The organism is Enterococcus sp. AZ177, from assembly GCF_050544585.1.
GTDB lineage: Bacteria > Bacillota > Bacilli > Lactobacillales > Enterococcaceae > Enterococcus_L > Enterococcus_L plantarum.
This window is the reverse complement of the sequence record NZ_CP172944.1, coordinates 2,877,597-2,935,267: the sequence shown is the minus strand read 5'-3', so window position 1 is coordinate 2,935,267 and position 57,671 is coordinate 2,877,597. Positions and strand designations below refer to the sequence as shown.

The following is a 57,671-nucleotide window of genomic DNA, read 5'->3' as shown; positions in this document are numbered from 1 at the left end:
TCTTCGCACGTGGTTCAAGTGATGATAAAGGCCCAAGTATGGCCGCTTATTATGCATTAAGAATTATCAAAGATTTAGGTGTACCATTATCTAAAAAAGTTCGTTTTGTCGTGGGTAGTGACGAAGAAAGCGGCTGGGGTGATATGGATTATTACTTCAAACACGAAGAAAAACCTGATTTTGGTTTTTCACCAGATGCAGAATTCCCAATCATCAATGGTGAAAAAGGGAACGTTTCTTTATACGCTCGCTTTGGTGGATCAAGCGAAGGTGAATATGGGTTAGAAAGCTTTAATGCTGGATTACGTGAAAATATGGTTCCAGGTACAGCGACTGCCGTGATCACAGTTCCAACTGCTGAAGCTGCTGAAAAAATGCAAGGCGCATTCAGTGTTTTTGTAGAGGAAGAACCAATTTCTGGTGAGTTAGAAGCGAATGATACAACTGTTACGATCAAAGTTGTAGGGAAAGGTGCACACGGCGCTAGCCCTCAATCTGGGATCAATGCGGCAACATTCTTAGCAGTTTTCTTAAACAGCTATGCATTTGCTGGGTCAGCGAAAGAATTTATCCAAGTGGCCGCTACACTTGTTCATGAAGATTTCTATGGTGAAAAATTAGGCGTAGCCTTTGAAGATACTAAAATGGGTAAATTAACCATGAATGCTGGTTTATTTGTCTTCAAGAAAGATGCTGAAGAAGGCAACTTTATGAGCTTGAATTTCCGTTATCCTAAAGGAACAACAGCTGCTGAATTAGAGGTGGGTGTGAAATCTACAGCAGGTGCAATCGGTGCTGAAATCGTTCAAGGTGGACGTAACCAAGAACCGCATTACGTTCCAGCAGATGATCCATTGGTTGAAACGTTATTACAAGTCTATGAAGACCATACTGGTCAAAAAGGCCATGAACAAATCATTGGCGGCGGAACTTACGGACGTTTACTAAAACGTGGTGTGGCCTATGGTGCAATGTTCCCAGGCTATACAGACACAATGCACCAAGCCAACGAGTTTATGGCATTGGATGATTTATTCCGTGCTACAGCTATTTATGCGGATGCGATTTATCGTTTGGCCGTCAAAGCATAAATCGCATTAAAAAATACTTATAAAATTATATTGAAATAAAAAATGCAACTACTGTATTCTGTTATTTTGCGGAGTAGTAGTTGTATTTTTTACTGAAATTTTTCCTCTTTTAGTTAAAATTGAGAATATAAAATAAAAAAACATTTTAAAAGCTCAATTTGTTACAATAAGTAAATAATAGTAAGTTTATTGATAGAATAAATAACTTGAGGTGAACCAAATGTTAAATGGAACAATAAGTTCAGATGTAGGCGTAGCATCTAATTATATAAACCCTATTTCAAACGCAAAAGATTCAGTACTTGAAACCAGTGTTAACTCATCTTCAATCAGCTTTTCTAATCTTTCGGTATGTGGAAAAGTAAAAAGTACAAATGGTAAATCATTAACAAATACTAGCCAATACGGTAGCGCGTTATCTAAAGACTTAGCGAACTTTACATTAATTGCTACTACTTTTGCTGAAAAAGATGCGCAAATTGCAAATGGAGGTTAGGAAGTGCCAGAAGAAAAGAAAGATAATTTAGATGAGATTATTGCGATTAATCGAGAATTGCAAAATCTGACAGATGATTTAGACGAAAATAAAAAGCAAACTGAAAAACTTACAGAAGCTGGTGACATTACTCATCAAATCTATAAAGAAAATACCGATATTTTAGACGAATTAGCTTATTATTGGAAAGGCGACAAAGCAAATCGTTTTTTACATATGGCTCATGAAGACAACGAACATGAATACAAGCAATCCATGAGAACTTTAGATGGTGTCCATTCAAATTTAGAGAATGAGCAAAAAGCATTAGTTAATAAAGAAGAAGATTTACTAAATAAACAGTTGAAACTAAAACAAGAGAGTCGCTAAAAGGAGATTCTATTATTGGGGTTAAAAATTAGAGTAAGTGAAATAACTAGTTATTTAGATCAGATAAATACCTCTTTATCTACTAAAAATGACGGCTTAAATCAAATTATGCAAGGTATGCAAAGCTTTATTGGAGCGCCAGAGTTAACTGGTGATGCGTGGTCGGCTGCCAAAAGTTACGCCGAAACTGCCCACATTCCACTTTTAAGAGGACAAATTCGAGCAAATGATGAAATTACAAATGATAATCTAACATTTGCTAGTCGAATAGCTGAAAAGATTGAGAATGAAGAAATTGATGAAGATGCATTAAACCGAATTATTGAACGCTTAGAGCAGCAAAGACGATCAATCTTATACAGAAATAGCTTAATGACTAATAGTCCCTCGTTTGGTACAAGAAACGTCAATGCCGATGATGGTTCTAATTCAATTACAATTCAAATTCATCAACTTAGAGAAGAAATACAATCTTTACATGATTTAGAGAGTTCTTGTTCTGATTTATATATAACGGCAAATTTGTTACTAGATAATGTCAGCCAAGGTTTATCTGCACTTTCTAGTACAAATTGTTTTGATAATTCTAATGGTATGTATAGCACTGTTAACTTAAAACTTGACTGGGCAAAGAGCATTAATAAGAAATGGAAAGATAACTTTGTTTTGCCGTTAGACTATGCGAAACTTGTTCAGGAGATTAAAGATGACAAGTCTCTTTCTCCAACTGAAAAAGCTGATAAAATCGCTCGTGTATATGAAGACTACCTTTATTCGTTGGCAAAACCTGCTTTTGATGAGTATGATAAAGTTAGGCTTAATCCTAGCTCTACTGAACAACAAATAAAAGACGCGGAAGATAGACTTGCTAAAATATTGCGTGGACTAGATATTGATATTAAGGCAGTAGTTAGAAGTCTGGGTGATGATGCAATAGCAATTTCTGATAAACATGTCCTTGAATTTGTTGATATGGTAAACACAGGTAAACCATTAGACTTAAAATTACGCATTTTTCATGAATCAGCTAATGATGAATCACTTAATTATTCAATCTGGTCAAGGGGTTGGAATAATGAAAAACCTGATTATCTGGGTAATTATCTATTTGGCTATTATGGGCAAGGTGCGTTCATGTTAAAAAATGATGCTTTAAAATATGGGGCTGGAATAGCTCAAGGGTTTATTTCAAATAAAGATATTCCAAAGTGGATTGAAAATATTAAAAATGGTAACTATGGGGACAATGATGGTGATGCTAAGATGATACAGGAAGGAATAGCAGACTTTGAAAAATACCATAAAAAGAATTAGTAAAGTTATTGTGCTTATTGTTTCAGTAATTTTGGCTATTTACCTTATTTTAAACGGCAGATTATTATACAGATCACTATACTTCCCGAATCAAGAGAAAGAACTTAGAGTTAAGATCGATGAAAGTAATATTGAACCACAAATCTCGATATATGTAAAAAAAGATAAAAAATCAATCTTTAGAATCGAGGTAGTTGATTCTAAAGGAAAAATAGTAGAGCCAGATTTTATTGGAGAGGATCGTTTTACATCAAAAGATAAATTTTACTATAGCTACCGTTTGTATACAGGGAAAGGTAAGGAATACACTGTAAAAATAAAAAACAAAACAGATTCATTTGTTTATAGCTATGTTAGCGCAGAAAATAATAATTAATAAAAACCTAGACTATGAAGATATTAGATAAAAAGCCCGCCCGAGCTTTAAAAATGTGGTGGGATATTGGCGGGATATTTTCAAAATACTCCTTTAAAATATTGAAAAATCAAGGTTTGTAAAGTAGTGCCATTTATCGTTTGGCGAAATAAAATTTGTGACTCTAATCTTAAAATTTTAACCCCCTGACAGACAGTTGTCAGGGGGTTTTTCTATACAATAGAAACAAGTCGTTAGAAACAAATAACATTTTCAAGTATACTTATAAACATACTTAAATATAAAGAAAGATTACCTGAAAATATAGAGCAAGTGCAGACAAGAAAAATGAGGTGAAAAAATGATTGATTTTCAAAATGTATCAAAGAAATACAATGATCAGTTAGTATTAGAAGACTTTGATGTCTCAATTGAAGACGGTGAGTTTTTTGTATTAGTCGGTCCAAGTGGTAGCGGGAAAACGACCACTTTAAAAATGATCAATCGATTGATTGAACCGACAGATGGGGATATTTATTTTAACGACAAACGATTAATCGACTACAATTTAAAAGAATTACGCTTGACGATTGGCTATGTTCTTCAACAAATTGCACTATTCCCTAATCTAACAGTTGCTGAAAACATTGAATTGATTCCAGAAATGAAACACTGGAACAAAGCTAAAAGACGGGAAAAGACAGAAGAGTTACTAAGAAAAGTCAGTTTACCGCCAGAAGAATATCTTCACCGAAAACCAGCAGAATTATCTGGTGGTGAACAGCAACGTATCGGAATTTTACGTGCGATTGCAGCAAAACCAGATGTCATTTTAATGGATGAGCCCTTCAGTGCCTTAGATCCGATTTCCAAAGGGCAATTACAATTATTAATCAAAGAGTTGCATAAAGAGTTAGCCAGCACAGTCGTTTTTGTAACGCATGATATGAATGAAGCACTCTTTTTAGGGGACCGTATCTGTGTGATGAAAGAAGGAAAAATTGTTCAAACAGATTCCCCAGAACAAATTAGGAGTAACCCAGCTAATGATTTTGTTGCACAATTCTTCCAACAAGATCACTCTAGTCTAGAAAATTATTGTGCTGCTGATTTACTGGAGTTAGGTCTTGTAGAAGATGGTCAAGTAGAGAGTGGGACACCTATCGAATTAGAAACGACAGTATCGGCTATAATTCGTTTACTTGTTGAGGGAGCAACCGTTGTTTTAATGGATGAGAAGGGACCTATCGGTGAAATCACAGATCGAACGATTTTGCGTTTCTTAGAGACGAAGATAGAAAAAGGTGATCAATAATATGGGGAAATTGATAGAAACATTTGCGGCCCGTAAAGAAGACTTTATTCAAGCGGTTGTCGAACATATCCAACTCTCGTTACTGTCATTACTGATTGCGATTCTTATCGCGATTCCTTTAGCGATTTTATTGACGAATTATAAAAAAGTTGCTGAGTTTGTTCTGCAAATCACTGGAATTTTTCAAACGATTCCCTCACTAGCTTTATTAGGATTATTGATTCCAGTTATTGGGATTGGTAGTCCACCTGCAATTGTAGCGTTAGTGATTTATGCACTCTTTCCGATTTTACAAAATACGTATACAGGCTTGACCGAAATCGATCCTTCATTGGAGGAAGCAGCCGAAGCCTTTGGGATGAATAAACGGGAAAAACTAATCAAGTTTGAGTTGCAGTTAGCGTTACCGTATATCATTTCAGGTATTCGTACAGCGACTGTGATGATCATCGGAACAGCAACGCTTGCGGCTCTGATTGGTGCAGGTGGACTAGGAACGTTCATCTTACTAGGAATCGACCGAAACAACGTGTATCTAATCTTGATTGGGGCAATTTCTTCTGCTGTCTTAGCGGTCTTGTTTAACTTCGGGATCCATTTGTTGGAGAAAGCCACAGTCAAACGAATCGTAGCGGCATTTATGGTCTTACTTGCGTTGTTAGTGGGATCGTTTGTCTACACCCACCAAGAAACAGAACAAAAAGAAATCACTGTTGCAGGAAAATTAGGTGCAGAACCAGATATCTTAATTAACATGTACAAAGAATTAATTGAAGCAAATAGCGATATCCACGTAAACTTAAAATCAAACTTTGGGAAAACCAGTTTCCTATTTAACGCACTAAAATCTGGTGAAATCGACGTCTATCCTGAATTTACCGGAACCGTACTTGAAACATTTTTGAAAGACAATACGAACACGTCGAATGATCCAAGAGAAGTATACGAATATGCACGAGATCAAATCAAAAAACAAGAAAATATGGATTATTTAGAACCAATGCGTTATGAAAATACCTATGCTGTCGCAGTTAAACGATCATTCGCAGAAGAAAATGGGCTGGAAACAATCGAAGATTTGAAAAAAGTTGAAAGTCAGTTAAAAGCTGGTTTTACGTTAGAATTTATTGATCGTGAGGACGGCTATAAAGGATTACAAAAACTGTATAACTTGAATTTCGATGTCAAGTCTATGGAGCCATCGTTACGTTACCAAGCAATCAATAATGGGGATGTCAATGTGGTGGACGCTTATTCGACCGATAGTGAATTGAAGCAATATGATTTGGTGATTTTAAAAGATAATAAGCGACTATTTCCACCGTATCAAGGAGCGCCATTGCTGAAAGCTGAGACACTTGAGAAATATCCGGAATTAAAAGAATTATTGCAGCCTTTAGTAGGTAAGATCACGGAAGAAGAAATGAGTGAGATGAATTACCAAGTGAATGTGGAGCAAAAAGATCCGGCGACCGTTGCGCATGATTATTTGGTGGAGCATGGGATGTTGGAAAAATAATGGTTGATAGATGAAAAGGCACAACATAAGAGAGCTATCTATCTCTTATGTTGTGTTTTTTATACTTTATAAGGTATAATAAAGGAGAAAGCAATCGCACTCAAGTGCGATTGCAAAAAAAGCCAGTGCTGATAACACTGACTCTTTAGTTGAGTTTTGACTAAAGCTTGATAGATTGTTGCATTGCCACTATCTTACTTTAGCTGAGCAGATAGTGGTCTTTTTTTACCCAAAAATCAATGTGATAAAAAGTTTAATCCCTTCGACAATATAGTAAGCCACAAGCGTGACAACTATTTTCGAAGCGATATCTTTTAACAAATCTTTCAAGGACCGCTTTTCCTAAGCAATAAAGCAGGACAAAAGCGATAAAGACATATCTTTATGGCATCAACTCCTTTTTCAGAGCTTCAGCCGTTATTCAACTAGTTATAGTATAACAAAAATTGTACCGATAGTGTATTAAATATTTTACAAAATAGTAACGAGCAAACAGTCAGCCGTGGAGAATGTTCATCTGATTGAATGCTACGGATTCTGGTAGATAGTATTCTTTCTTACTATGCGCATTATTGACTTAGGCAACTTGATTTATCAGTTCGTGCTGATTATTTTGGGCTTCAACATGTCAAGTGGCCGCTTAACATGTTGAGGTGTCGGCTGTTTCCTCGTTATTATCGTGGCTATAATGATCTGTCTATAAAAAAGGCTTGCTCCGTCAAAAGTTAGCACAAAATTGGCAGATTATTAAAAAAATGAGCTAGGAATCGAAATACAAGAAAATTAATTTAAATAGAAACCAAAGCTTTAGGCCCTTGATATAAAGAGGACCCAAAGCTTTTTTACGATAACCTCCCCAATCTTCTTTATAAAAATATCACTCATTAATAAAAAAACAGTAGACGTTATGTTTTATATATGATAATTTGGTTAATATAAAATTAGAAAACGAAGTGTTTTTGGTGAAGAAGATATTGTTAAGTATTTTATGTAATGGTTTTTTGTTTGGCGTTGTTGGGTTTGGATCTGTCTCAGAAGCTTCAGAGCTAGAAAAGAATGCTGAAATCCCTGTTAATGTAGTATCAGAGGAGGATGAATTTTATTATGTTGTTGATGATAATGATGCTATCCAATCCAGAACATGGTCCAAAACACAAAGTTATAAAATAAAAAAAGGAGCAAGAACCTATTTAGGTACTTATACAACCAATCGTAAAACAACTTTGCAAATTAAATTTATGGTAGGTCCTGCTGAAGTAAAATTAGGAGGTTCTTATTCTGAAAGTGGTAAATTTAAAAAATACAAACAAAATGTTACTGTAACAGTAACGTACAAGAGATATAGAAAAATAGATAATAAATATGTTGATACTAAGACAGTAACATCTAACACATCCTATACCGATTACGTAGCGATTTAATAAAGCATAATGAATTGAGTGATAAAAGTGATTCTTAAAGTTATCTACATTTTAATTTATTTTTTAATAACAGAATTAATCCCATCTGTAGGAGTAAGCTGGGATTTATCTAATCCAATATTTGTGCTTATTCAAAAGGTATTTTCGTATTATTAGCAATACTCTTATTTAAAAATGATCTATGGTTTAGACTGAAAGAAGTAAAATTAAAGCAAACGATTATGCCAATTTGCGGCACATTTTTATTTATGTGTTTAACCTATCTGCTTGTAGTTAAAATCTTAGGTACAGATTTAACTATCGGAAAATACAATGTGAGCTTCATACTAATTTTAGAAGCAGTTCTTATTACACTGTTTATTGAAGAGATAGTTTTTCGATATTGCTTTATTAACTCTCGTAAAATCTATGTGATGGTAGTTCAAATACTACTATCTAGTACGTGGTTTATGTATGGTCATGCGGCAGCTGCGAATTACAATTATATATTATTAATACCTTACTTTTTGTTGGGTATTCTTTTAAGTTTAATTTATGTAAGAAAAAATAATATTTGGTACAGTATTTTGATACACTCTAGCTATAACTTTGTGATACTAGTAATTTCTGCGATTAGTAACTAATAAAACATACTATGGGACAATTATTAGAAAAAGTTTCAAATTCTTTTGTCATAAAGAATTTGAAACTTTTTTTGTGCTAGCCATACAGACAAAGAGCTTCAATTTTTTAACCAACCCAATCACAACAGATAAAATAACCCCCTTAAATCCAAACCATCAAGTTGTCTGTCCCTGAATTAATTTTACAGGCAACAGATAATTTTTCTCCAATTTTTTTTCAGGGTTTTGTATCCTCTGCAATAAAAGATCAACTAAAATATCCGCATAATCAGCCATTGGTTGAGCAATCGTCGATAATTGGGGAAAATAGTTCTGAACGAATTTTGTCCCATCATAGCCAATGATCTTCAGCTGATCAGGAACATTTATCTTTAATTGCTGACATTGATTATAGGCAAGAATAGCCGTTAGATCATCTGTACAAAATAAACTGTCAATGTCCTCCGTCTCCAAAATATGCTTGATCTCTAAGTTTTTTAGTGTTGTTGATCGAGCTGTCGTTTGAATATGAAAAATTTTAGGTTCTAATTCATGTTCTTCTAAAAAGTTTAAATACCCGTTTAATCGAAAATTTGTTGGGGAGTTCGATTCTTGTGAACCTGTCAGGATCGCAATTTTCCTTGCTCCTCTAACGTATAAGGTCTCAGTCGCTAAATACCCGCCTTGGAAATTGTCACTGCCGATAATGGGAATAGTATTCCCTAAAAATCGGTCAAAAGAAACAATCGGAAGTTCAACATCTTCATATTCAGTGATCCCTAAGTTGTGGGCACCAGCAATAATCCCGTCAACCTTATTTGCAGCAAGCATATTTATATAATGACGTTCTTTTTCCTTATTATTGGCACTATCACACAAAATGACGCGATACCCCAAATCAAAGAGTTTTTGTTCGATTCTTTCCACTAACTCCCCAAAAAACGGATTCGCAACAGTTGGGAAAATAAGCCCGATTAATTGTGTGTTTTTACCTTGTAATGAACGAGCTAAAGAGTTTGGTTGATAATTAAGCTCTTTCATCGCACGATTTACCTTATCAATTGTTTTTTTGCTTAATGAGCCGTAATTATTAATAACACGGGAAACAGTCGTAGGCGAGACACCAGCTTTTTTTGCTACATCTGTTAGTTTGACGACCATACAATTCCATCCTTTATTGGTTAGTTTTCCGCAGTTGCCAAAATTGTCCTTGATAGTCTCCGTCACACGTTAAATGAAATCCTGCGTGTCCTTTTTCTGGGAATACTCGCATGGTTGCTACTTTTTCGCCATCGTTGATGAAAAGTTCAACAACGGAAGAATCAACAAAGATTTGTAATTTCAATGGTTTTTGTTCGATAGAAAATGATCGTACAACGCCATAATCTTCTCCAAAAAGAACACCAGCATGACTGCGGTCTATTGTCATTTTACCACGTTGGGAATCAAAATGAATCGTTAATCCTTGATTCTGTTCTTTATCTGCATATAAGGTAAGGGTTCCAGTGGCTAGAGAATTAAATGATAGGGCTAATTCATAATGATTTGTTGCTGTTTCATGATAAGAATCCTTGCTGTTATCAAAAAGTATTCCTTCGTCTAGACGTAGTTGTTTCATCTCTTCAACAGGACGTTGGTACAATTTTTTATCCTTTACAATCAATTCCTTCACGATGCTTAAACAATGCGCCCATTCTTCTTGGTCAGTGGGATATTCAATTTCCGGCAATCCAATCCAGCTGATTGATAATAAGCGCTCGTCGGGGGCTTTAAATGCTTGTGTAGCGTAAACGTCAAAGCCTTCATCTAAATTTTTCAAGCTAGAAGGATTTGTTAAACAATTTGATTCAGACTGATATGAGTCACCAATGACATACATATTTGGATAGATATTTTGATAATTGCAAACATCAGAATCTAACCCTTGTGGACAAAAAATAAGCAGAGCGAATTCATCTGTTAAAAGTAAATTGGGGCATTCGATCATAAAACCCATGTCTCGATCAGTAAACCCTAATTCACCGATACATTGCCAAGAAAGTAAGTCAGAACTTTGATAGGTTAGAATTTTACCTTTTTCTGTTTCATCTTGCGCTCCGATCGTCATTAGATAGCCAGACTTATAACGAAAAACTTGAGGATCTCTGAATTCAGAGGTATAACCAGCTGGAGGTGCAGCAATAAGCGGCTGTTCGATTTTTTTTATGCTACCTGATTGATCCATCCAAGCACCTAATTGATAAGAATGGCGAATCCAATCATCATCACGAACATTACCTGTATAAGCAAGAAATAACTGATCAGAAATCGGCAGAGCAGTTCCAGAATAAACGCCATGGCTGTCGTATAAGCTGTCTGGGAATACTTTTGTTCCTTCTTCGTTCCAATCAACCAAATTATCAGAGGTCATGTGATACCAAGATTTTATACCGTGAACGGGACCCATCGGATAAGATTGATAGAAAACATGCCACTGATCATTGAAAAATGAAAAACCATTTGGATCATTTAGTAAACCTGTAGCAGGTTGAATATGATAGCCTAAACGCCAGGTTGACGCATCTATTTTTTGTTTTAGTGAGGCAAGGTGTTCTGTCCCCCATTCTTCATAAGACTGATAACGTTTTTCTCTAGACCAAACTTTTTTTTCGGACATATATATTCTCCTCGTAAGCGTATTCTCACATATAGTGTAACTATTTAGCATTTGAATGTCAAACGTATAACAAAATATTTATTTATGTATAGAGGTATATTTTTAAGTATCATTTACAATTGATATACGTTTGACAATTATTTAAAATAGTGGCATACTTTGTATGTGAAAAAGCGATTACATTTTTTGGAAACAAGATAGTTTCTTCTATTTCAGTAGCGCTTAAATGACAATTAGGGGGAAAGAAGATGGATTACAAAAAAGTAGCAAAGGAAATCAATGACGCACTTGGCGAAGATAATATTCAGGCTGCCGCACATTGTGCAACTCGTCTAAGGCTTGTTCTAAAGGATTCGAGTAAAGTAGATCAGAAAGCTTTAGATGGTAATGAGGCGGTGAAAGGAACGTTTGAAGCCAATGACCAATTCCAAATTATCATAGGTGCTGGCGATGTAAATAATGTATATGATGAACTCATAAAAATCACCAATGTTAAAGAAGCATCTACAGCTGACCTGAAAGCAGTCGCATCGAATGGCAAAAAAAATAATCCTATTATGGCATTTATTAAGGTATTATCTGATATTTTTGTTCCAATTGTCCCGGCACTAGTCGCAGGCGGATTATTAATGGCTTTAAACAATGTATTGACTGCTCAGGATTTATTTGGTCCTCAATCAGTCGTGGAACTATTTCCGAATGTAAAAGACTTTGCGAGTATCATCAATCTATTAGCGTCAGCACCGTTTGCTTTCCTACCGATCTTGGTTGGTTTTTCTGCTACTAAGCGCTTTGGTGGAAATCCTTATCTGGGTGCTGCAATGGCAATGGCGATGGTTATGCCTGATTTAGTCAATGGCTATGGTGTGGCAAATGCAATCGCAGATGGAAGTATGCCCTATTGGCATATTTTGGGAATGGATGTTGCACAAGCCGGCTATCAAGGTTCTGTACTGCCTGTATTAGCGGTTTCGTGGATTTTAGCGACGTTAGAAAAATTTTTCCACAAACGTATTCCCAATGCATTTGATTTTACATTTACACCAATGTTGGCCATCGTTATTACTGGTTTTTTAACATTTATTGTTGTGGGCCCAATGATGAGAATTGTATCAGATGGTCTGACGAATGGGCTTGTTTGGTTGTATGATACAACAGGAGCAGTCGGTTTAGGAGTATTCGGTCTATTCTACTCACCGATTGTCATCACTGGATTACATCAAAGTTTTCCAGCCATTGAAACGACTCTGTTAGCAGAAGTAGCACGAACTGGCGGATCATTTATTTTCCCAGTCGCTTCTATGGCCAATGTGGGTCAAGGGGGAGCAACGCTTGCCATCATGTTGTTAACGAAAAATAAAAAACAAAAAAGCTTGGCAACGTCAGCAAGTATTTCTGCTATGCTAGGCATTACTGAACCAGCGATTTTCGGGGTCAATTTAAAACTTAAATTCCCATTTATTTGTGGGATGATTGCCTCTGGTGTAGCTTGTTTATTCATTGGTGCTTTCCATGTACTTTCAGTAGCGATGGGACCAGCAAGCGTGATCGGATTTATTTCAATTGCACCAAAATCAATTTCATATTTCATGATCGGCATCGTTATCAGTATCTGTGTAGGATTCGTGACAACATATGTATACGGAAAACGTCATATGGAGGTTTTTGTAGGCGATGATGAAACAGCTGGAGAAGTTGCCGTCGAAATCAATGAAGATCCAGAAGCAAGTGTAGCGGCTGTCCAAGATGAAGTATTGGCATCGCCTGTAAGTGGTACACCTATTTCCTTGAAAGAAGTAAATGATCCTGTATTTGCACAAGAAATGATGGGAAAAGGGATTGCTGTGATTCCGGAAAAAGGCATTATTTACGCACCTGCTGATGGAGAATTAACCGTTATTTATGATTCAAAGCACGCCTATGGACTTAGAACAATGAATGGTGCAGAGGTGCTGATCCATATTGGAATCGACACCGTCGGATTAAAAGGTGAAGGGTTTGAAACAAATAGAAAATACGGTGAATTAGTAAAAAAAGGGGATATTTTAGGTACCGTTGATTTAGAGAAGATTAAACAGGCTGGTTTAGATAGCACTGTAATGATGATTATTACAAATACAGATGACTACGCTGCTGTAGAAGCGATTGAGCTATCAAAAGTGGATGGAGGCCAAGATCTATTGGCGGTAAGTGCGCATTATGAAAACTAATTGGTGGAAAAAAGCCACGATCTATCAAATCTATCCACGCAGTTTTCAAGATACAAATGCTGATGGTATCGGGGATTTAAAAGGAATCATCCAGCGTTTGGATTATCTGTCTTTTTTAGGGATAGAGGCAATTTGGCTCAGCCCTGTTTACCAATCGCCCAATGAAGATAATGGCTACGATATCAGTGATTACGAAGCGATTGGTTCAGAGTATGGCACCATGGAAGATATGGATAATCTAATCGCTGAAGCGCAGAAAAGAAACATCAAGATTATTATGGATTTGGTCGTAAACCATACGTCATCAGAGCATCCGTGGTTTCAGTCAGCACTTCAAAATCCTATGAGTGAGTATCATGATTTTTATATCTGGAGAAAAGGAAATGAACGTAAACGACCGAATGAACTTCAATCCAATTTTGGTGGTTCTGCTTGGACCTTTGTCCCAGAACTCGGGGAATATTATTTTCATTTACATGCAAAAGAACAGCCTGATTTGAATTGGGAAAATCCTCTGATGCGTCAAGAAATTTATCGTATGATGAATTATTGGATTGAAAAAGGGGTTGGCGGTTTTCGTTTAGACGTCATCGATTTGATAGGGAAAGAACCAGATCAGTTGATCACTAAAAACGGACCGAAGCTACATGAACTATTACAAGAAATGAATCGTAATACGTTTGGAGACTATGACTTAGTTACAGTAGGTGAAACATGGGGCGCAACGCCAGAAATCGCTCAGCTCTATTCGGATGAGAGCAGAGAAGAATTATCAATGGTTTTTCAATTTGAACATATCAATTTAGATAAGCAGACAGGCAAAAGAAAATGGGATATCAAAAAATTAGATCCTAAAGAATTGCATCAAGTGTTTTCTAAATGGCAAACGGAGTTAGCGGGGAAAGGGTGGAACTCGCTGTTCTGGAATAATCATGATTTACCTCGGATTATCTCTCGTTGGGGGAATGATCAGAAGCATCGGGTGATTAGTGGGAAAATGTTGGCTATCTATCTTTACTTCCTCCAAGGAACACCTTACATTTATCAGGGAGAAGAAATTGGCATGATCAACTATCCAATTAAAACGATTGATGAAGTCGATGATATAGAGAGTCGCAGAATGTATGATGAACGTATCAATTCGGGTTATACAGAAGAAGAAATTATAACATCGATCAATGCAAAAGGACGGGATAACGCACGTCATCCGATGCAGTGGGATGCTTCTGAACAAGCAGGTTTCACAAAAGGGACTCCTTGGCTTCCAGTGGGAAATTCAACTGAAATCAATGTTGAAGCTGCGCTAAATGATCCAAACTCTTTATTTTATACGTATCAAAAACTGATTCAGCTTCGTAAAGAAATGCCGATTATTATAGAAGGAACATTTGAAAATATTCCAACGGATGATGCAACAGTTTTAGCCTATATTCGCGAGTATCAAGGTGAGAGGGTACTTGTTGTCGTCAATTTCTCTGATCAACCAGCACATTTTGTATTAGGAAAAACACGGATAATAAAAGAAATGATCATCCATAATTATAAAAAAGAGATTACAGATGAGTTACTGGCTTATGAAGCCTATGCAGTCTATTTAAAGTAAGTAAAAGAGAAAAGTATACAGCCCAGAAAAATAGGTCAACCTCTACAAAGGATAGAAAAACGATTTTTGTAGAGAGTCCCTAATTTTTCTGAGCTGTTTTGATTCTGAAAATGAGTATAGAGATTCGTTAGCTAATTAATCAAGAACCGTCCAATGTTTATAGAAGCATTGGAAATCGCCTTTTATTCTTGGAACCAGTATTCCGGCATGATTTAATTCACTACCGCTGTATATGTTTCCTGTTTCCGTGTCTGTATAGTGTGCAGATTCGTCTAAATAGTTTGTTTTTAAGTATTGAACAGGTTGAGAAGGATGGGCAAGACCATTGGAATAAACAAGTAAAGCCTCTGTTTCATTTTTAAATAACCATGCAGTAGCATACGTTGAATCAATTTCTTTGATTCGGTAGAATTGTCCAAATTGCAATAATCTTCGATGTTTTTTATAAAAGCTAATTTGGTCTTTTATTTCTGCTAGTGCTTGTGGAGACTGTTTTTCTATTGCCAGTTCGTAACCAAAATTTCCACTCATTGCAATTAGAAAGCGGCTTTCTAATGGTGTATTTCGGCCTACTTGATGGTTTGGAGTATCTGAAACATGCGCGCCCATCATGATAGGTGGATAAAGATAGCTGTATCCGTACTGGATTTTTGTTCGACATAATGCATCGGTATTGTCACTTGCCCAGGTTTGAGGCATATAAGCGACCATTCCAGGATCGAACCGTCCACCGCCGCTCGAGCAATTTTCAAATAATACATCTGGAAATTGTTTTGTTACTTCGGATAAAATATGATACAGCCCTAAAATATACCGATGACTTACTTCTTTTTGTTGATCATCTGGTAAAATAAAGCTGCCAACTTCAGTTAAGTGTCGATTCATATCCCATTTTATATAATCAATTTTATTCGAAGAAAGATAATTGCTTAATACCTGGATAAGGTACTCTTGGACTTGTGGTAAGCTTAAATTTAAGACAAGCTGCTGCCTTCCTTGGGTTTGAGGATACGCAGGTACTTGTAAACTCCATTCAGGATGTGCTTCGAATAAGCGACTTTTCACAGAAATCATTTCTGGTTCAAACCACAAACCAAATTTCATCTTCTGTTGATGTAGAATATCTGCAAAATGTTCAATCCCATTGGGCAGTTTAGTTTTATTGACAACCCAATCCCCTAAGGAAGAGGTATCATCTTCACGTTTCCCAAACCATCCATCATCTAAAACAAACAACTCAATCCCTAAATCGCGTGCTTGTTTTGCTTGGCTAATTAGGTCCTCTTCTGTAAAATCAAAATAATTTCCTTCCCATGAATTAAGCAAAATTGGTCGTTCCTGTTCTTGCCAATATTCAGGTATTAAATACGTTTGGTACAATTTATGAAATGTTTGAGAAAGGGCGTTGAATCCTTGATTGCTAAAATTTAATACGACTTCAGGAGTTTGGAAACTAGACTTAGGCATCAATTTCCACTCAAAAGTTTCTGGATTGATCCCTATCTGAATGCGTGTACTGCCATATTGTTCGACTTCGGCTTGGGCAACAAAGTTTCCACTGTAAATGAAATGAAAACCGTAAACCTGTCCTTGATCTTCATTTGTATAGCGATCGGCAAGTCCTAAAAATGGATGATGTTGTGGACTGCTCGTTCCCCTAGTGGAGCTTATTTTTTGGATCCCTGGATGAAGTGGTTGGCGATGAATCGTCGCTTCATTCGTGTGCGAACCATTCAGTGTTAATAAGTCAAAATCGGACCGCGGTAAGTCTAATAACATGGAGCCGGCATTTTCCAAATAAATAGGTTGTGATCCATTATTTCGATACTCAATACTGCGTGTAATGACTGGAAGATCATCATAAATGGTATAGCGAAGAACCATTTCAAGGGATTGGATTGGATCGATAAGATAGATTTCTACTGTTTGCTGCGTGTCCCCACGTAATGAAGGCAACCCTTTTAACGGATATTTGCCTTGTAAAATTTCAAAGCGATCATACACAAAATCTGTGATTCTAAAACCATCTAAATTTCGAAACTGGTAATTACTTACCCGATAATCTAAACTCCCTTGTGTACTTGTTTCAAGAGGTAAGGCGTTTAAGGAAAATGTTCGTTCTTCACTGATTGGGTTCGTAGCAAAACCTCGATCGATATACTGCAATTGGTTGACTTGATGGTAGTTGTTTAAATAGGGACCGAAATATCTATGGGTAAGATATTTTTCTTTTTCGATGCCAATGATATAGCTTATTTTATGATTGCTTAAATGGAAAATATTTTGTGAATCATCGAAATATATTGTCATATCAATCATTCCTTTTCGTTTGTTATGTATATAGTATCGAGTATAATAGAACGGAACAAGACGAAATAATTTTAAGGAGGGTAATAAATTGCGAAATTTTGTTCGGCAATTCCATTATACAGATGAGCAACATTTGCCGATCATTCGTGGAGTTGGTATAGGTGAGGGCAGTAGTACGTATCATTGGGATGCTCGTGTTCGAAAAGAACAGCTGATCGTTTTGCAGGTAACATTAACAGGGGAAGGGTTCATAGAAATGGGAGGAAGAAGAATTTCTCTAACAGAAAACAACGCCTTTTTTGCTAAAATACCTGGGAACTATCGCTATTTCGGTGAGGAATGGCAGTTTTTATTTATCGAATTTTCAGCTATAATGACGCAATGGCTCGATACATCCATTTCTATTATCGAATTATCAGCAGATTTGATTGAAAGACTTAGAAGGGTTGTCCTTGATCTAAAAGATCGTGAGTTGAGTGCAGTACAAAATGCTAAAATCGCATTTGCACTTTTTTTAGATACTAAAGAAACTATTCAAAACCAAATTCGACAAAAAACGGATGAGATTCAGGCGGTGAAAATATACATTGATACTCATTATTTTGAAGATATAAGTTTAGATTTCCTATCTGAAAGATACATGATGTCCAAGTATACATTAATTCGTCAGTTTGAAAAAGTCTACAAATCATCACCCATAAATTATTTAAAACAGGTACGGATTATTCAGTCTCTGTCGTTATTATGGGAAGAAGAAGCGATTGCCCAAGTTGCAAGAAAGGTTGGATTTTCAACGGGAAATTATTTTAGTAAAGTATTTAAAAAGGAGATGGGAATGTCGCCAAGTGAGTATAGAAGGCAAAAAGAAATTTATTATCCACGTGAATCAATAAATCAAAAGTGAATTCTGTAAGGAAGCGTCTTTTGAAAAAAAGTAGTGAAGGATTGTCATAATTTTTCTAAATAAAGTAATTTTTACCAAAAAGAAATGCAAATTCCCCAAACTTTCGCTATAATAAAGAAAATAACCAAAACAGGAAGTGGAAAGATGAAAAAAGCAGACCGACAACGGTTGATCAAACAACTAATCACAGAAAATGAAATAGAAACCCAAGATGACCTAATTGCACTGCTTGAACAATCTGGTGTCAAAGCAACCCAAGCCACTGTCTCAAGAGATGTACGTGAAATGAGCATCGTTAAAACTCACGGCTCAGATGGTCGAGTAAAGTATGCCCTATTCTCTCAACAACAAGCATCTAGTAGTGAGGAAAAACTAAAAGAATCTGTGAAAGATTCAGTGATTCGGATGGAACGGGTTCAATTTATGGTAATCGTCCACACAGATATGGGCGCAGCAGATGTTGTTACTAATTTTTTAGATGAAGTCAGTTATGAAGAAATTGCAGGAACGGTCGCAGGCGTTGATACAATTATTATTATTGCTCGTTCGGAAGATGACGCAGTAGCTGTTGTTGAACGTTTTCAAGCGATGATGGATTAAACCTAACCAATCAAAAAATGAAGGGAGAGTCGGTTACATGAATTTGAGAGCGTTACAAAATGGATCGGATATAAGAGGGATAGCGGTCAATCATGAGGACAAAAAAGCGAACCTAACACCAGTGCAAGTCGGGAAAATTGCAGTTGGAATGGTTCATTGGCTTCGTGATGAGAAAAATTTAGCTGAAAAACATCAATCGGGAAAATTGAAAATCGGTATCGGTCATGATAGCCGAATTTCAGCAGATAGTTTGAAACAAGCGTTGATAGACAGTTTTGTTCAACAAAACGTTGAAGTATTAGATTTTGGTTTAGCGACAACGCCAGCCATGTTTATGGCTACTCAATTTCCTCAATATGAGTGTGATGCGGCGATTATGATTACTGCAAGCCATTTGCCTTATTATTTTAACGGATTGAAGTTGTTCACTAAATCTGGCGGAGCAGAAAAAGCGGATATTGTCTATATTTTAGAACATGCGGACAACCCTCCCCTTGTAGTGAAAGGCTCAGTAACCAAAACCTCGATTTTAGAGGACTATTCTGTTGATTTAACAGATAAAATTCGTAAAGGGATGGATACGATAGAAGAAAAACCTCTCACTGGTTTTCATATTATAGTAGATGCTGGTAATGGCGCAGGTGGTTTTTTTGCAGAAAACGTTTTAGCTAAACTTGGAGCAGATGTCACAGGTTCGCAATTTTTAGAACCCGACGGCATGTTCCCTCATCATATTCCTAATCCAGATAATAAAGAAGCGATGGCAAGCATCCAACAGGCTGTTCTGAAAAATAAAGCAGATTTAGGTGTGATCTTTGACACAGATGTGGATCGCTCTGCTGTAGTAGATGCTTCTGGTGAAGTGATCAATCGAAATAATTTGATTGCGGTGCTAGCAACAATTGTTTTAACTGAATATCCAGGCGGTAGTATTGTAACGAACTCGCCAACCTCAAGTCATTTGAAAGAGTTTATCGAGTCAAAAGGTGGCTCACAAGTACGTTATATTTCTGGTTATCGCAATGTAATCAATAAAATGATTCAACTCAATGATGAGGGAATCACTACACCGTTAGCAATCGAAACAAGTGGACACGCAGCTTTCAAAGAAAACTATTCTTTAGATGATGGGGCGTATGTAATTGCTAAAATTCTGATGTTGTTACCTAAATTAAAAAAAGAAGGGGAAACACTTGGGGATTTGATCAGCTCATTAAAACAACCAGCTGAAACCCAAGAATTACGCTTTGAAATTCTAGCAAGAAATATTCGTGAGTATGGGGAACAAATAATACGAGAGTTGTGTGGTTTTGTCGAAAGGCAAAGAGGTATGACCATCGATCCAGAAAATCATGAGGGACTGCGAGTGACTGTTTCTGATGATTATGGTAGCGGATGGTTTTTATTACGGTTGAGTTTGCATGAACCATTACTAGTGTTACAAGTCGAAAATGATCAAGCTGGAATGAATCAAAAGGTTTTGGAGAAATTAGCGGACTATTTTGAAGCAATCCCGAATATAGATTTAGATAAATTAAATCAAATCTTAAATTATAAAAAATAAATATAAAAGTTAATATTTTTTAACAGAGTGAATTTTTTTACTCTGTTTTTTTATTCTCATAAATTATTTTTTTAATAAAAATTAAATGTATAATCTATCGGTCGATAAAAAACAAGTTATTTAAACCGCATATGCCGTTACTTTATGTTTAAAATGATTTATACATCTAAGCACTATTTGCTGAAGGGTATAAGTCTGTTTTTTTTCACATAAGTGTTGATAAATAGGGCTTAAAACAAAAAAATAATTGATTAATTCTGAATATTAATTGTACAAGCTGTCTAAATAGCCTGTTTGATGTATCAAGTATTTAAACTCAAATGCCAAAAAAACGTTGCATATTTTTGTTATTTTATTTATAATACAAATAAAAAATAAAAGCCTTCTTGTTTTCAGTTAAAACAAGAAGCGCTTGAAAATAAATATTTAATATTTAACGTATGTATCTATTCTATTGTTTTGTAATTGAGAAATCAATAGTAGGGACGAGAAAATAATACTGTGAATTTTCTTTTTTTTGAGGAAATTTTAAAAAAAATGAGAAAGAAGAAGAAATACTTTACTTTTTAGCAACAAATTTAATGGATTTAAGAATAATCGGGTGGTTTTTACCGCCGTCAGATTCGCCGTCAATAAGTATAGAAAGGATTTGTTTTTTTGGCTAAAGGTGAGAATATTTACAAACGAAAAGATGGACGCTGGGAAGGGCGTTATCCTAAAGCAAGAAAAATAGATGGAAGCATCCATTATGGTTATGTTTATGCTCGTTCGTATCGAGCAGTGAAGGAACAATTACTTGATAAAAAGGCACAGAAACCATTTCACTATACTGGAGAGGTCAAAGAATTTCATGGAAGATTTGGTGAATGGGCAAATCTTTGGTTAACTGAGATTATGGCACCGAATATAAAAGAAAGTACCTATGCCAGTTATAGTAGTAAACTTCAAGTGCATGTTTTACCTAGCTTAGAAAATCGCGCTTTAAAGAAAATTACAGCTTTAGATATAGAAAAGCTAGTCAAACGGTTAGCACACTCGTTAGCAGCTAGCTCTATTCGTATTGTATTTCGTATCGTAAAAAGTTGTTTTGGAGCGGCTAAAGAGCGTGGCTACATATACATGAATCCTTGTGAGCGAATCATATTACCGAAAGTAAATAAACAAAAAGTTCAAGCGTTAACACGAGAACAACAAAGAGCAGTAGAGGCTGAAAGTAAAAAAACAGAACAAGGATTGCCGATCTTACTAGCTTTAGAAACAGGAATGCGTATAGGCGAAATTTGCGCATTAAAATGGGAAGATATAGATTTTGACTCATCCGTGTTAAAAGTTCAGCGAACGAAGCAGCGTATTGCCTTACCCAACTTAGCAGGTCAGCGAACCAAAATTGTTGAAACAATTCCTAAAACGGTTAACGCTAGTCGTTCAATTCCGCTATCTCAAAAGATAAAAGAAGCCCTATTACATTGGAAAAAGCAATCAAACTCAGAGTATGTGGTAACTGCCAACGAACATTCCGTTGAACCAAGAACAGTGAGTTATCGCTTTGAACGAATCAAACGAAAAATTGGTTTAAATAATGTGTCTTTTCATGCGCTTCGACATACTTTTGCAACTCGCTGTGTAGAGTTAGGTGTCAATATTGCGGCAATCAGTTCGCTATTAGGCCATTCGTCCATTAAGCTGACGTTGGACACATACACAAATTCTTTTATAGAAGAACAACGTGCAGCGATTGAAAAATTAGCGTTTATTTAATTGTCTTTTGAAAATACACCCGTTTTTATAACATTCGTTATTTTAATTCCTTCAGTTTTCGTGAGTTCCTATTCATTTAGGGACTCATTTTTTTGTTCATCTCCGCCGTCAAAATCTCCGTCAACGTTAAAGAGAAATCTAGGAAAATAACGATTAACGGTACCCGCTTCTTGTTTTAACTGAAAACAAGAAGGTCACATTTTTTATTTTTCCTCTCAATAAAAAGTGTAAAACTAAATTGACCAAAATACATAGAAAATAAGGGAGAGAACGTACATGTGTAATATAGGAATTATTTCATCAAACAATGAGTTAGAAAACGGTGTATATGCAAATATGTTAGAAGTAGCAGAATACAATATTCATTTTCTCAATTTACATGAGAATATCAAATTAAATGATGCTACAAAAAAACTAGATGTTCTAATTATTGAAGAAGCTTCAATAGAGAATCAAATGAGCATTATTTGTGACACTATTATCAAAGTTCGAGAACAGACCTCTTTGTTGATTTGGATCTTGTCAGATACTACTGATAAATCGACTAGAATGGTTTATTTGAAACTGGGTGCGGACAGTATCATTGATAAAACAATTGATTCAGAGGAACTGATCTTGATCATTGAAAAAAATTTAAGTCGCTATCTTGAGAAATCAATGTATCATGCTAAAAATTCAACAGGTTTTCTACAACAAGGTAGCAAACAAGAGAGGAAAAGACTCAAATTAATTCACTCTAATTCTAGTGTGTTATTGAATGGAAAGCAAGAAGTAAGCCTTACAAAACTTGAATTCAAAACGATAGAATTATTAAGTAATCATATAGGTAAAGTATTAACGTACGAAGATATATATGAAAATATATGGGATAAAGTGAGTGAAGATAAGCAATATAGAGTAACAAATATTATTTATCACTTACGTAGAAAGCTTGAAGATGATTACATTAAAACAGTTCGCTCAAAAGGGTATATGTTGATGACGTAATTGAAACAAGCGCACAAAGTGACTGTATTATTTTTAGCTTCGTCCATCAATACAACCAGTTGAAAATAGGAAATAAAATGATCAATCCGTTTTCTTGTTTCTAAAATATAGATAGAAATTTGAAATATAGTGCTTCTAAATGTAGGAACACGCAAGATAAGAAGAAAGGAGGAAGAACATTGAAAAAGAATAAAAAGGGAAGAAAGACCTTTTTAAAAGTGACAGGAGTATGTGTGATTTCTATACTAAGTTTTCAATTTTTCAGCTCGACACAGCTAAAAGCCCAAGAAGAGTCGAATACTGTAGATTCTTCAGTGAGTCAAAGTGAAACGAGTGCTGGAAAAGAGTTGACTTCTAATACGTCAGAAACAAAAGAAAGCTCTACCTCTAGCGAATCGGTCCAACAACTCGACCCATCGACAGCGGAAGTATTCAATTCTAATCTAGAGCGAAAGCTACCAGATCAAACGAATAGAAAAGAAATTAGTTTAAAATCAAATGCTACCGGCATTGTAGCAAAAAATATTGCGAAAAACGTAATTGATATCAAGTCTGTTGGTAGTGATGTTGAGAAATTGAAACAGACAATCATTAAAGATAGTGGTGCCATAGCCTACGGATTATCTGGTGGGGCTATTTCTGATGTGACTGACCAGATTCAAATAGATAACTTAGAAGGATTAGAATCGCTATCTTCGAACGCTCTAAAAGAATTTCGTGTCACACTCAAAGTTCCTGCGGCTCTTGCTGGAACTGAAGAAGATCTTTCGACAGAAGTCATCGTGTATGTTGGTAAAGTTGCAAAACCAAAAACATGGGCAGAATTAGATGCCGCGTTGAAAAATTCATCCATCACGATTATTGATGTCCAAAACTCAATGACAAATACTCGAGGAAGTCGAAATGACATCAATATCGGAAATACCCGTTCTAATTATGTTTTATTAGGAAATGGACATTCGTTAGATTTTATTGGCGATTCATATAGATGGCCTACGTCGACAACTGCTGTTCATAAGGCCGTTGTGGATAACGTAAATTTGTATGGTGGACATTACTTTGGTCCGATTACAATGTGGGAGGAAAATGGTCCTGGATCAGGAATCACTTATCGAAATGTTCATTATACAGGATCGCAGCTAACAGCTTCTTTTCAAGCAATTTTAAGGTTTGAAGAGAAAAATGTTATAAGATCTGTGGCGACAAGTTATGTCTCGTATAATGGTACTCGACGTTCGATAGCTAATACGAATCAGTCTGGACTGGAATCGCATACCTTGGTTTTTGGAAAAGATACAGACACAACGATTGAAGTGGAAAATGGAGACGGAATCATTTTAGGAAGTTGGTATTCTAATACAAACTGGGCACAATCCGTTCAACCTTCAGCCGTACTTGAGGAAAATGCTATTGCAACGATTCGAACACTAGGAAATGGTGGGGAATCAAATTCTTGGCAAACTTCTGGTGGAACGATTCAGTCTGCTATTAGTATTCAACGTAATGGGAAAATAGTCGTTGGTAAAAATGCCGCATTGAATGTAGAGACAGCTAACGGAACAACCCGTGTACCTGTTCGATTAGGATATCAAGCGAATACATCACAATGGGTTACTTCTATTTCAGTAGGCGAAGGCGGAAAGTTCAATGTCAACGCTAACGGGCCAATTTCAACTACAGCTGCTAGAGCAGCCATTATGTTACAGCAAAATTCTGTCATTAATATAGCAAATGGCGCTGTAATGACGGTCAATGCACAAAATATGACCACGGGAGCCCCAGTTATAGATATGGGGGCTAACTCCAAACTCAATGTAGGGTCGAAAGGGCAGTTAGTCTTAAATAAGATCAAGGGAACAGGTCGAAGTTTACAACTTTCCAGTGGCGCACAATTTGAGGTGAAGGATGAAGGCACAGCTCATTTTGCTTCAATAGATGAAAGGAATTCTACCGATTCTCAAATATATGCAGGAAACAGTTCTAGTTTTTTTGTTGGTAATAAAGCAGTATTTGAATCTGTGATCACTAACGGATCAGGTAAGCGTAGTATGCTAGATTTTGGGAGTAATACAATATTCCGATTTGCTAATGCGAAACGAATTGATTTAGATTCAAGAGGGAACACCAATGTTGATATTGTTAAAATGACGAATCCAGGTATATTTTTAGCGGATATTCAAGAAGTTTCTGCTTGGACTAAACGGGATGCGTATTTACAGGATCCTACTTATAATTGGACACCCATGTATGGGGTTAAGGTAGGCTATAACGGAACGAGAACATCTAGTGTTGTTGCGAATAGTGTGATAAATGATACGCAAAAGAACTTTCTAAATGAATATAGAACTGAAAATTTTTCAAGAGTCTTATACCAGTTCATTCCAGATGTTGTCGTAGGACTAGATATACCATGTGACAACAAAAAACTTATAGACGGCGAACAGTTAACAGGAGCTGTCAATAACTTCGCTGCTATTCAATTTTATATCGTGTCAGATGAAAATGATCCAAGTAAAGATGTTTTGTTGACACCGCCTACTGTTGATTCACCTATAGACGGAGATACAAGGAAATTTCACACTATAGCAGATGGAAATGGAAGGTTTACTTATAAGTTACCAGATAATGTGGAACTAAAAGCAGGTCAAAAAATCAAAGCGTATGCTTGGCTAGATGGTAAGGATGCGTTTGCTATAGAAAAAGTACTAGATGCTACTGCACCTACTGGAGAGTCAGTGGATCATCATATTGCAATGGGAGAGAAAACAGCTGATGCCAGCAAATTTGTTGGTAATCCGAGTGATACGAATCCTGAACCACAAAAATTCAAATATGTCTTTAATGAGGAGACACCTCAAGCGCAAGTAGAGGAGTGGATGCAAACACCAGGGGAATATACTGTACGAGTGGATCTATTTGATGATGCTGGGAACAAAGCAACCATCGTGTCTAAATTGATTGTCCATGGCAAGTTGGCCAATATTGAAGCGAAAGATATTCAAGTTAGTGCCGCCATAATCAATGGGATGAAACTGGATCAATTAAAAAAGTATATTATTCAAGAAAGTGAAGCAAATGCGTATCAAATTATGGATGGAACGATAGCTTCATTGAAAGACAAAATCGAAATTTCAGATTTGGGTGGTATGACACCTAGTACAACGGGTGGCGCATATAATGTAACGTTGAAAGTGTCAAGTGCAGTGTCTGGCTTAGGCAAAGATCTGATTAAAGTACTCACTGTCACACTAACGGATGATACACCTCCAAGTGGAACAGGGAAGCTGACCATTGTTCCAATGGGAGATGCAGCATTTATTCGAGAGGAAGCTAATTTGTCTAAGTTTTTAGAAACTTGGCAAGATGACGTTACAGCTCAAGATAAGCTAGCGATTCGTTTTGCAGAAAACACTGATTTTGATGCATTAGTCGCCAAAGAAGGGGATAACGAGTTTTATTTAATCTTAACAGATGAAGCGGGAAATGATAGTGAACCAGTAAAAGTGCCAATCTTTGTATTTGATGGACCTGGCGGGGCAAATAGCATCAAAGGAAAAGATTTTAGAGTAGATCATTCAGACTGGCAAACAAATTCGACAACAGTAGAGAGGTTACGAGAGTTTGTTATTACACAAGGGAAAATCAAAGCAATAGAAGTGAACAAACAGACTATTGCCGATATCACCAAGGATACCAGTAAGTTTACAGTGAACACGAAAGATGTAGGCAATAAAGAAGAGACGCCCTATCCACTCGTATTGACCGTCAACTCAAATGGTGAAAAAAAATCAGTAACGATTTACGTAACGTTTAATGATAAAACAAAACCAAAGGGAACTGGGAAGTTTACATTAATCGACAAAGAGGATACTGCAGCTATTCTTAATGCGGCTGATTATATGAAGTTCTTAACGGATTGGTCAGATAACGTTACGGCCAAAGAAGAGATAGACATTACTTTAAAAGAAAATCAAGATATTGCGAAGATTGTTTCTAGTGTTGGGCCTAATAGTTTTTACGTCACACTAACGGATGAAGCTGGAAATATGACCGATGTTAAGGTGCCGATTTATGTGAAAGATAAACAGTCTATTATCGGTGAAAAATATATCATTGAAAGAAAGAATTTTTCTATTGCAGCTATTGATTATCCTAAAACACCCAAAGGTATTTTAGCTATGATTCGTGATAAAGGACAACTGCAACTTTTTGAAATAAGTGACACGACAGTAACTGAATTGAATGGGGAAGAGATCGTTCTTGCAACAGGGTCCTTACCAGAACCGTCACCTTCTGGACAAGTGCCAGTGAATGGTGATTATGAAGTGACACTCACTTATGGGAATGGAAAGTCTAAAGTACAAGGAACGCTCACTGTTACTATTTCAAAAAGTTTGGATACCGTAAAAGTGGAATTCATAGACGAAAAAGGACTGCCAATCGCGGACATCGATTCTGTCGTAATCACAGGGAATATTGGCGATTCAGTTGATTTGACAAGTGATAAGAACGTAAAAGACACGTTAGCTGCTATTGCGGCTAAGAAATATGTTTTGGATAAAGAGCCAGCTAATGTTACTGAGGTGATCATCCAAGATGGCGGAAATGTTGTACAGTACAAATTTAAAGGAACATTATCGATTGATTCTGGTCCTAAAGTAATAAACTTTGGTACTCAAAATATATCATGGAGAAAAACGGTTGAAGAAAATCCTGAATATGATGAGCCGCTGGTCATTTGGGATAACCGTGCAACCTTAACGAATTGGAAGCTGACGGTAAAATTAAGTCAGGAGCTAGAAATCGTTGAAACACATCACGTATTAGCGGAAGCATTAAAGTATAAAACAGCAACAGATGAAAAAACGTTAACCACTGACGCTCAGGAAATTTTGACGCATAAACATAGCAGCTCAGGAAAATACAATGTTAGCTCAGAGACTTGGGGACCAGCTAAACAAGGATTACGTCTAGAAGTACTTCCAGGCATGGTAAAACAAATCGGTGACTATCAAGCGAACCTAACTTGGCGTGTAGAAGAAACCTATTAAACAATGGAGGCGAAAAAAATGAAAAAAAAGAGAATTTTCTATTTGCTTCTGACCTCGTTTGTTTGTATGGGATTCGTGATGGATACGATTCTAGTTTATGGGGCAGAAGAAGGTGGAAGAGTTCAGTCCAAAGCGGGTGTAGGTTTTTATGAAGCAAGTACAGAGTCATCAACCAAATCAAGCTCGACCTCTGACTCTCAACCAAGCCAAAGTACTTCTTATGAATTAAAAGCTGAAAAGCCAACGGGAAAATTACCTGAAACAGGGGAATTAGTGAAAAAAAGTCTATTCATCAGCGGAAGCATCCTAGTGGTCCTTATTCTAATTTTCTTTTTCTATAAATGTAAAAAGGAGAAAAGGAAAAGGAGCAAAAGGTTATGAAGAAGGAAACATTGATTTGTTCTGTTACACTTACGCTGTTTATGTTGCTAATTCAGCCTAATGCGACTTTTGCAGATGCTTTTCAGTCTGAAGGAGAAGGCAGTATCGGGTTTAGTGGAAAGTACCCCAAAGCTACCTACGATCCAGAACATCCAGAACAATTAGCTGATCCCGGACCGAGTCCAACTACAGATGGTGCGCTAAGATTTGATTTTGTTCCACAACTAAATTTTTGGACGAATGCTATTTCTGATAACGACCAAAGCTATTATGCTAATGCTCAATTATTTAAGGATGACACAGGGGTTCGCGGAAATTTTATCCAACTATCAGATTATCGTGAACAAAAGAGTGGTTGGCAATTACAACTTCGACAAGAAACACAATTCAAGAATACTGCCACCGAGAAGGAACTAAAAGGGGCCGTTATATCATTAGATAAATCATGGGCAAATTCTACAACAAGCAAAGATCAGGTTCCATTGGTGTCTAAAGAAGTGATTCACTTAGACAGCATCGGAGAAACATATAATTTGGCAAATGCAGAAATCGGTAAAGGAAGTGGAAGTTGGTCGATTATTTTTGGCGCTTCCATAGATAATGATCAAAATCAAAAGGATACCCTTATCCCTCGTTTAGATGAAAAAGGCAATCCGCTTCTTGATCCAGATTTCGGTAATAAGCCAATATTTGAAAATACAGCTGTATCATTAAACGTGCCAGGAAAAACAAAAAAAGAGCCTGGAAACTACCAAACGGTGATAACTTGGATTTTATCTGAGTTGCCATAAATAAAACACAATAGTAGGAGGATACAAAAATGAAATTGACACAAAAATTATGTGGAACTGCTTTATTATCAGTAGTTGGATTAGGGCTAGCTTTGCCAACCGTCGTAAATGCTGCACCAGAGTCACATACAGGAGATGCAACAATTAAATTTAAAGAAGATGACGGGGAAGATATTGTTACACCACCAGGAACAGATGGCCCTGAAATTGAAGAACCGACACCAAATCCTGATGCAGGACCATTAAAAATTATTGCTATTTCATCACTTAAATTCGGTGAACACAGTATTACTGCTGCATCAAATGGTGGGTGGGAATACTATGCACAAACAGCTAAAGCAGTAGCAAAAGTGAATGAAGATAATCCTCTTGAACTACCTGAGGCAGTGAGAAGTAATAGAGATAACCTTATTGAAATGCCTAACTTTGTAACATTTAAAGATACACGTGCGGATGATCTTCCCAATACACACACAGTATCTGCTAAAGTAACAACACCATTTACAAACGAGGCACAATCAGTCTTGACTGGAGCGAGTTTAACATTTTCTAATATTGAATTAGGTACGACTGGTGATGCAGCGACGCAACTTAATCCCTCTGCGATTGTTGCACCAACAAGAGAATTATTAACGGATGGCACACCAACGACTTTTATTGAACAAAAAGATGATAGTAAAGGTTTTGGTAAATTCGATTTAACATTCGGTACAGTGGGGGAAAATGGAACGGCAGACAAATCAGTGAAATTATCTATTCCAGCAGCAAATAACAAACTATCAACAAAAAGTGAATATAAAGCTGTAGTCACTTGGACTATTGCATCAGCACGTTAAACGAAACATAACTTAAATTAGCAAAAAAGAAAATGGACAGGATACACTAGCTCAATCGAGCTAGTGAACCTGTCATTCTTTTAAGGAAGGTAAATAAATCGAATGAAAAAACAGAAAATCAAATGGTTGATCGCTCTTATATACATAATGTTTGGGTATGTTACTATGCCCGTTCAAGCAACAGCACAAAAAGATAAAAATGCATCAGAGGGTGGTTTTACATATAAAGCAATCTATCCAGAAAATCAACATAACGATGTAGGTTATTTTGATTTACGTATGAAACCAGGGCAAAAACAAACCGTAATCATGCAAATGAGTAACAGTAGTAACAAAGAACTTGTAATGGAAGTTCGACTAAATAGTACAAAAACAAATAGTAATGGGGTGCTTGAATATGGCTCTTCTTCTCTGGCAAAAGATAAGTCCCTTAAATATGAGTTCAGTGATATTGTAAAAGGTCCAGATACTGTTACAATCCCCGCTAAAGGGACTCTTGATTACACTATGGAAATTAAAATGCCAGAAGCTACATTTGACGGCGTGATTTCTGGAGGCATTGAAATCCAAGAAAAAGAATCGGAAGAAGCTCAAAAAAGTGAAAAAGGAATGGTCATCAATAAATACGCATATGTTGTGGGAATGCTTTTAACGGAGACCGATAAACAAATCAAACCTAATTTGAAATTTAACAAAGTATATCCAGAGCTTAAGAACTATCGGAATGCTATTTTTATTAACTTTTCTAATGTAGAATCAGCTTTTATAGATGAAATGACCATTGACGTACAAATCATGAGAAAATCCTCTGATGAAGTTGTTTATGATACAAAACAGAGCAGAATGAGGATGGCCCCTAATTCAATGATTGATTTTCCCGTTTCACTGAATGGAGAAAAGATGGTGGCAGGTGATTATCGCGCTCGAGTGGTTGTTACAGCAGATGGGGAGAAATGGTCATGGGAAGAGCCGTTTATAATTACAGATGAAGAAGCGGATAAGTTTAACCAAGAAGATGTATCTTTACTGCAAGAAAATGGGATCAACTGGGTCATGATCATTCTAATCGTTAGCGGGGTATTTCTGTCAATCGTCGCTATTTTCTTTGTTGTGAAAAAGCTAAGCAATAAACCAAGTAAAAAGAAAAAAGGGAAAAGAAAACAGTCAAAAAAAAAAAGAACTATTTAGACTGATTGAGGAGGATAGATAAATGCTTTTACTAGATTGGTTTTTTATAGGACTATTATCAGGCGCTATCCTCTTCAGTATGTTTGCCTTACTCTTTCTGTCATTCTCCATAGTAACCAACAAAAAGGAAAAGCAACTAAATGCGAAAAGAAGCAAGAATAAACAGAGAAATAAAAAAATAAAGAGAGAACGAAATCGATTAAGAAGCCAAAAGAAAAAACAAGTCCAATCTACAATTAGCCTCGTTGTATTAGCGACAATGTTATTCGCAGGTGCTTGGTACTCTCGTTATTATCAGAAAACAAATCTGGCAGACCAAGATGGAGCCAATATCGTACAAGGCTACTATCTATTATCGCAGGTAGAAAAGCAAATAGAGTCCGTAAAAAACACCTCAAATATAGAAAAAACGAGAAGTAACTTACGAGATTTATCAGCAAAAATCGCTAGTTTTGGGATTAAATCTGCAAATGGTCGTTTAACGATAGAAGGACAACAAATCCTGAATCGTTACTATATTCAGATGAAAGAGTTGGGGTTGAACCTCAATAATCAAAGTGTAGAAAGCCTTCGAACCGAAGAAGTGTATAATGAATATGTAGAGAATTTAAATAAAGTAAAAAATATTCAAAAGAAGGTAATCACGTATTTTAAAGTGAACGAAACAGCTCTTAAAAATAAAAAATAAGAGATAGAGGCAATGACAAAAGATAAACGACATACCCAATTTTCTACTAATAAAAAGGATAAAGCAGAACGAAATCGAACAAGACAAAAACCTAAGAGAATAGCCACAACCAAAAAGAAGAAACTAAATAAGCAAACAAAAGTTAAAGTTGGGGAAAAAAAGAGTCAACGAGTTGTAAGAAGAAAAAAGAAGGTATTGAAAAAGAAACACCAAAGAAATCATTTCTCTGCTCTACCCTTTTATTGGAAAGAACTGATTATCACGGCTTTTATCGTGAGTGGGCTTTTCTTACTTGGTTCCCAGATTTTTTTTGCGCTACCATTGTTTGAAGGATACGGGATGACTCCAACAGTAAGTGATGGAGATCGAATCTATGTAAATCGTTTAAAGAAGGTTAAACGGTTTAAACTAATCTATTTTAAAGTTCCTAATAGTAAAGAGCGCTCCATTAGAAGAGTGATTGGACTCCCTGGTGAAGAACTAAGTTTTAAAAATGATCAATTACTGATTAATCAACAGCCGATTGTAGAACGCTTTTTGGCAATGCCACTGTATCGCGCTAAGCAAGAAGAGCAGTTGTTAACAGAAGATTTCTCAGTCAATCAGTTGTCGAATGGGCAGCAACAACATATTCCTAAAGGCAAATACCTGGTGCTAGGGGATAATAGACAGTATTCTACAGATAGTCGTTATTATGGAATGATTGATGAAAAAGACATTATTGGTGTTGTTGAAGCAAGAGTGTTCCCGGTATATAAATGGAGGTCCTATTGAGTAACGTATAGGCAGTTGTTCCAATATAAAACGAAAAATAGAGTATACAGACATTTTTAGTTGACTGTCTACTCTATTTTTGACGTGTCCTTACCATAAACTATGTTCTGTAATCACTTTGATTTGCTCTTTGCTGAATGGGTGTATTAGATGTAGCTCATAAGCGTGTAGCATCAAACGTCCACTGGGTTTTGGATGATACAAAGGATCTCCAATGATAGGATACCCAATACTGGCTAAATGCACGCGTATTTGATGGGTTCTACCGGTTTCCAAAATGCAATAAAGAGTTGTTTGGTTTGTCTTTTTCGCATAAGAAGCAATGTCAACATGAGTAACCGCGATATCCCCACGTCGCTCATCCACCACTCGTTTTCGTCGATCATGCCGATCACGCCCAATTCTTTTTCGAATCGTTAAAGACTCGTTTAAATGACCTGAGACAATTGCTTGATAGCGTCGGTAGATTTGCTTGCTTTCTAATAACCGTCCTAAAATTGGCAATACAAAAGGATTTTTAGCAAATAAAATCGCCCCACTTGTTTCTTTATCCAACCGATGAACCACATAAGGAGTTTGATTTTTAGGGGCTAAGTAAGCAGCTAAATGGTTCAGTAGCGTGTCCTGTTCATCCGGTTGATTAGGATGGGTTTTCATCCCAATCGGTTTATTCAAAATAATCAACTGTTCATCTTCAAAAAGTACATCAACGTTCGAATTATTGCCCAAAAGGATCTTAGGTGTGGGGTAGTCTTCTGGTTCGAACTGTAAAGTAATGACATCCCCACTTTTTACAGGGAAATGGAACAAAGCAGTTTCGCCATTGATCGAAACATTTTTTCGAGTACGTAAAAAATGACGTACTTTACGAGGGACTAGCCATTCTTGTTCGAGTAATTCTCGAACGGTTTGTTCTTTAAAATGCTGAGGTAACTGGATGGATAATTCCATTGGTGTCCCACCTTTTCAATAGTGTTCTCTCATAGTTTAACAAATGAAAGGATAAGTTCAAGTGGTTAGGTAGAATTAAAGCAGCTGATGAAGAAGAAATCAATTTTTGAAAAGAATTAACAGAAAGGCGTCAGTTTTCCATGGTTACTTTTTTGAGTTATAACAACTTACAAATCAGGAAAATATGCTGTTCTTTTGGGATTTGTCTAACGTTGTGTAGTCTGGAAATAGTAGTGATGCACAAGTAAGGAAACGTTGCTCACTGCGTTCGCCAAGTACTGTTTATTATCCGCTAGGGCAAAGCCAAGGGCAGTGACGAAAAAAATACCCGTCCTTTGGGGAAGGACGGGTAAAGGAGTTAAAAATGAAAAAGTGTTTTGTTAGGGTTGTTAGTTGGTATACATATATAATACAAATCAAATATGAATTTTTTGTGTATTAATTTACTCAAAACTGTAAAATTTTTCTAAAGAAGTGTTTAAGTTTCAAACAAAACACCCCTAATTAGTGGGTATTCATCGTATTGATCAAACGTTTTGTCCAGCTGAAATCGGTTTTTGTGATTGTATCATCCCCAAATTGTTTACCATCACGATCAATCGCATAGACAAACATTCCGCCTTTTTGACCCTCTTTTGGATGCCATTTTGCATAAGAATACGCACGACTTGTTTCGTAAGGTTCTACCGTATCGTTCCATCTATTGTGGTCCTGTTCTTCTGGGAAGGAGATCCCTGGAAGAAATTGTTGTGGCGTCACAGAACTTTTATAAGTATTCCAGGTCTTATCTAAAGAACTAGCTGGGCGACCATAGGCTTGGATAAAAAGATAATCAACATAAGAAGCAACTTTTTGAAATAAAGAATGATTGTCTTTATTAGTGTCATAAATCAACAACTTTCCGGTATTAGCATTAGGACCTAAGTGTTGAGATAACGCTTTGAATGTCCCAGCAACCATTGCTTCTTGTTTAGCTGTTAAACTAGACTCCATATCGATATCTAGTCCGTCCAGATTCCATGGCGTAAGATAGGTATCTATTAATTGTTGCGCATATCGATCATATTCTTCAGTGGTTGGTATTGCACCTGCATGAGGGACATTCCAAACTTCTCTAATATCGATCGTTCGAATAACGCGCGTTCCTCTAGCATGTAATGTCGGAACATAAGTATCTCTTAATGTATCCCAAAATTTCTGTTGATTGGTACCTGGGTTTACATAATGAAAAACAGAGACGATAGCCACGCCTTCAGGAATATCAGTCATCGCAGTGACATTTTGATCAGGTAACGTTGAATTTGCATCATGAGGCATCGTCACGTCTCGCCAGGTACGATAGTAAGCCATCATAACTGGCTCTTTTGGAGATGCTTGTACGGCGTTGGCTTGTGTAGATACTAAACTAAAGCTTAGTAGAAAGAAAACTGGAACAAGGAATGACGCTAACTTGTTAGACATAAAAAACGCTCCTCTTCATTTTTTTGTAAAACGTTTACATTTCGGGAAAAGTGTAGCACAAAAAATTCTTTAAACACAAGTGCAAGGAGCTCTCAGCAACAATATAGGTAGAACTTTCATTTCGTTTGGTTTTAATTGAAAACTTTCTCAAGACAAAAAGAGACCCACTCTTTGGGGAAGAGTGGGAAAAAGGAGTTAAAAAATGAAAAAGTGTTTTGTTAGGGTTGTTTGTTGGTATACTTATATAATAAAGGCAAAATATGAATTTTTTATGATTAAACTTTTTATAAAGTAGCACTTTTTTACAACGAAAATAAGAATTTATACGTTAAATAGTTATTCTACTCCGTGAGTTCTATGATTTCTTGATGGATTCTTAACCTTTTCTACATAAAAAGAAAAGAAAAACGTGTTAAAATAGGCAAAACAAAATTTATGTGCATTATTCATGCTAAAGCCGTATGAATAAGAGTAGCTTTCTATGTTAAAATGGCTTAGAAACTTTTATATAAAGAGGGAGCACTATGGACGTTAAAACAATTATGGGAAAAATAAAATCTGGTTTCCAACGCTTTTGGACGTGGATCAAACCGTATCTTGTTCGTTTTCACTATTGGAGAAAGCGGATTTGGAAGAAATATCAAATTAATAAAATCATTTTACTTTTAGGTTTGGTAGCTGTTTTAGTAACTAGTATCTATCTATTTACTTTAGCAAAATCAGCGAATGTCGGTGCGTTGAAGGCCGGTCTAGAAGAGTCAACGGTTATTTATGATAAAAATGGAGAGCAGGCTGGAAAATTATTTGGTCAAAAAGGGACTTTTGTCACCATAGATCAGATTTCACCATTCGTTAAAGATGCCTTGATCTCAACTGAGGATCGAAACTTCGAAACACATCATGGGTATGATATCAAAGGACTTTTACGAGCAGTAGTTGGAAAGTTGAGTCTTGGTATGATAGGTGGCGGTGGTGGTGGTAGTACCATCACACAGCAACTAGCTAAAAATGCCTACCTGACGCAAGAGCAAACTATGACACGTAAAGCGAGAGAATTATTTTTAGCGATTGAAATCGAGAAAAAATACGATAAATCACAAATTTTAGAAATGTATCTCAATAATTCATATTTTGGTAATGGGGTTTGGGGAATTGAAGATGCCTCTCACAAATATTTTGGTGTTAGTGCCAGTGAATTGTCAGTCGGCGAAGCAGCCACTTTGGTCGGAATGTTGAAAGGCCCTGGAATCTACAATCCACTAGATTATATTGACAATGCAGTAAATCGTCGTAATACGGTTTTACAGTTGATGGTCGATAACGGGAAATTATCCCAAGGTGAAGCAGATGCGCAAGCAGGAGTCGAGATGGCTAGCTTATTGAATGACAATTATTCTGATCAAAATTCAGATTATAGATATCCGTATTACTTTGATGCAGTCATCGATGAAGCGGTCAATCAACATGGCTTAAAAGAAGAAGATTTATTGAATAAAGGCTATAAAATCTATACAGCATTAGACCAAAACTATCAAAAAGCGATGGAACAAACCTATGCGAATGACGCCTTATTCCCGCCAAATGCAGAAGATGGCGCAATGGTGCAAAGTGGTTCTGTTGCGCTAGATCCAAAGACAGGCGGAGTTCAAGGGGTTGTAGGTGGACGTGGCGAACATGTATACCGAGGATTTAACTTTGCGACTCAAACGAAACGGTCACCAGGGTCATCCTTGAAACCAATTTCAGTTTATACACCTGCATTAGAATCAGGAATGAAGCCCAATAGTATTTTAGAAGATAAACCACAAGAGTATTATCCTGCTGAAAACTACAGCCGCACAAACAGCGGTGAAGTGACGATGTACCAAGCGTTAGGTGAAAGTTTGAATCTCCCAGCCGTTTGGACGTTGCATAAAATTGGGTTGGACAAAGGCTTTGAAAAAACAGAAAAATTTGGTATTCCTTTAGCCCAAGAAGATAAGTATTATGGATTGGCTTTAGGGGGCTTGAAAACGGGTGTTTCTCCGTTAACGATGGCAAATGCTTATAGTCCATTTGCCAATGGCGGTGTTCAGTCAGAAGCGCATTTGATCAACAAAATCGTTGACTCTACGGGAGCGGTCATCGTTGATAATACGAATGCTAAAACGAAACAAGTTATCACAAAAGATACCGCAGACCAAATGACGAGTATGCTTTTAGGCGTATTCAGTTCAGGAACTGGGATGAATGCTGATCCAGCAGGCTATGTCATGGCTGGGAAAACTGGAACCACAGAAACGAACTTTGACACCGATAAAACGAATGACCAATGGGTTGTCGGATATACACCTGATGTGGTAGTCGCGACATGGTTAGGCTTTGAACAAACGAGTGAAAGTCATTACTTACAAGGTAGCAGTGCCACGCATGCTTCGACTGTTTTCAGTAACCAGACGCAAGGAATATTACCTTATACGACACAAACACCATTTACTGTAGCGGATGCTTATGCTACAGGAGGCGTCGTACAGCCAGCAGGTGAAGTACCAACTAATGATAATAGCGATGCCTGGAAAGACAGTGTCAAAGATATTGGCGGTCAAGTCAAAGAAGGTGCGAAAGATATCGGCGGTAAACTCAAAGAGGGCTGGGACAATGCGAAAAATGGTCTTAAAGACTTTTTGGGTGGTTTAACAGGAGAATAATCGGTTTGAAAACGAATCAAAGAATGGTACAATCAAAGAGAAGAATCTATAGAAACGAGGGAGATTGAATGAGTAATATTTATGATACAGCCAATCAAGTAGAACGCGAAATCCGCGAAATGGAAGAATTTAAAGCCTTAGAACAAGCGTATGCAGATGTAAAAGCAGATGAAGAAGCGTACAAATTATTTAAAGAATTCCAAACGTTCCAACAAGGACTACAAGAAAAACAAATGCGTGGTGAGGAATTTTCAGAAGAAGATGCTGAAAAAGCTCAAGCTTTGGCAACGGAAGTTCAAAAAGCAGAAGTCATCAATCAATTGATGCAAAAAGAACAAGCATTTAGCCTGATCGTGAATGATTTAAACCGTATTATCATGACACCGATTCGTGATTTATATAACGATTAAGAGCTAAATAGAGAAGGGGTTAAAGATAGTGGACACGGAATATCTTCCGCTATCTTTATCCTCTTTTTTTAGTGGATTACACTAAGGGGAGAGACTGCACTTATTTCTGGCACTAAAAACACACAAAATGTCAAAAAATCTCCCAAATTCGGTAACTTTAATGATATAGTAATACTAAACGAAAAAAGAATTGGGGAACAAATTGTATGATTGGTATTTATGATTACACAGTTATTCTAACTTATGGAAATGCCATTTTTTCTATAATCGGAATGTATTTAGCGTTAACGCAGCATATCGTTGAAGCAATTTTTTGTTTAGTCCTTTCTGGGATTTGTGATATGTTTGACGGATTCGTCGCAAATCTTAAAGAGCGTACAAAAAGCGAGATGTGCTACGGTATTCAAATCGATTCACTTGCTGATTTGATTAGTTTTGGGGTTTTCCCAACAGTTCTAGGTTATGCTTCAGGACTGACACAAGGAATTTATTTGCCATTATTTGCATTTTATATTTTAGCTGCTTTGATTCGATTAGCCCACTATAATGTAACGGAAATGGAAAGAAAGGAACAAGCCGATGGTTGTCGAGAATATTACGAAGGGCTACCGGTAACAAGCAGTGCAGCATTGATTCCGTTGTTATTTTTTGCTGCGGGTCGTTTCCATATAGCAATCACACTTGTTTATCCAGCGGTGCTGTTGATTATCGGATTCTTATTTATTTCAAAGGTAAAAATCAAAAAAGTCGATCCTAGAAAATTAGCTTTCGGAGCCTTAGTTGGCGCTGTTGTTGCTTTTTTTGTTCGTTAAATTGTTCAAAGGGGAAAATAGATGGAGAAGCACTTTAAAACAAAGCCTATCACTGAAAATGATAGCTGGTCATTAAACTTTTTATATAAAAATCCGATTGGACGCTTTATTCTAAAAGGACTCATCCAACCACCGCTTACAAAAGTGGCTGGAGCTTATTTAAATAGCTCGCTTTCAAAAGCAATGATCAATCCGTTTATTCAGAAAAACGAGCTTCAAATGGACGAGTATGAACCGATGGTCTATCGTTCATTCAACCATTTTTTTATGCGTGAAATCAAACCTGAAGCACGTGTTTTGTCCCAAGAAAAGACAGTGTTGAGTGCGCCTTGTGATGGCAAGGTCACAGTCTATCCAATCAGTGCAGACCAAACATTCAAAATCAAACGATCAGAATATGCTCTGTCGGAGTTACTTGATAGCACAAGCCTTGCCCAAGAATGGCAAGGCGGCTGTGCTGTCATTTTTCGTTTAACACCAGATGATTATCATCATTATTATTATATTGATGAAGGAACTATTTTAGCGCAGCAGGAAATAGCGGGAGTGTTTCATACTGTACAGCCGATAGCAGTTCATAATGAACCGGTCTTTTCGAGAAATGCAAGAGAAGTTACGATTATCAAAACGAACCACTTTGGGAAAATCGCTCAAATCGAAGTCGGTGCTCTAATGGTTGGGAAGATCAAAAATCTGAAAAATTCAGGCGGTTGTCAGCGTTTTGAGAAAAAAGGCTGGTTTGAATTTGGTGGCTCAACAGTAATCTTGCTATTCCAAGAAAATCAAGTGACGATTGATCCGGACATTTGGTCAAATACCGAAAATAATCTCGAAACAATCGTGAAATTCGGACAAATCGTGGGTAAAAAAGCTGGAGGACAGGCATGAATAAATTAGTATTTTTACTTATCGGAGGATTATTCCTCTTGAGTAATTTTTACATCGGGAAACTATTTTTGTCCATACTTGAACAGTTTTCATTTTTTAAGTATTCATTTATTGTATGGGGCATCATTAGCGTATTTTCGATTGCATCGTTGCTGACAATGTTCTTATTTGATGCAGATGTGGGCGGTATTGTCGGGAAAATGGGTAGCTACTGGTTATCATTTTGGTTTTTATCGTTGGTTATTTTTGGTTTGACAGACTTGATCTTAAAAATTACTAGAAAAATCACTCTGCTTCATTCAAAGACCGAACTGATGGTTTGGGTAGGGGCGGCGTTACTGGTTTTTGTGCTATTTTGCTATGGTTCATGGCAGGCGCAGCAAATCAAGACGGTGAGTTATCAAGTGGTGATCAATGAACCAACCAATCAGCAACAGAAAAAAATCAATGCTGTGCTGATCAGTGATTTGCATTTAGGGTATGTCAACGACGTGAAGAAGTTGGGCAAAATCGTGAATAAAATCAATCAACTACATCCAGATATTGTGTTTATTTCAGGTGATTTATTTGATGGAAATTATAATGCATTACAAGATCCACAAGGGATGGAGAAAGAATTCAAACGTCTTTCGTCTACTTACGGAACGTATCTATGTTGGGGCAATCATGACGCTGGAGAAACGTTTGAGAAGATGAGAGCACTTGTTGAGGCGTCAAACATCACGTTACTTGAAGATGAAATGACCGTGGTAGGTGAAGAGATTTTAGTGGTCGGTAGAAAAGATAGTCGGCCGATTGGATCACAAGATGGTGGTAGAAAAAACATGCAAGAACAATTCAAAAAAGTAGGCAACAAACTTCCAAAAATCATCTTAGATCATCAACCTTCAACGATTGAAGAGTATGAGCAGGCGAATGAATTGATTCTTTCAGGACATACACATCAAGGGCAAATTTTTCCATTTAATCTAGTTACAAAAGCGTACTTCACTGTGGATTATGGCTATTATCGTAAAAATAAAAATAGCCCCCAAGTCATCGTGTCTTCTGGTGTTGGGACATGGGGCCCGCCGATGCGAATCGGAACGCAAAGCGAAATTGTTCAAATCGAGATTTTAACAAACTAAGATAGAACGAATAGAGGCTGGAACGAAACTCATAGAGTTGGATTTCAGTCCCTTTCTTTTTTATCTCTTCAAAAAAATAAAAAACGAACAAATTTTCGTATATTTTTACTGACCGCTTCTTAATAAAATGATATGATTAAAGAAAACAATTAGGGCGAATAGGAGGATCTAATGAAAGTATTGCATACGGCAGATTTACATCTGGATCGGTCTTTTGAAGGCCTAAAAAATAGTCCAAAACAAATCGTTGAAAAACTACAACAAGCGAATCACGAAGTAATCACAGCGATTGTTGATATAGCACTAAAAAATCAGGTAGATGCAGTGATTTTTGCTGGGGACACCTTTCATCAAAGTCGAACTTCGATCCGAACACAAGCATACTTTATTGATGAAATGAAGCGGTTGGATCAAGCGAAAATCCCTGTGATTATGTCATTTGGAAATCATGATTATTTTGTAGCTGAGCGCTATTGGTTTGATTTTCCGAAAAATATGTTCCTTTTTCAGAAAGAGCAAGTCGAGACACATTATTTTATGACAAAGAATCAAGAAAAAGTAGCCGTCACAGGATTTAGTTATGAACATCCTTGGATCAATGAAGATAAACTAGCGACTTTTCCCACTAAGGATTCATCGGTAGACTTACATATCGGAATTTATCATGGTGATACAACGAATAATGGTCAGCAGAATTATGCACCATTTTCATTCAGTGAGATGAAAAATAAGGGGTATGATTATTGGGCATTAGGGCATATTCATCAGCCGCAGGTAGTGAGTGCAGCCCCCTTGATCGTCTATCCAGGAACACCGCAAGGACACACGAAAAAAGAACGAACAGTTCAAGGTGTCGCTATCGTATCAATAGAAGCTGGGCATGCGACGGTTCGATTTGAATCGGTAGCTCGAGTCAGTTGGCAAGTGGAAAAGTATTCATTGCGACATGCAGGAAGCTTACAAGAGGCATTGGTTATTCTTCAGGATCTTCTGTTAAAGAATGAACTGAACCAAGGACAGCTGGTTTTAAAAGAGATCCAATTAGCAGATACACAGCATTTAGGTGAAGAATTTCGTCTCTCTTATGAAAATGGAGAATTACTTCAATATCTACAAGCAACGCTAGTACAGCAAACAAATCAGGCAATATATTTATTTCGAGTAGAGGTATTGAACAACAATCTGGATAAAAAGGTTGTGATCACTGCAACACCAGAGTTGTTGAATCAACTAGAAAAAATCTATTTGCAACCAGATATATTCTCAAATACGTTACAGGAACTGACGCAAAATCCGCTATTTTCTTCAGTTGTACAGATTAATGAAGAGTGGCGTGAGCGCAGTCTTGAACATGCCGATCAAAAGATCAAGGAAGATTTTGTCATTCAGGAGGATCAGCCATGAAACTCATTGCAATAGAACTTGTTGGATTTGGTAAATGGCAACAACATAAAATTGAGTTTCTACCAAAAAATCAATTATTATTTGGTGCAAATGAAGCTGGAAAATCAACGATTTATCAATTTATTCAAGCAATGCTTTTTGGTTTTCCGGCCAAAGGAAAACGAAAAAAAGATTATCAACCGAAAAATGGTGCAGCCTATGGAGGGCGTTTATGGTTTGCTCATCCAGTTTATGGAGAAGTGCAAGTAGAACGTTTCAAAGGGCAAAATAAAGGACAAGCTAAAGTGTATTTTAATGATCAAATAGGAGACGAGGCACTGCTGGAAAAGATGATTCATCCACTAACGAAAGAGCTATTTCAGTCAGTCTTTACTTTCCAACAGGAACAACTTAGCCAATTAGAAAAATTAAATGAAGAAGAACTGCAAACCTCGTTGCTTTCTTTAGGTCTGTCTGGAAGTCAGCAACTATTATTGAGCAGAGAAGATTATTTTAAGAGTGCTCAAACGATTTATAAAGGCAAAGGCAGTCAACCACCATTAAATCAAAAACTGCATGCTTACCAAAAACTACAACAGCGTATCAATGACAAAGAACAGCAAGAGAGACCTTTTCAACAATTGAATGTAGAACTATCAGATACGGAGCATCAGATTGCAACACAACGTCAAGCGGCTCAAGAAATTAAGAATCAGCTAGCGCTGGTTGAAAAACAAGTAATGAATTTACCTTTATACGAAGAGCTGCAATCGATCGAGCAAGCCAAAATAACTGTTCTATTAAAACCAGAAGAGCAAGAGGAACTGCTTGCCATCTACCAGCAGCATCGCTTTTTGAGTGAAGAACTAACTCGTTTGAATCAAGAGATTGCTGCGCAAAGTGAGACAGAGGATCATAATGAGGACTATCAGTTTTATTTAAAAGAAGAAGAACAGATTCAGCAATTACTGAATCAACGATATGATATTGATAAATTACTTTCTGAAATCAGTTGGATGACCCAATCCTTACAGCAAAATCAGCAAGAAATGTTTCCTTTAGAAAGACAATGGGGTTGGAATTCAGAGACACCTCCGCAACTATCTTTTGAAGAGCAAGTGGTCAAGGAGATGAGAGAGGAAATCGTTGCCCGAGCAGTCAAATTACAGACCACTCAGACTGATTTACAGTTGTTGGAAGAAGAAATCACGACACGTGAGGACAATTTAAGCACGTTTGAAACAATCAATAAAGAAATGTTTCGGAAAAATCATCGTCAACCTAAAAAGGCAGTTAATTTTGTTTTTTGCGGATTTGCAGGAATTATTGTATTGCTGAGTTTCTTTTTACCCGTACCAATTCGGTATGGCGCATTCTTTTTAAGTGCAGGACTTTTGATTGCAGGGGTATTACCGCTCTTTCATCAACCCAAAGATAACTATGAAAATGAAAAACGGCAATGGCAAGAAAAGTTATCACAATTGGATTATTTAAATGATCAATTAGTAAAAATAAAATCGGAAATCAAAAAAATTCGTGAAGAAGAAACAGAAATGGCACGATTTATTGCTCAAAAAGTGAAGGAAAACAATTTAGGGCGTATGGATCAAGTCGAGTTTTGGGTGACTCATCGTACCGATATTACCCGTTATTTGATTTTGCGCAATACAAATCAAGAGCTTGAACATCAATTGAAAGAGGATCAAAAACGTGTAACAGTATTAGCAGAACAAACTGAACGCTATACAGCACGCCTACCGATCGCTGGAACATCATTGGCGGAAAGAATCCGTGTAATCAGTAACTTTGCGGATAAAATGGAGAAAGTGCGTTTTGCCCAAGAATATCAGGCAGATGCTTATTCACGTCAGACGATTCGCGAAGTCAAAGAAAAACAGCAGCAAGTGATCGACCAAGCTAGACCCATGTTACAACGGTTCCAGATAGGATCAATCAACGAGATTCCAGAAATGGTTCAAAGCTACCAAAAAGCTACAGCTAATCACAAACGAAAACAAGAACTACAAACAATGCTAGTAGGCTTATACCCTGATTCGAGTGAGCCAAAACAATTCCCATCCTCACAAAGAGAATTGGCACAAAGCCTTGATGAGATAGAAGCGTGTATCCAACAATTGCAAGAAAAAGAACAAAAAATTCTTTATCAGCGGCAACAAATGTTGTCTGATGGCACGCTAGATGAGCTTTATCAGGAACAGACCGAGCTGAAAACAGAAATCGAAGAACTTGCTTTAGATTGGTCAGCTTATCAATTGTCTGGTCAGTTATTAATGGATCTGTTAAACGAGTTATCAGAAAAACAACTACCGAATTTATTAAAAAAAGCGACGGATTATTTTAAACTCTTGACCCGAAATGCATATCGAGGAATTCAATTGCATGAAGAGCAATTGATCGTGATTCGTGAAGATCAGCAACGGTTTATGTTGCACGAACTATCTACAGGTACTAGAGATCAAGTTATTATGGCTGTTCGTTTTGCGTTTCTTTCTTTACAAGAGCAGCGTAATTTATGCCCGATTATTATAGATGATGGCTGGTTGCATTACGATAGTCAAAGAAAAGAACAACTAGCACAACTATTTGCCGTTTTTTCGGAACATCAGCAAGTGATTTGTTTTTCTTCTGACCAAGAAATGGTAAGCTATTATAAAGAGTTAAAACAACCGATTATTGAACTAGAAGGAGCATAAGTATGAAAAAAATCCGTGAACTGTCTGTAGATGAGATGTTTGAATTATTTCTGTTGATCAAAAATGCTGATGTACGCGTAGCAAAAAATGGCAAAAAATTTATTGCCTTTACTTTTCAAGATACGTCAGGTACGATCGATGGGAAATATTGGGATGCTTCAGAAGAAGAAATCAGCCGTTTTACAGCTGGAAACGTTATTCTTTTAAATGGGAAAAGAGAAGTATATCAGGGAAATCCCCAAGTAAAAATCATTCATATGCGTGTTGCGCGACCAGATGAGCCTTGTCAGCCAACCCTATATATGGAAAGAGCACCATTGAAACGAGAAGATATGGTTGAAGAAATCAATCAAACGGTATTTGAAATCACCAATGCACATTGGCAACGAATCGTTCGCTATTTATTAACGCAGTACCAAAAAGAATTTTTTGATTATCCAGCAGCGAAACGGAATCATCATGCTTTTGCAAATGGCTTAGCATACCACACAGTTTCTATGCTTCGTTTAGGGAAAGCAATCTGTAAAGAATACAATGAATTAAATGCAGCACTACTTTATTCGGGTATTATTTTACACGATTTGGGAAAAGTCAAAGAATTGTCTGGAGCTATGACCACTGAATATACCCTTTCAGGAAATCTGATCGGTCATTTAGTTCTTGTAGATGAAGAAATTACGAAAGCTTGTATTGCGTTGAAAATCGATGAGAATGATGAAGATGTGATTGTGTTACGTCATATGGTTTTAGCACATCATGGTTTATTGGAATACGGGTCACCTGTTCGCCCACGAATCATGGAAGCGGAAGTATTGCATCAAATCGACAATATTGATGCATCAATCCAAATGATGTTAGGCTCAGTCCGTCAAACAGAACCAGGACAATATACTGATCGTATCTTTGGGTTAGACAATCGTAGTTTTTATGTGCCGAAAGATATTTAAGTAAATGAGGCGGGAGATAAGAATGAATCAATCCGTGGTAGCGTTATGGACACAATTTAAAAATCAATATGGAATCACGCATGATGAGTATCAAGCTTGGGCTTTTGGCAATTCTTCGAAGATGGCCGATGAACTGTTAGCTCATGTTCTCAGAAAAGAAAAGACTGGTACGTCGTCTTTACATCTTTTGTATGAACAAGGTTTTGAAGAGGAGAAGTTACCAGAAGTTGGGGATTATAGTGTGCTGTTGGATGGCAATGACCAAGCACAAGCAATTATTTGCACAAGAGTAGTCGATATTCTACCTTATTCTCAAATCTCCGAAGTGCATGGCTATCTAGAAGGCGAGGGGGATCGGACATTACAGTATTGGCGCAATGTCCACCAACCGTTTTTTGAACAGGAGTTACAGGTGAATGGACTACCTTTCTCTGAGGATATGTTAATTGTTTATGAACTTTTTGAATTGGTTTTTCAAAATAGTGCACAAAAAAAGAGATGACTATCATCTCTTTTTTGTTGTGCTTATTTAGAAGATTCTTCTGTTTTGCTTGATGAATCTTTAGATTTTTCAGAGTCGCTTGATTTAGATTCTTTTTCTTTAGAAGAAGATTCTTTTTCTTCTTTCTTAGAAGAATCGCTTGATTTAGCTGAATCTTTTGTTTCAACTAAGCCGGCTAAAACATCTTTAAAGGCATCGTCTTTGATTTTAACGTTTGCTTCAGTTAAAACTTCTGATGTCACTTTTTGAGTGAATTCTTGATCGTTTTGTTTTGCTGTTTCAGCAATTTCTTTCAACTCTTTTTTGTAAGGAGTCATGTCATTGCCTTTTTCTTTGTTTTTAATCATTTTTACAATAGTGAATGTTGATTGGTAACCAGTTGCATCAGTTGCTTGGATTGGTTCAGAAACTTCACCGTCTTTTAATTTGAAAGCAGCTGTTTTAACTGGTTCAGAAATTGTTTCTGTTTGAGAATCAAATTTCACTTTGCCGCCGTCTTTTTTAGTGGCTTCATCAGTTGATTTTTCTTTAGCGATTTTAGCGAAGTCGCCACCATCATCTAATTGTTTTTTGATTTCTTTTGCTTCGTCCTCAGTAGCAACTTGGATAATTTCTGCTTCAACTTCTGGGTGGAAAGTTTCCCAAGCAGCTTTTAAATCAGCATCAGTAATTTTGATGTGTGCTTTGATCCCAGCTTGATAAGCTAAGCTTTGTTTGATTTGTTCTTTATAGCTTTTCTCTGTAAGACCAGCTTGTTTTAATTGATCCGCAAAGTTTCCGCCTTGGGCTTCAATACTTTTCTTAGTTTCGTCAAATTTAGCTTGAACCTCTTTGTCTGAAACATCTTTGCCATATTTTTGATCAAATACTTTGAAAATGATCATTTGTTGAACTGTTTGTTGGCTTTGTTGACTTGATTTGGTTTGGTTGTAGAAATCATCAACAGTGATTGTGCCACCTTTCATTGTTGCGATGTCTTGTGAACCACCTGTACAAGCAGCTAAGGCGAAAATACTGAACATACCTGCTGCAGCTAAGATTAATTTTTTCTTCATTCTTGTAAGCACTCCTAAGTTTGTTTTATTTTTTATTATGTAGAAATAATTTCTCACGGTTATAACTATAACACACTATGTTTCATAAAAGAAATACGTAAGCAATAGTTTCGAAAAAATTTCGAATTTAGGACACAATTTCATCTATAAAAACGGAGGGTTTTAAAAAATTAAGTCTAAATTTCGAGTTTTACTGGGGAATAAAGCCGAAGAAAGGAAGGAAAGTAAAAAAAGGGTGTGTAACCAACGTATAGTTCACGTAGGTCACACACCTTAAAGACTTCCTCTCAAAAGTGATTAATCTTTTGACGTTGCCTCAGGTAATTCCTCTTGGATTTTTTCAACTTGTTCTTGGATTTGGTCTAAACGTGGCTCTGCTTGGAACATGAAATTTTCAACGTCTTGGTTGACACCATCGATGAATGGCTCGATATACATATCAGCAGCGGCTTGGAATGCCTGCGCTGATTCTTTGAATTGATCTAATTTTTCAGTAAAATCCTCTTTTAAATCAGACCAATCTTCTAGTTCATCGACAAATTTTTGACGAGTAGCCTTACCACTTCTTGGGGCAAAAAGTAACCCGCTAGCAGCTCCAACGACAGCTCCGAATAACATTCCTTTAGAAAATTTTCCCATTATTGTTCCACCTGCTTCATGATTTTTTCAGCTATTTCCTGCATTTCTTCAGAAGAATAGGTTTCCTGATTATTGCCAAAATGGATAGAGAAGTCATCTGTTTTCCCATAACGAGGTATTAAATGGATATGAGAGTGAAAAACAGATTGATAGGCTAATTCTTTATTATTGTTGATAATGTTTAATCCTTGCATTTCTGGAAATGCTTTTTCCAAAGCTCTCGCTACTTTAGGAACACGAGCAAAAACGTCGCCTGCAAGGGCTGGATCATACTCAAAAATGTCAGTTACGTGTTCTTTAGGAACAAGTAAAGTATGGCCTTTGGTCACTTGAGTAATGTCTAAAAAGGCGTAAACCTTGTCGTCTTCATAAACTTTATAACTTGGAATTTCCTGATCAATAATCTTGCAAAAAATACAATCTGTCATGGTTTCCCTTCTTTCTTTTTGTTGTTTCTTTTACTTTACCATACCTTGAAATTTATTTGGGAGGAAAAGTTCATGAATCCTTCAAAAAGTTCGTGGTATAATAGAATCATGATAAAATAAGTTGGAGGAAATAAAATGAGTTTAATGATCGAACATTTAACAGGAGGCTATGGCCATATTCCTGTATTAAAAGATATTAATTTTGAAGTGAAATCAGGCGAAATGGTAGGCTTGATCGGTCTAAACGGTGCTGGCAAGAGTACGACGATCAAAAACGTGATTGGTTTATTAACACCCCAAAAAGGAAAAATTTCCATCGATGGCGAGACGTTGAAGCAACAACCGGAAAGTTATCGAAAAAAAATTGGGTATATTCCTGAAACGCCTTCTTTATATGAAGAATTAACCTTGCGAGAACATATTGAAATTACTGCAATGGCGTATGATATCCCGATTGAAGAAGCTTTTAAACGGGCAGATACATTATTAAAAACCTTCCGTTTAGAAAATAAACTAGACTGGTTTCCCGCTAATTTTTCAAAAGGGATGAAACAAAAAGTCATGGTTTTATGTGCTTTTTTGATCGAACCGAGTTTATATATCATTGATGAACCATTTTTAGGCCTAGATCCTTTAGCGATTCATGCGTTGTTAGAATTGATGGATGAAATGCGCAATCAAGGAGCAGCCATCTTGATGTCAACGCATATTTTGGCTACTGCTGAGCGCTATTGCGATCGTTTCGTTGTCTTACATGACGGTGAAGTTCGAGCAGTAGGCTCAATGGAAGAGTTACGTGAAGAGTTTAGTTTACCTGGTTCTTCATTAGATGATATTTATATTGCACTGACAAAAGAAGAAAAGGTGGGTTAATATGTCTGGATTTTTTGGCATTCGTTTAGCACGCCATTTGAAAAAAATGATGAAATATATGCGTTATGTGTTTAATGACCATTTTATATTGGTTTGTGTTTTTCTATTAGGTGGATTGGGTTTTTATTATTCTCAAGTATTAAAAACATTACCGGCAAATTTTGTTTGGGGCAGACCGATCATCTTAATTTTTTGGCTAGCGTTGTTGCAAATCGGCCGCATTGCTACATTAGCAGAAGAGGCGGATAAAGTTTTTATTTTACCGAAAGAGCCCGAAATGAATCGTTATTTGAATCGTGCTATTCGTTATTCTTTCTGGATACCATTAGTCGCGTTATTCTTGCTGGGTGGTATGTCAATGCCGTTAGTCGTAGTTTCGACAGGGTGGGCTTTTTCAACATTTTTCTACTTTATTGTGATGTTAGGGATTTTGAAGGCCAGTCATTTGCGGTTACAAAAATATGAGCTGTACCAAATTTCTTCAAGAGAATATTATTTGTGGTTTCTCCTATGGTTCATCACAAGTTTAGTCGCAATTGTTCTTAGTTTATATGTGGCACCTATAGCAGGACCACTTATCGCATTAGTACAGGTTGTTTTTTTCTATATACTATTGAATAAAAAAGAACAAACTGTATCGTTAGATTGGGAACGAATGATTCAAAAAGAAAAAAATCGGATGCATCGAATTTATCAATTTATCCACTTATTTACAGATGTACCAGAAATTTCCAGCAGTGTAAAACGTCGGAAATTCCTAGATCCGTTATTGGGAAAAATCAAGAAAACAAGCCAAAATACCTATTTATATCTTTATGCCCGTAGTTTTTTAAGAGGCTCTGAGTATAGCGGATTATTTATTCGTTTGGTATTGGTTGCTGGAGTGATTCTATTTTTCTTGAAAGAATTTTGGATTTCGATGGGAGTATCTGTTTTATTTGTTTATCTGATCGGCTTTCAGTTGATTCCAATCTATACGCAGTTTGATTATATGGTGATGACCCACCTTTATCCCGTGCCAGACGGTCAAAAGAAGCAGGCTGTGAGTAAGCTTGTAACAGTGTTATTACTTGTAGCAGCTCTTTTGTTCAGTGTCTTTGTTTTGATTGCGTTACCTGATCTTAAAGAGGGGCTAATGGTGGTAGTTGCGTTGATTGTTGAAGTTTTGTTATTTGCTAAATTTTATGTTCCTTATCGGTTGAAGAAAATGGAGGGCTAATCATGCATATTTTATGGAATGATCAAATTGTTGAACGAGAAGCAGTAAAAATCGATATTGAAGATCGCGGCTATCAATATGGAGACGGTCTGTATGAGGTGGTGCGCGTGTATAATGGTCATCTATATATGGTAGAAGAACACCTGGATCGTTTATGGCACGGTGCTGAAAAAATTAGAATGCACTTGCCTTTTACAAAAGAAGAGTTGACCGCTAATTTAAAAAAATTAGTCGAACTTGAAGGGTTCAAAGAAGGAAAGCTTTATTTTCAAGTAACGAGAGGCATCGATTCACCAAGGAATCATGCGCTGCCAGATCCTGAAAAAGTCAAAGGAGTTTTAACGGCCAATTATAGACCGTATGAACGTCCAGTGGAAAAAATGGAAGAAGGAATCACCGTTGCTGTAGTTCCGGATACACGGTGGTTACATTGCGATATCAAATCATTAAGTTTATTGGGGAATGTTTTATCCTTAGATGAGGCTCGCCGTCAAGGGTTTGATGATGCAGTGCTTGTACGTGATAACAAAGTGACGGAAGCATCAGCTGCCAATTTCTGGGTAGTGAAGGATGGTACAGTTTATACACATCCAGACGGTCAATTGATTTTACCTGGCATCACTAAAATGAAAATTATCGAGTTGGCAAGAGAAATGGGCATTAGAGTGAAAGAAGAAGCAGTTTCAGAAGAAGAATTGTTTACGGCAGATGAATGTTTTGTATCTGGATCGCTAACCGAAATTGTGCCTGTTATAAAAGTAAATGATCATATCGTAGGAACAGGAAAATCAGGAGAAATCACTAAACGATTGCTCAATGCCTATATTGCCAGTGTCGATACAGTATGCGGAACGTCAAAAAACAAAGGTGAACGTTAAAAGAACAAGAGAGATGCTTGACGTTAAACGCTGTGGAAGATAAAATGATACTTACTGTAATTAATTATTAGAAGTTGTTAGGATAGGAGATAATTTCCATGGCATTTCAGTTGGATAAGGAATGGCGCTTGCAGCCAATAAAAGGCGCAACTGGCCAAACTTTCATGGGTATACGTGCGACTGAAAGAGTATTTATTAAACGAAATACTTCTCCTCTTTTGGCTGCATTGTCTAAAGAAGGAATTGCCCCTAAGCTAGTTTGGACGAAACGAACAGTGACAGGCGATATTTTAACAGCACAAGAGTGGCTAGACGGTCAGGTACTCAAAGCCCAAGAAATCGGTGGAAGAAATGACGTTGTGGATGTCCTTTATCATTTGCACCATTCACATATGCTGAAAAGCATGCTAGGAAAAATCGGCGGTCAAATCCAAACACCTGCGATGATGCTTCAATCATATGGCGAGAGATTGCCTCAAGAACTTCAAAACAATTCGTATCTTGCTAGAGTCTATCGCTACCTACAAGAAAATATACCAAATTATTCTATTCATAATTATATGGTTGTTCATGGTGACGTTAATCACCGTAATTGGATTGTATCGAATAATTATTTATATTTAGTTGACTGGGACTCAGTAATGATTGCAGATCCAGCTTTAGATTTGGGCATGCTATTAGGTCATTATGTTCCAAGAAGTAGCTGGAATAAATGGCTGCTAGCATATGGTATGCGACCAAGTGAAGAAGCATTGACACGAATCAAGTGGTACGCGTTATTCAATTTTCTACAAGAAACTCTCCGACACTATCAATCAGGAGAAAAAAGAGAAATGAATGCTGAAATCTTGAAGCTGAAACAAGCTTTTGGGTATTAACAGAAGGTTGAGATAGACGTCCAATAACTCCAGCATGTGTCATGTTTAGAAGTTAATGAGATTGAAATGAAGTGTAGTCGTTGCTTCTGTTTTCAACGTTTACTTAAATAATTAGAGGGCAGCACAAGACGATGATTGTTTTGTTCTACCCTCTTAAAATTTATTAGGGAGAAAGGAAATAAAGAATATGCGAATGAGAAAAAGACCTGGGGCAGCTGAACTTTTGGCTAGTCATCCTGAATTAGTAGTGGATGAACCAGAGAAATGGCAAGGACGTTGGACTGAACGTTTTGGGAATGATCACCCGATTCATATCGAAATTGGCTCCGGAAAGGGACAGTTTGTAGTTGGGATGGCAAAAGCAAATCCAGAAATCAATTATATTGGGATTGACATGCAACTAAGTGTTCTTTCAATTGCGTTAGAAAAAGCGTTGGAAGAAAAACTGCCGAATTTACAATTGCTTCATGTGAATGGAGAAGAGTTAACACAATACTTCGCAGAAAATGAAGTGGACCAAATTTATTTGAACTTTTCTGATCCTTGGCCAAAAACAAGACATGAAAAACGTCGTTTGACGTTTAAAACTTTTTTAGCGACAGATGAAAAGATTTTAAAACCGAACGGAGAAATTCATTTTAAAACGGATAATCGTGGCTTATTTGAATATTCATTAAGCAGCTTTTCGAAATATGGCATGATTCTTGAACAAGTTTGGCTAGATCTACACGCTAGTGAGTATGAAGGCAATGTCATGACTGAGTATGAAGAAAAGTTTTCTGCTAAAGGTCAGCCAATATATCGCGTTGAAGCGAGGTTTCAATCTGAAAACTAAGGATATTTTTATTGATTGGATTGCCCATTTCGAGTTCCTTTTTTTAAAAATGAATTTGAGAAAAAATAACCTATAGAGCATAGAAGCAACAGACGGAAAAAAATAAAATAAGAGCAAACAAAAGCAGTTGAAACACTACACATAAAGATGTATCGTTTCAACCGCTTTTTTAATCTTTGATTCGTTTTACATCAATGACAGTACCGGTAAAGGCGTCGGCAGTAAATTCATATTGTACCATAATCCCATCTTCCAACCGTGAAATGCCGCCATTGTAAGTTTTTGAATGGACAGCAAATTTTCTTAGAGGTTTTTTCTCAAATTCAATCCAAGAGCCTTCAATCGGTCCCTCTTTTAAAAATGCATCCTTAACATTTTCTAAAACTACATCAGCATCTACTGTCCTTTTCTTTTGATACCATAAAGTTGAAGCAATTCCGCTTAATAGGCCAAGACTCACGCCGATTGCCAAGCCGCCTTTAAAATAACTTAATTCATTTTCTTCATTCATGGGGAATAACCTCCGCGTATTTTCAAATGTTTGCCAAAAATCTTCAGCTTTGACTCTATTCTAACACATTGTATGGAAATATCGAAAAACAAAAAACGTGGGCAATTGAAAAAATTTGCGTTATAATGAATGTGAAATCATATGAAAGGAGTATCTGCCATTTTTGTTGAAAAATCATGTTATTTTGAACAAAATAGAACGGTTTATCCTGAAAAATGTAGCAAATAGGAAATCTGGTAGATAATACAACGATGGAAGAAAAAACATTTCAACGCATTAAAGAATTAACAGAGTTACAAGGAACCAGCGGATTTGAAGATGATATTCGTGCGTATATGAAAAAAAATATGGCACCATTAGTAGACGAGATTCAATATGATGGTTTAGGTGGGATTTTTGGTCTAAAAAGAACGAAAGAACAAGATGCACCACGTGTTATGGTAGCGGCTCACATGGACGAAGTTGGTTTTATGTTGACACAAATCAAAGAAAATGGATTATTCCAAGTAGTGCCTTTGGGTGGTTGGAATCCATATGTGGTATCAGCGCAGCGCTTTACGTTAAAAACAAGTAAAGGTAATTATCCCTGTATCTCTTCTTCCGTTCCGCCACATTTATTACGTGGGACGAGCGGTCAAAAACAATTAGAAGTAACGGATATTTTATTTGATGCCGGGTTTGAATCAAAAGAAGAAGCGGAAAGCTTTGGCGTTCGTCCAGGGGATTCAATTGTTCCGCAAACGGAAACAATCAAAACTGCTAACGGCAAAAACATTATTAGTAAATCCTGGGACAACCGTTATGGCTGTACCTTAGTCTTAGAAGCCTTAGAAGCGTTGCAAAATGAACAATTGGGCCATACGTTGATCGCTGGCGCAAATGTGCAAGAAGAAGTTGGACTACGTGGCTCTAAACCTTCTGTGCATAAATTCAATCCAGATTTATTCTTTGCAGTAGATTGTTCAGCAGCCGATGATATCCAAACGAAAAAAGGAACCTATGGACATCTGGGTGAAGGAACGTTGCTACGTATTTATGATCCAGGTATGATCACGTTACCTCGCGTACGCGAGTATCTATTAGATACCGCAGCAACCCACAACATTCCATATCAATATTTTGTTTCTAAAGGTGGAACCGATGCAGGTGCCGCACATACAACAAATAATGGTGTACCAAGTACAGTGATCGGTGTTTGCGGACGATATATCCATACACATCAAACCATGTTTAATATCAAAGACTTTGAAGCAGCCCGTGAAATGCTGATTCAAGTCTTAAAAGGGTTAGATAAAACAACCGTTAATACAATCATTTACGGAAAGTAGAGGAGAACTTATGATTATTCCGACATCTTATGAAGAGCTAGCAGGATACGTTTCAGAAGGAAAAAGTGTTTTCTTTTTCACTGCAGACTGGTGTGGTGACTGTCGTTTTATTAAACCAGTAATGCCTGAAATCGAAGCAGCATTTCCAGCGTTTCGTTTTATTGAAGTGGATCGAGACAAGTTCATGGATCTTGCTTCAGAGTGGACTATATTTGGCATTCCGAGTTTTGTGGTGACCGATCAAGGGAAAGAGTTAGGTCGATTGGTAAATAAAGACCGCAAAACAAAAGAAGAAATCACAACCTTTTTAAAAAGCATCGGTTGAGAGAATAATCGACAGTAGCGAGCCGATTCAAGAGAAAATAAAATAATCGGGAGATGAGGACTGTGTTAACACAAACCTATAAAACTATTTTAGTGGGTGTAGACGGTAGCGATCAAGGGAAATTAGCGTATCAACAAGCAATTGAAGTTGCTAAAAGAAATAATGGTCGTGTGATTATAGCGCATGTGATTGAAAATAAAGTCTATACGATGATGGGGTATTCTTCTTTAAATGATAGTTTGTTAGATCAAGAAACAGATAATGCGAAGGAACTACTAGATGACTGCAAAGCATACGCAAAAAGTGTTGATTTTACTCAAGTGGAAACAGTCATAAATTACGGATCAGCTAAAGAAGTGATGTGCCAAGATTTACCAGAAAAATATGATGTTGATTTGATCATGGTTGGCCAATCAGGATTGAATGCAGTAGAGCGTTTGATGATGGGGAGTGTCAGCAGTTATATCATACGTCAAGCTCCATGTGATGTTTTGATTGTCCATCCTGAGGCAAAAAAGTAACAAAATAGAACATGTAAAATAGGTGAAGCAAGGCGTAACCGTTTTGTTTCACTTATTTTTCTGGAGCAAACAATAAAATATCTAAGGAATTTCATGCAGGGATGCTAATTTTTTGTTAAGATGAGACAAGCAATAGAAATACAGTATCGTTAAAAAGCAGTATAATAGAAAAAAGATAAAATGGAGTGAAAAAAATGATTTTTGCGTATAATAAAGAACACATCGGTGATGTCTTGATGGTCATCGCTGCAGATGATAAAGGGCAAGAAAACGCTGTGGAACGTAAAGGGAACGTGGCACGAGTATGTGTAGCTGAAGGGAATCAAGTTGTGGCTTGGAATATTTTTGAGGCATCAACGATTGTAGGGAATATTGAAGGCAATGGTCAAGTAGAATTGACCGAAGAACAATTAAAAAAAGTAAATGAAGAACTTGCGAACGTTGGTTTTTCCGAAACGTTAGTCAAAGAAAATAATCCGAAGATGGTCATCGGTTTCGTTAAATCATGTAAAAAACATCCTGATTCGGATCATTTATCTATCACTCAAACAGAAGTAGATAACGGCGAAGTACTACAAATCGTTTGTGGAGCGCCAAATATCAAAGCTGGACAAAAAGTGGTTGTTGCAAAACCTGGTGCTATGATGCCAGATGGTCTGATGATTTGGCCAGGAGTTTTACGTGGTGTAGAAAGTTTTGGCATGATTTGTTCAGCAGGTGAATTACGCTTACCTGATGCGCCAGCGAAAAAAGGAATTTTAGAATTGCCTTTTGATGCAGTAATTGGCGAAGCCTTTCCTGTTGGGAAATAAATGTACCTAAATCTATTTATTAGTTGTTAGGGACTGGAAGAAAACACTTGGTGTTTTCTTCCAGTCCCTATTCATTTATTCTAATTACGCTAAATCTATCTATTAATTGAGAATAGGTTGTTATAAAAACGACTCTTTTTAAAAAGTGATGCCCTTAGATTTGCAACTTATCATTTTTTTAAATAGAATTAAAGAAATAGAAGAAGTATAAAGCATTTGGAAATGGAGGAGATTTTATGCAGACTCAATTTAAGGGGATGATACTTTTTCTTTCATTCATGACGATTTTTTCTGGTTGTTCAAAACTCAATAATAAACACGATTCGGCATTATCAACAGACATAGAGAAACAGCAAGAAGCTATGACGAATGTAACACCTGCCATTTATAAAACATACGAGCAACAGGCTGAAGCAATCATCGGATATTCAGAATTGTATAATTTAGCTGTCGAATCCCAAGAAGGAAAAAGGGAAAATGGCATGTATGTGATACCGGGGTTACTTAGTACAACAACACTTGAAAATAATCAGATAAAAACAATCGTTGAATGCGATTCTATGACACCACAAGGAGTCACGATGGCAGGCGATTACTTACTTATTTCTTCTTATTGTCATGAACATAAACATAATTCAGTCTTTTATGTGCTGGATAAGAATACACATCAGTATATAAAAACAGTGGTTCTTGAAGGCTATCCC

The 57,671-nt window shown here is 36.7% G+C and carries 50 protein-coding genes and 1 pseudogene (2 of these 51 cut by a window edge); 42 read left to right on the top strand and 9 right to left on the bottom strand.

All coding sequences use genetic code 11. The features are described 5' to 3' along the window. The 9 genes from pepV to IGJ34_RS14355 form a co-directional block, all read left to right on the top strand. A protein-coding gene (gene pepV / locus IGJ34_RS14395) for a dipeptidase PepV (protein WP_430597731.1) crosses the window boundary here: on the top strand, nt 1-1,091 show its 3' portion. 331 nt of this gene lie to the left of the window's left edge; only the last 1,091 of its 1,422 coding nucleotides appear in the window; its start codon lies off the left edge, out of view; its stop codon occupies nt 1,089-1,091. A gap of 220 nt (nt 1,092-1,311) precedes the next feature. Continuing rightward, nucleotides 1,312-1,587, top strand: a complete 276-nt coding sequence (locus IGJ34_RS14390; RefSeq protein ID WP_430597730.1) for a TIGR04197 family type VII secretion effector — start codon at nt 1,312-1,314, stop codon at nt 1,585-1,587. Nucleotides 1,588-1,590: 3 nt separating this feature from the next. Continuing rightward, nucleotides 1,591-1,956: a DUF3958 family protein gene (locus tag IGJ34_RS14385; protein WP_430597729.1), complete on the top strand. Its 366-nt coding sequence runs from the start codon at nt 1,591-1,593 to the stop codon at nt 1,954-1,956. Between the two features lie 15 nt (nt 1,957-1,971). Continuing rightward, nucleotides 1,972-3,270 carry a T7SS effector LXG polymorphic toxin gene (locus tag IGJ34_RS14380; RefSeq protein ID WP_430597728.1) on the top strand — a complete coding sequence of 433 codons (1,299 nt, stop codon included), beginning with the start codon at nt 1,972-1,974 and terminating at the stop codon, nt 3,268-3,270. After that, nucleotides 3,245-3,646 (top strand): hypothetical protein, encoded by a 402-nt coding sequence (locus tag IGJ34_RS14375; RefSeq protein WP_206833890.1) that lies wholly within the window; start codon nt 3,245-3,247, stop codon nt 3,644-3,646. Before IGJ34_RS14380 ends, IGJ34_RS14375 begins: the two co-directional genes overlap by 26 nt. Nucleotides 3,647-3,986: 340 nt before the next feature. After that, nucleotides 3,987-4,940: an ABC transporter ATP-binding protein gene (locus IGJ34_RS14370; protein ID WP_430597727.1), complete on the top strand. Its 954-nt coding sequence runs from the start codon at nt 3,987-3,989 to the stop codon at nt 4,938-4,940. A gap of 1 nt (nt 4,941) precedes the next feature. Continuing rightward, entirely contained in the window at nt 4,942-6,459 is a 1,518-nt protein-coding gene (locus tag IGJ34_RS14365) for an ABC transporter permease/substrate-binding protein (protein WP_069654972.1), read from the top strand. Nucleotides 6,460-7,421: 962 nt separating this feature from the next. Further along, entirely contained in the window at nt 7,422-7,880 is a 459-nt protein-coding gene (locus IGJ34_RS14360; RefSeq protein WP_430597726.1) for an LMxysn_1693 family intestinal colonization protein, read from the top strand. Between the two features lie 221 nt (nt 7,881-8,101). Further along, nucleotides 8,102-8,503 (top strand): CPBP family intramembrane glutamic endopeptidase, encoded by a 402-nt coding sequence (locus tag IGJ34_RS14355; RefSeq protein ID WP_430597725.1) that lies wholly within the window; start codon nt 8,102-8,104, stop codon nt 8,501-8,503. A gap of 156 nt (nt 8,504-8,659) precedes the next feature. On the opposite strand, the gene IGJ34_RS14350 is transcribed toward IGJ34_RS14355, so the two are convergent. Both IGJ34_RS14350 and IGJ34_RS14345 read right to left on the bottom strand, forming a co-directional pair. After that, nucleotides 8,660-9,643, bottom strand: coding sequence for a LacI family DNA-binding transcriptional regulator (locus IGJ34_RS14350; protein WP_430597724.1), 984 nt, complete (start codon nt 9,641-9,643; stop codon nt 8,660-8,662). 13 nt (nt 9,644-9,656) lie between these two features. After that, the gene (locus tag IGJ34_RS14345; RefSeq protein WP_430597723.1) at nt 9,657-11,138 is read right to left on the bottom strand and encodes a sucrose-6-phosphate hydrolase; all 1,482 of its coding nucleotides are present in this window, start codon (nt 11,136-11,138) and stop codon (nt 9,657-9,659) included. Nucleotides 11,139-11,386: 248 nt separating this feature from the next. On the opposite strand from IGJ34_RS14345, the gene IGJ34_RS14340 reads away from it, so the two are divergent. Beyond that, entirely contained in the window at nt 11,387-13,348 is a 1,962-nt protein-coding gene (locus IGJ34_RS14340) for a sucrose-specific PTS transporter subunit IIBC (protein ID WP_430597722.1), read from the top strand. Continuing rightward, the gene (locus IGJ34_RS14335) at nt 13,338-14,951 is read left to right on the top strand and encodes a glycoside hydrolase family 13 protein (protein ID WP_069654979.1); all 1,614 of its coding nucleotides are present in this window, start codon (nt 13,338-13,340) and stop codon (nt 14,949-14,951) included. Before IGJ34_RS14340 ends, IGJ34_RS14335 begins: the two co-directional genes overlap by 11 nt. A gap of 135 nt (nt 14,952-15,086) precedes the next feature. Here the strand turns inward: IGJ34_RS14335 and IGJ34_RS14330 are convergent, their stop codons facing one another. Next, nucleotides 15,087-17,261: an alpha-galactosidase gene (locus IGJ34_RS14330; protein WP_430597721.1), complete on the bottom strand. Its 2,175-nt coding sequence runs from the start codon at nt 17,259-17,261 to the stop codon at nt 15,087-15,089. Nucleotides 17,262-17,349: 88 nt separating this feature from the next. Between IGJ34_RS14330 and IGJ34_RS14325 the strand changes: the two genes are divergently transcribed. From IGJ34_RS14325 to lepB, 12 genes are all read left to right on the top strand, one after another. Further along, nucleotides 17,350-18,165: a helix-turn-helix domain-containing protein gene (locus tag IGJ34_RS14325; RefSeq protein WP_430597720.1), complete on the top strand. Its 816-nt coding sequence runs from the start codon at nt 17,350-17,352 to the stop codon at nt 18,163-18,165. A 144-nt stretch (nt 18,166-18,309) separates the two neighbouring features. Further along, entirely contained in the window at nt 18,310-18,765 is a 456-nt protein-coding gene (gene argR / locus IGJ34_RS14320; RefSeq protein WP_069654982.1) for an arginine repressor, read from the top strand. Between the two features lie 37 nt (nt 18,766-18,802). Then, nucleotides 18,803-20,329 (top strand): phosphomannomutase/phosphoglucomutase, encoded by a 1,527-nt coding sequence (locus IGJ34_RS14315; protein WP_430597719.1) that lies wholly within the window; start codon nt 18,803-18,805, stop codon nt 20,327-20,329. A 657-nt stretch (nt 20,330-20,986) separates the two neighbouring features. After that, nucleotides 20,987-22,087: a tyrosine-type recombinase/integrase gene (locus IGJ34_RS14310; protein ID WP_430597718.1), complete on the top strand. Its 1,101-nt coding sequence runs from the start codon at nt 20,987-20,989 to the stop codon at nt 22,085-22,087. 276 nt (nt 22,088-22,363) lie between these two features. Next, nucleotides 22,364-23,074, top strand: a complete 711-nt coding sequence (locus tag IGJ34_RS14305; RefSeq protein ID WP_069654985.1) for a winged helix-turn-helix transcriptional regulator — start codon at nt 22,364-22,366, stop codon at nt 23,072-23,074. Nucleotides 23,075-23,253: 179 nt separating this feature from the next. After that, a complete protein-coding gene (locus IGJ34_RS14300; RefSeq protein ID WP_430597717.1) occupies nt 23,254-28,125 on the top strand; it encodes a pectate lyase-like adhesive domain-containing protein in 4,872 nt (1,623 codons plus the stop codon). Nucleotides 28,126-28,143: 18 nt separating this feature from the next. Then, entirely contained in the window at nt 28,144-28,506 is a 363-nt protein-coding gene (locus IGJ34_RS14295) for an LPXTG cell wall anchor domain-containing protein (protein ID WP_430597716.1), read from the top strand. Next, nucleotides 28,503-29,297 carry a WxL domain-containing protein gene (locus IGJ34_RS14290; RefSeq protein ID WP_430597715.1) on the top strand — a complete coding sequence of 265 codons (795 nt, stop codon included), beginning with the start codon at nt 28,503-28,505 and terminating at the stop codon, nt 29,295-29,297. The genes IGJ34_RS14295 and IGJ34_RS14290 overlap by 4 nt, the downstream gene beginning before the upstream one ends. Nucleotides 29,298-29,326: 29 nt before the next feature. Beyond that, nucleotides 29,327-30,133, top strand: coding sequence for a WxL domain-containing protein (locus IGJ34_RS14285; protein ID WP_069654989.1), 807 nt, complete (start codon nt 29,327-29,329; stop codon nt 30,131-30,133). Nucleotides 30,134-30,235: 102 nt separating this feature from the next. Then, complete coding sequence (locus IGJ34_RS14280) at nt 30,236-31,321, top strand: DUF916 and DUF3324 domain-containing protein (RefSeq protein WP_430597714.1); 1,086 nt, start codon at nt 30,236-30,238, stop codon at nt 31,319-31,321. 22 nt (nt 31,322-31,343) lie between these two features. Further along, nucleotides 31,344-32,009, top strand: coding sequence for a hypothetical protein (locus IGJ34_RS14275; protein WP_430597713.1), 666 nt, complete (start codon nt 31,344-31,346; stop codon nt 32,007-32,009). A gap of 12 nt (nt 32,010-32,021) precedes the next feature. Next, nucleotides 32,022-32,783 (top strand): signal peptidase I, encoded by a 762-nt coding sequence (lepB, locus tag IGJ34_RS14270; protein WP_069654992.1) that lies wholly within the window; start codon nt 32,022-32,024, stop codon nt 32,781-32,783. 90 nt (nt 32,784-32,873) lie between these two features. Here lepB and IGJ34_RS14265 read toward each other — a convergent pair whose 3' ends face one another. Together IGJ34_RS14265 and IGJ34_RS14260 are read right to left on the bottom strand one after the other, a co-directional pair. Further along, entirely contained in the window at nt 32,874-33,734 is an 861-nt protein-coding gene (locus tag IGJ34_RS14265) for an RluA family pseudouridine synthase (RefSeq protein WP_069654993.1), read from the bottom strand. Between the two features lie 504 nt (nt 33,735-34,238). Further along, a complete protein-coding gene (locus IGJ34_RS14260; protein ID WP_430597712.1) occupies nt 34,239-35,195 on the bottom strand; it encodes an endo-beta-N-acetylglucosaminidase family protein in 957 nt (318 codons plus the stop codon). A 524-nt stretch (nt 35,196-35,719) separates the two neighbouring features. On the opposite strand from IGJ34_RS14260, the gene IGJ34_RS14255 reads away from it, so the two are divergent. The 9 genes from IGJ34_RS14255 (at nt 35,720) to IGJ34_RS14215 (ending at nt 46,665) form a co-directional block, all read left to right on the top strand. Continuing rightward, nucleotides 35,720-37,882: a PBP1A family penicillin-binding protein gene (locus IGJ34_RS14255; protein WP_069654995.1), complete on the top strand. Its 2,163-nt coding sequence runs from the start codon at nt 35,720-35,722 to the stop codon at nt 37,880-37,882. 68 nt (nt 37,883-37,950) lie between these two features. After that, the gene (locus IGJ34_RS14250) at nt 37,951-38,292 is read left to right on the top strand and encodes a YlbF family regulator (protein ID WP_069654996.1); all 342 of its coding nucleotides are present in this window, start codon (nt 37,951-37,953) and stop codon (nt 38,290-38,292) included. A 206-nt stretch (nt 38,293-38,498) separates the two neighbouring features. Beyond that, nucleotides 38,499-39,104: a CDP-alcohol phosphatidyltransferase family protein gene (locus IGJ34_RS14245; protein ID WP_069654997.1), complete on the top strand. Its 606-nt coding sequence runs from the start codon at nt 38,499-38,501 to the stop codon at nt 39,102-39,104. 21 nt (nt 39,105-39,125) lie between these two features. Beyond that, nucleotides 39,126-39,992 carry a phosphatidylserine decarboxylase gene (locus IGJ34_RS14240; RefSeq protein WP_206833873.1) on the top strand — a complete coding sequence of 289 codons (867 nt, stop codon included), beginning with the start codon at nt 39,126-39,128 and terminating at the stop codon, nt 39,990-39,992. Beyond that, nucleotides 39,989-41,119 (top strand): metallophosphoesterase, encoded by a 1,131-nt coding sequence (locus IGJ34_RS14235; RefSeq protein ID WP_430597711.1) that lies wholly within the window; start codon nt 39,989-39,991, stop codon nt 41,117-41,119. Before IGJ34_RS14240 ends, IGJ34_RS14235 begins: the two co-directional genes overlap by 4 nt. A gap of 171 nt (nt 41,120-41,290) precedes the next feature. Beyond that, the gene (locus tag IGJ34_RS14230; protein ID WP_206850010.1) at nt 41,291-42,523 is read left to right on the top strand and encodes a metallophosphoesterase family protein; all 1,233 of its coding nucleotides are present in this window, start codon (nt 41,291-41,293) and stop codon (nt 42,521-42,523) included. Further along, nucleotides 42,520-45,216, top strand: a complete 2,697-nt coding sequence (locus IGJ34_RS14225; RefSeq protein ID WP_206833870.1) for an ATP-binding protein — start codon at nt 42,520-42,522, stop codon at nt 45,214-45,216. Before IGJ34_RS14230 ends, IGJ34_RS14225 begins: the two co-directional genes overlap by 4 nt. A gap of 2 nt (nt 45,217-45,218) precedes the next feature. After that, nucleotides 45,219-46,163 (top strand): 3'-5' exoribonuclease YhaM family protein, encoded by a 945-nt coding sequence (locus IGJ34_RS14220; protein ID WP_069655002.1) that lies wholly within the window; start codon nt 45,219-45,221, stop codon nt 46,161-46,163. Nucleotides 46,164-46,185: 22 nt separating this feature from the next. Continuing rightward, nucleotides 46,186-46,665, top strand: a complete 480-nt coding sequence (locus IGJ34_RS14215) for an ASCH domain-containing protein (protein WP_430597710.1) — start codon at nt 46,186-46,188, stop codon at nt 46,663-46,665. Between the two features lie 23 nt (nt 46,666-46,688). On the opposite strand, the gene IGJ34_RS14210 is transcribed toward IGJ34_RS14215, so the two are convergent. From IGJ34_RS14210 to IGJ34_RS14200, 3 genes and pseudogenes are all read right to left on the bottom strand, one after another. Beyond that, on the bottom strand, nt 46,689-47,720 hold the full coding sequence (locus tag IGJ34_RS14210) for a peptidylprolyl isomerase (protein ID WP_069655003.1): 1,032 nt from the start codon (nt 47,718-47,720) through the stop codon (nt 46,689-46,691). Between the two features lie 297 nt (nt 47,721-48,017). Next, complete coding sequence (locus IGJ34_RS14205; RefSeq protein WP_083241826.1) at nt 48,018-48,359, bottom strand: YtxH domain-containing protein; 342 nt, start codon at nt 48,357-48,359, stop codon at nt 48,018-48,020. Beyond that, a pseudogene (locus IGJ34_RS14200) lies at nt 48,359-48,802 on the bottom strand (HIT family protein); the annotation flags it as partial. The gene IGJ34_RS14205 and the pseudogene IGJ34_RS14200, both read right to left, overlap by 1 nt. A gap of 120 nt (nt 48,803-48,922) precedes the next feature. Between IGJ34_RS14200 and IGJ34_RS14195 the strand changes: the two are divergent. From IGJ34_RS14195 to trmB, 5 genes are all read left to right on the top strand, one after another. After that, complete coding sequence (locus tag IGJ34_RS14195; protein WP_069655006.1) at nt 48,923-49,660, top strand: ABC transporter ATP-binding protein; 738 nt, start codon at nt 48,923-48,925, stop codon at nt 49,658-49,660. A 1-nt stretch (nt 49,661) separates the two neighbouring features. Next, nucleotides 49,662-50,879, top strand: a complete 1,218-nt coding sequence (locus tag IGJ34_RS14190) for an ABC transporter permease (protein WP_430597709.1) — start codon at nt 49,662-49,664, stop codon at nt 50,877-50,879. A gap of 2 nt (nt 50,880-50,881) precedes the next feature. Beyond that, nucleotides 50,882-51,757 (top strand): D-amino-acid transaminase, encoded by an 876-nt coding sequence (gene dat / locus IGJ34_RS14185; protein WP_430597708.1) that lies wholly within the window; start codon nt 50,882-50,884, stop codon nt 51,755-51,757. A 98-nt stretch (nt 51,758-51,855) separates the two neighbouring features. Further along, nucleotides 51,856-52,635, top strand: a complete 780-nt coding sequence (locus IGJ34_RS14180) for a phosphotransferase family protein (protein ID WP_206833864.1) — start codon at nt 51,856-51,858, stop codon at nt 52,633-52,635. Between the two features lie 187 nt (nt 52,636-52,822). Further along, nucleotides 52,823-53,470 carry a tRNA (guanosine(46)-N7)-methyltransferase TrmB gene (trmB, locus tag IGJ34_RS14175; protein WP_069655009.1) on the top strand — a complete coding sequence of 216 codons (648 nt, stop codon included), beginning with the start codon at nt 52,823-52,825 and terminating at the stop codon, nt 53,468-53,470. 169 nt (nt 53,471-53,639) lie between these two features. Here the strand turns inward: trmB and IGJ34_RS14170 are convergent, their stop codons facing one another. Continuing rightward, complete coding sequence (locus tag IGJ34_RS14170; RefSeq protein WP_069655010.1) at nt 53,640-53,981, bottom strand: PepSY domain-containing protein; 342 nt, start codon at nt 53,979-53,981, stop codon at nt 53,640-53,642. Between the two features lie 251 nt (nt 53,982-54,232). On the opposite strand from IGJ34_RS14170, the gene pepA reads away from it, so the two are divergent. The 5 genes from pepA to IGJ34_RS14145 all read left to right on the top strand — a co-directional run. Further along, complete coding sequence (gene pepA, locus IGJ34_RS14165; protein ID WP_430597707.1) at nt 54,233-55,309, top strand: glutamyl aminopeptidase; 1,077 nt, start codon at nt 54,233-54,235, stop codon at nt 55,307-55,309. 10 nt (nt 55,310-55,319) lie between these two features. After that, a complete protein-coding gene (locus IGJ34_RS14160; RefSeq protein ID WP_111247940.1) occupies nt 55,320-55,634 on the top strand; it encodes a thioredoxin family protein in 315 nt (104 codons plus the stop codon). A 62-nt stretch (nt 55,635-55,696) separates the two neighbouring features. Then, nucleotides 55,697-56,155: a universal stress protein gene (locus tag IGJ34_RS14155; RefSeq protein WP_111247939.1), complete on the top strand. Its 459-nt coding sequence runs from the start codon at nt 55,697-55,699 to the stop codon at nt 56,153-56,155. Between the two features lie 194 nt (nt 56,156-56,349). After that, nucleotides 56,350-56,967, top strand: coding sequence for a YtpR family tRNA-binding protein (gene ytpR / locus IGJ34_RS14150; protein WP_430597706.1), 618 nt, complete (start codon nt 56,350-56,352; stop codon nt 56,965-56,967). A 236-nt stretch (nt 56,968-57,203) separates the two neighbouring features. Then, nucleotides 57,204-57,671 carry the 5' portion of a YncE family protein gene (locus IGJ34_RS14145; RefSeq protein WP_430597705.1) on the top strand. 654 nt of this gene lie beyond the right edge of the window, so the window shows 468 of its 1,122 coding nt (coding positions 1-468); it begins with the start codon at nt 57,204-57,206; its stop codon lies beyond the right edge, outside the window.

Excerpts from the sequence above, each read along its gene's own strand:
- IGJ34_RS14390 (WP_430597730.1), top strand. The coding sequence starts at position 1,312 with ATGTTAAATGGAACAATAAGTTCAGATGTAGGCGTAGCATCTAATTAT.
- IGJ34_RS14370 (WP_430597727.1), top strand. The coding sequence starts at position 3,987 with ATGATTGATTTTCAAAATGTATCAAAGAAATACAATGATCAGTTAGTA.
- IGJ34_RS14365 (WP_069654972.1), top strand. The coding sequence starts at position 4,942 with ATGGGGAAATTGATAGAAACATTTGCGGCCCGTAAAGAAGACTTTATT.
- IGJ34_RS14355 (WP_430597725.1), top strand. The coding sequence starts at position 8,102 with ATGCCAATTTGCGGCACATTTTTATTTATGTGTTTAACCTATCTGCTT.
- IGJ34_RS14350 (WP_430597724.1), bottom strand. The coding sequence starts at position 9,643 with ATGGTCGTCAAACTAACAGATGTAGCAAAAAAAGCTGGTGTCTCGCCT.
- IGJ34_RS14345 (WP_430597723.1), bottom strand. The coding sequence starts at position 11,138 with ATGTCCGAAAAAAAAGTTTGGTCTAGAGAAAAACGTTATCAGTCTTAT.
- IGJ34_RS14340 (WP_430597722.1), top strand. The coding sequence starts at position 11,387 with ATGGATTACAAAAAAGTAGCAAAGGAAATCAATGACGCACTTGGCGAA.
- IGJ34_RS14335 (WP_069654979.1), top strand. The coding sequence starts at position 13,338 with ATGAAAACTAATTGGTGGAAAAAAGCCACGATCTATCAAATCTATCCA.
- IGJ34_RS14330 (WP_430597721.1), bottom strand. The coding sequence starts at position 17,261 with ATGACAATATATTTCGATGATTCACAAAATATTTTCCATTTAAGCAAT.
- argR (WP_069654982.1), top strand. The coding sequence starts at position 18,310 with ATGAAAAAAGCAGACCGACAACGGTTGATCAAACAACTAATCACAGAA.
- IGJ34_RS14315 (WP_430597719.1), top strand. The coding sequence starts at position 18,803 with ATGAATTTGAGAGCGTTACAAAATGGATCGGATATAAGAGGGATAGCG.
- IGJ34_RS14305 (WP_069654985.1), top strand. The coding sequence starts at position 22,364 with ATGTGTAATATAGGAATTATTTCATCAAACAATGAGTTAGAAAACGGT.
- IGJ34_RS14295 (WP_430597716.1), top strand. The coding sequence starts at position 28,144 with ATGAAAAAAAAGAGAATTTTCTATTTGCTTCTGACCTCGTTTGTTTGT.
- IGJ34_RS14290 (WP_430597715.1), top strand. The coding sequence starts at position 28,503 with ATGAAGAAGGAAACATTGATTTGTTCTGTTACACTTACGCTGTTTATG.
- IGJ34_RS14285 (WP_069654989.1), top strand. The coding sequence starts at position 29,327 with ATGAAATTGACACAAAAATTATGTGGAACTGCTTTATTATCAGTAGTT.
- IGJ34_RS14280 (WP_430597714.1), top strand. The coding sequence starts at position 30,236 with ATGAAAAAACAGAAAATCAAATGGTTGATCGCTCTTATATACATAATG.
- IGJ34_RS14275 (WP_430597713.1), top strand. The coding sequence starts at position 31,344 with ATGCTTTTACTAGATTGGTTTTTTATAGGACTATTATCAGGCGCTATC.
- lepB (WP_069654992.1), top strand. The coding sequence starts at position 32,022 with ATGACAAAAGATAAACGACATACCCAATTTTCTACTAATAAAAAGGAT.
- IGJ34_RS14265 (WP_069654993.1), bottom strand. The coding sequence starts at position 33,734 with ATGGAATTATCCATCCAGTTACCTCAGCATTTTAAAGAACAAACCGTT.
- IGJ34_RS14260 (WP_430597712.1), bottom strand. The coding sequence starts at position 35,195 with ATGTCTAACAAGTTAGCGTCATTCCTTGTTCCAGTTTTCTTTCTACTA.
- IGJ34_RS14255 (WP_069654995.1), top strand. The coding sequence starts at position 35,720 with ATGGACGTTAAAACAATTATGGGAAAAATAAAATCTGGTTTCCAACGC.
- IGJ34_RS14250 (WP_069654996.1), top strand. The coding sequence starts at position 37,951 with ATGAGTAATATTTATGATACAGCCAATCAAGTAGAACGCGAAATCCGC.
- IGJ34_RS14245 (WP_069654997.1), top strand. The coding sequence starts at position 38,499 with ATGATTGGTATTTATGATTACACAGTTATTCTAACTTATGGAAATGCC.
- IGJ34_RS14240 (WP_206833873.1), top strand. The coding sequence starts at position 39,126 with ATGGAGAAGCACTTTAAAACAAAGCCTATCACTGAAAATGATAGCTGG.
- IGJ34_RS14235 (WP_430597711.1), top strand. The coding sequence starts at position 39,989 with ATGAATAAATTAGTATTTTTACTTATCGGAGGATTATTCCTCTTGAGT.
- IGJ34_RS14230 (WP_206850010.1), top strand. The coding sequence starts at position 41,291 with ATGAAAGTATTGCATACGGCAGATTTACATCTGGATCGGTCTTTTGAA.
- IGJ34_RS14225 (WP_206833870.1), top strand. The coding sequence starts at position 42,520 with ATGAAACTCATTGCAATAGAACTTGTTGGATTTGGTAAATGGCAACAA.
- IGJ34_RS14220 (WP_069655002.1), top strand. The coding sequence starts at position 45,219 with ATGAAAAAAATCCGTGAACTGTCTGTAGATGAGATGTTTGAATTATTT.
- IGJ34_RS14215 (WP_430597710.1), top strand. The coding sequence starts at position 46,186 with ATGAATCAATCCGTGGTAGCGTTATGGACACAATTTAAAAATCAATAT.
- IGJ34_RS14210 (WP_069655003.1), bottom strand. The coding sequence starts at position 47,720 with ATGAAGAAAAAATTAATCTTAGCTGCAGCAGGTATGTTCAGTATTTTC.
- IGJ34_RS14205 (WP_083241826.1), bottom strand. The coding sequence starts at position 48,359 with ATGGGAAAATTTTCTAAAGGAATGTTATTCGGAGCTGTCGTTGGAGCT.
- IGJ34_RS14195 (WP_069655006.1), top strand. The coding sequence starts at position 48,923 with ATGAGTTTAATGATCGAACATTTAACAGGAGGCTATGGCCATATTCCT.
- IGJ34_RS14190 (WP_430597709.1), top strand. The coding sequence starts at position 49,662 with ATGTCTGGATTTTTTGGCATTCGTTTAGCACGCCATTTGAAAAAAATG.
- dat (WP_430597708.1), top strand. The coding sequence starts at position 50,882 with ATGCATATTTTATGGAATGATCAAATTGTTGAACGAGAAGCAGTAAAA.
- IGJ34_RS14180 (WP_206833864.1), top strand. The coding sequence starts at position 51,856 with ATGGCATTTCAGTTGGATAAGGAATGGCGCTTGCAGCCAATAAAAGGC.
- trmB (WP_069655009.1), top strand. The coding sequence starts at position 52,823 with ATGCGAATGAGAAAAAGACCTGGGGCAGCTGAACTTTTGGCTAGTCAT.
- IGJ34_RS14170 (WP_069655010.1), bottom strand. The coding sequence starts at position 53,981 with ATGAATGAAGAAAATGAATTAAGTTATTTTAAAGGCGGCTTGGCAATC.
- pepA (WP_430597707.1), top strand. The coding sequence starts at position 54,233 with ATGGAAGAAAAAACATTTCAACGCATTAAAGAATTAACAGAGTTACAA.
- IGJ34_RS14160 (WP_111247940.1), top strand. The coding sequence starts at position 55,320 with ATGATTATTCCGACATCTTATGAAGAGCTAGCAGGATACGTTTCAGAA.
- ytpR (WP_430597706.1), top strand. The coding sequence starts at position 56,350 with ATGATTTTTGCGTATAATAAAGAACACATCGGTGATGTCTTGATGGTC.